This window comes from Pseudomonas nitroreducens, from assembly GCF_010994165.1.
Lineage (GTDB): Bacteria > Pseudomonadota > Gammaproteobacteria > Pseudomonadales > Pseudomonadaceae > Pseudomonas > Pseudomonas nitroreducens.
Genome location: NZ_WMBX01000004.1, coordinates 615457 through 671717, shown reverse-complemented (window position 1 = coordinate 671717; position 56261 = coordinate 615457). Strand labels below are relative to the sequence as shown.

Below are 56261 nucleotides of genomic sequence, written 5' to 3'. Positions count from 1 at the left end.
TCCATGTCGCGGCGGGGCTGGTACTTGCCGCGCTGGATCAGGTCCAGCGGCAGGTGTTGCAGCTCCTTGCTGTCCACCTGAACGGCTTCTTCCTGCAGCGTAGCGGCGCTGGAGCCACTGAGCAGGGCGTCCAGCCCGCGTCCGAGACCTCGTTTCTTGGCGGCCATGCGGGTTCCTTAATCTCTTAGGCGGGTGCGGTGGTGCGAGCGGCGCGCTGACGGCGCACCAGCTCGCCGGCCAGCGCCAGGTAGGCGAGGGCACCGCGCGATTGCTTGTCGTAGACCAGCGCCGGCATGCCGAAGCTGGGGGCTTCAGCGAGTCGCACGTTGCGCGGGATCACGGTGGTGTAGAGCTTGTCGCCGAAGTGTTCCTGCAACTGCGCGCTGACGTCGTTGGTCAGGCTGATGCGCGGGTCGTACATGGTGCGCAGGAGGCCTTCGATCTTCAGCGCCGGATTCAGGCGCTCGGCGATGCGCTGGATGCTGTTCATCAGGTCGGTCAGCCCTTCCAGTGCGTAGTACTCGCACTGCATGGGGATGATCACGCCGTCCGAGGCGGACAGGGCGTTGACCGTCAGCATCGACAGCGACGGCGGGCAGTCGATGAGGATGAAGTCGTAGTTCTCGCGGATCGGCGCCAGCGCGTGGCGCAGACGATGCTCCTTCATATCCATTTCCAGCAGCACCACTTCCGCCGCGGTGAGGTCGCGGTTGGCGGGCAGCAGCTGGTAACCGCCGTGCTCGGAGAACTGCATGGCCTGGGCCAGGTCGCATTCGCCGGTGAGCACGTCGTAGATGGAATGGTCCAGGGACAACTTATCCACACCGCTGCCGGTGGTGGCATTGCCCTGTGGATCGAGGTCGATCAGCAGCACGCGTCGCTTGGTGGCGACCAGCGATGCCGCGAGGTTGATACAGGTCGTGGTCTTGCCGACGCCGCCCTTCTGGTTGGCGATCGCGAATACCTTAGCCATGGTTTTCCCCACTCCCCGTCATGCAGTGCGGCGCAGTATCAGCAGATGGCGCTGGCCTTGGCAACCCGGCACCGCCAGAGCGTGTTCGGCTTCGACCCGGAAATCCTCCGGGAGTGCCGCGAGCTCGTCGCTGGGGTGCACGCCTTTCATGGCCAGCCAGTTGGTCCGAGTGTCACCCAGGTGACGCGTCCAGTTCGTGAAGTCTTCGAGGCTGCTGAAAGCCCGCGAGACGATCCCGTCGAACGGCTGCTCGGGCTGGAAGGCTTCCACACGGCTGTGGATAACCTGCAGGTTGTCGAGCTTGAGCTCCAGCTTCACCTGGGTCAGGAAGCGGGTCTTCTTGCCGTTGCTGTCCAGCAGGGTCAGGGACTTTGCGGGGAACAGTATGGCCAGCGGGATACCAGGCATGCCTCCACCGCTGCCGACATCCAGCCAGCGCTCACCGCCGGCGGCTTCGAATTGCGCGACGATGCTCAGGCTGTCGAGCAGGTGGCGCGAGACCATTTCATCCACATCGCGCACGGCGGTGAGGTTGTAGGCCTTGTTCCACTTGGCCAGCAGGGCCAGGTAGTCCAGCAGTCGTTGCTGGGCAGCGGCGTCGATATCCAGGCCGAGCGTCTGGATGCCACGCGCGAGTTCGTCGGCGTGGCGGGCAGTGACCACGGACATCAGGCGCTCTGCTCCAGCTGACGACCGGACGAGCGTTTCTTCAGATGGATCAGCAACAGGGAAATCGCCGCCGGTGTCACGCCCGGGATGCGGCCGGCCTGACCGAGGGTTTCCGGTCGGGCATTACCCAGCTTGAGCTGAATCTCCTTCGAGAGCCCGGAAATGGACTGGTAGTCGATATCCACAGGCAGGCGGGTGTCTTCGCTGGCACGCAGGCGAGCGATCTCTTCCTGCTGGCGATCGATATAGCCGGCGTACTTGGTGCGGATCTCCACCTGTTCGGCGACCTGCGGGTCTTCTGCGCCAGCGCCGGTCACTTCGGCCAGGCTTGCGTAGTCGATTTCTGGACGGGCCAGCAGGTTGAGCAGGTTGTATTCGTGAGCCAGCGGAGTGCCGAAACGTTCGGCGATGGCATAGCCCTGCGCAGTGTTGGGGCGAACCCAGGTGCTCTTCAGCCGCTGTTCTTCACGCTCGATACCTTCGCGCTTGGCTTCGAATACAGCCCAGCGCTCGTCGTCGATGAGACCCAGCTCGCGGCCCTTTTCGGTCAGGCGCAGATCGGCATTGTCCTCGCGCAGGATCAGCCGGTATTCGGCGCGCGAGGTGAACATGCGGTACGGCTCCTGGGTGCCGAGAGTGATCAGGTCGTCGACCAGTACGCCGATGTAGGCCTCGTCACGACGCGGGCACCAGCTGTCGCGGCCTTGCGAACGCAGTGCGGCGTTGGTGCCGGCGAGCAGGCCCTGGGCGCCGGCTTCTTCGTAGCCGGTTGTGCCATTGATCTGGCCAGCAAAGAACAGGCCGTCGATCACCTTGGTTTCCAGGCTGTACTTGAGGTCACGCGGGTCGAAGTAGTCGTACTCGATGGCGTAGCCCGGGCGAACGATATGCGCGTTCTCCATGCCGCGGATTGACCGGACGATATCCAGCTGCACATCGAAGGGCAGCGACGTGGAGATGCCGTTCGGATACAGCTCGTGCGTGGTCAGGCCCTCGGGTTCGAGGAAAACCTGATGGCTGTCCTTGTCGGCGAAGCGATGGATCTTGTCTTCGATCGACGGGCAGTAACGCGGACCGACACCTTCGATCACACCGGAGTACATGGGCGAGCGATCGAGGTTGGACGCGATGATCTCGTGGGTCCGCGAGTTGGTGTGGGTGATCCAGCAACTGACCTGGCGCGGGTGCATTTCCCTGGAACCGAGGAAGGACATCACGGGAATCGGGGTATCGCCCGGTTGTTCGGTCATCACGCTGAAATCGACGCTGCGACCATCGATGCGCGGAGGCGTCCCGGTCTTCAGGCGACCGACACGCAGCGGCAGCTCGCGAAGGCGCTTGGCCAGGGCGATGGAGGGCGGATCGCCTGCGCGGCCGCCGGAGTAATTCTGCAGACCGATGTGGATAAGTCCGCCGAGGAAGGTGCCGGCGGTAAGCACGACGTTATCCGCATGGAATTTCAGACCCATCTGGGTCACCACGCCGCGCACCTGATCCTGCTCGACGATCAGGTCATCGCAGGACTGCTGGAATATCCAGAGGTTGGGCTGGTTCTCCAGAATTTCCCGCACCGCTGCCTTGTAGAGGATGCGGTCTGCCTGTGCACGCGTAGCGCGTACGGCCGGGCCCTTGCGGCTGTTCAGGACGCGGAACTGGATTCCGCCTTTATCGGTGGCCAGCGCCATGGCGCCGCCCAGGGCATCGATTTCCTTGACCAGATGGCTCTTGCCGATCCCACCGATGGCGGGGTTGCAGCTCATCTGGCCGAGGGTTTCCACATTGTGGGTGAGCAGCAGCGTCTTCACGCCCATGCGTGCAGCCGCTAATGCGGCCTCTGTGCCGGCATGGCCGCCGCCGATCACGATCACGTCAAAACGGGAAGGGAAATCCACCACGCACCTCGTGCCTGTTGATCAAGGAGAAAGAAGAGAGCCGGACAGTATAGGGGTTAAGGGCTTTCGATTGAAGGCGCTGAACAAAAAATAGCCAATCGGTTTTGTTCGACGCTATAGAAAATAAAAGAGAGGAACTTTTTTAAATCTTTTTAGAGCTTGTGTTTATGTATGGTGAAGCGGTTTTCTGTGGAAAAGCTGATGCAGGCCTTGAACCATAAAGGTTTCAGCCGATAACAACCCTGTGTCGATGCTGTCAGGTTGCAGGGGATCTCCCGTGTTCAGCCTGTGGATGAAGTGGCATGTTATCAACAGGTGGATTTACCCACAGGATGGCGCAGGGGTTGTCTACTAAGCTGTACGGTACTTTTCCACAGGGTTCACGAATGCCTGTGGAAGGTCCCTTTAGTTCTCTGAAAGCCATGTATAACTAGGCCTCAGCTGAATTCATGGCTGTGGATAGATGTTCCAGAGGAAAAACGCAGGCGACAGGACGCGCGGCGACGGTATGGCTCCGTCACCGGTAGGGAAAGCCTGGGTTGTGGATTACTTGCCGATGCAGAAGTTGGAGAAGATTCGGCCGAGAAGGTCGTCCGGCGTGAAGGCGCCGGTAATCTCCCCCAGTGCCTGCTGGGCCTGGCGCAGGTCCTCGGCCAGCAGTTCGCCTGCGCCGCTCAGGGTGAGCTGTGCGCGACCATGCTCCAGGCTGTCTCCGGCCTGGCGCAGGGCCTCCAGATGGCGACGGCGGGCGCTGAAGCTGCTCTCGGCGGTCTGTTCGAAGCCCATGCAGGCCTTGAGATGCTCGCGAAGCAGCTCCAGGCCGTTGCCGGAGCGGGCAGACAGGGTGATGGTGACGTGGCCGTCAGCGCTCTCCTGCAGTCCGATGGACTCTGTGGATAAATCCGCCTTGTTGCGAATCAGGGTCACGTGCGCCGGATCGGGTCGGCTGTCCAGGAACTCAGGCCACAATGCGAAGGGGTCGCTGGCTTCCGGCGCGGTGGAGTCCACCACCAAAAGCACGCGGTCAGCTTCGCTGATTGCCTTCAGTGCGCGTTCCACGCCGATCTTTTCCACATGGTCATCGGTGCTGCGCAGGCCGGCGGTGTCGATAATGTGCAGCGGCATGCCGTCGATGTGGATATGTTCGCGCAACACGTCGCGGGTGGTGCCGGCGATATCGGTGACGATGGCGGCTTCGCGGCCGGCCAGGGCGTTCAGCAGGCTCGATTTGCCGGCATTGGGACGCCCGGCGATCACCACGGTCATGCCATCGCGCAGCAGCGCGCCCTGGCCAGCCTCGCGCAATACTGAGGCAAGCTCTGCGCGCACCGCATCCAGTTGCGACAGCACATGGCCATCGGCGAGGAAGTCGATTTCCTCTTCCGGGAAGTCGATGGCGGCCTCGACATACATGCGCAGGCCGATCAATTGATCGGTCAAGCTGTGCACGCGGCGGGAGAATTCTCCCTGCAGTGAACGCACGGCATTGCGCGCGGCCTGGGCCGAGCTGGCCTCGATAAGGTCGGCAATGGCTTCAGCCTGGGCCAGGTCGAGCTTGTCGTTGAGGAAGGCGCGTTCGCTGAACTCACCCGGACGGGCCTGGCGCGCCCCCAGCTCCAGGCAACGTTGCAGCAGCATATCCATCACCACCGGGCCGCCGTGGCCCTGCAGTTCCAGCACATCCTCACCGGTGAAGGAATTCGGGCCGGGGAAGAACAGCAGCAGGCCTTCGTCGATGACGTCGCCATCATCGGCATGGAACGGCCCGTAGTGCGCATGGCGCGGCTGCGGCTCGCGCCCGCTCAGGGTAATGGCCATGGCGCGGGCGCGGGGACCGGAGACGCGGACAATGCCCACCCCGCCACGGCCCTGAGCGGTGGCGACGGCGGCGATGGTTTCACGGGCTGTATTCATGTCGGCGGTCTCGCGGTTGTGTTCGTGGCGCGCGGGAAAGCAACGTTATCCACATAGCAAAACGCCCCACGAGGGGGCGTCTTGTCGATCGGTTTCAGGCTGCGATATCAGGCGGAAGCCTTCTTCGCGGAAGCCTCGATCCGACGGGTAATGTACCACTGCTGCGCGATGGACAGGCAGTTGTTCACAACCCAGTACAGAACCAGACCAGCCGGGAACCACAGGAAGAAGAAGGTGAAGATGATCGGCATCAGCTTCATGACCTTGGCCTGCATGGGGTCCGGCGGAGTCGGGTTGAGCATCTGCTGAACCAGCATGGTAGCGCCCATGATGATCGGCAGGATGAAGAACGGATCCTTCACCGACAGGTCGACGATCCAGCCCAGCCACGGAGCCTGGCGCATCTCGACGCTTTCAAGCAGTACCCAGTACAGGGAGAGGAAGACCGGCATCTGCACCAGGATCGGCAGGCAGCCGCCCAGCGGATTGATCTTCTCTTTTTTGTACAGCTCCATCATCGCCTGGGACATCTTCTGACGATCGTCGCCGTGCTGTTCCTTCAGGGCGGCCAGTTTCGGCGACACGGCGCGCATGCGGGCCATGGAGCGGTAGCTGGCGGCGGACAGCGGGAAGAAGGCCAGTTTGATGACGATGGTCAGGAATATGATCGACCAGCCCCAGTTACCTACCAGGTTGTGGATATGTTGCAGCAGCCAGAAGATCGGCTGGGCGATGAACCACAGCGGACCGTAGTCGACGGTCAGTTCCAGGCCCGGGGACAGTTCCTTCAGGTACGCCTGCAGTTTGGGGCCGGCGTACAGGGTCATGCTGGTTTCGCCCTTGGCACCCGGCGCAACCGTCAGGTTGGGGCCGGTGTAGCCGACGATGTAGTTGCCCTGAGCGTCCTTGCGGGTCATCACGCTGTGGGTATCGCCCTTGGCGGGAACCCAGGCGGTGACGAAGTAATGCTGCAGCCAGGCTACCCAGCCTCCCTGGACGGTTTCCTTGAACTGCTCCTTGTCCATGTCCTTCATGGACACTTTTACGTAGGGCTTTTCAGGGGTCCAGACCGCGGCGCCGAGGTAGGTCGACACACCGGTCGCGGTGGTGGAGGACGGGTCGACGCTGGCGTCACGCTTGAGCTGGGCGAACAGCGAGGCGCTCCACGGTTTGTCGCTCTGGTTGTCGATCAGGTAGCTCACGCCGACCTGATAGGCATTGGGGTTGATGCACTCGAGCTTCTTCTGCGCCTTTTCCTTCTCGGTGCAGTCGCTTTTCAGGCCGCGGTGGAAGGTGAAGCGCTTGATGTAGCTGACGTCGTCCTGTGCATAAGTCAGGTCGACGACCATCTGGTCCTGGCCGTCCGCCAGTTCGTAGACAGGTTTAGCCGACGCGTAGAGCGGGCGCCCGCTGGCAGCGGCGTCCGGACCATTGGCACCGGTCAGGCCGCTCTGGGCCAGGTAGGTACGCTGGTTGTCACGCTCGAACAGCGGGAACGGCACATCCGGGCGGTCCTGGCGCAGCGGGTACTGGGTCAGACCAAGCTTGATCACGTCGCCGCCGCGCGGGTCGATGGTCAGGTCCAGGACATCAGTCTTCACGCGGATCAGCTGTTCGCTGGCTGCTGCCGGCTTCTGCTCGTTAGGCAGGCTGGCCTGGGCGTTCTGCGTGGTGGGTACGTCAGCGTTGGCCGCGTTGCCGGCAGGCACGGAAGTGTCCGGCAGGCCTTCAGTCTGATTGAAGGTCGCGGTCTGCGCCGGCAGTTCGGGCTGGCCGTAGTCCTTGTTCCACTGGAGAACCAGCGCGTAGGACACGATTGCCAGGGCGACGAATAGGATTGAACGTTTGATGTCCATGGTTACTCGGCCGTCGAGGAAGGGGCGGGCTTGGAAGGATCTGGCGGTACCGGGTCGTAGCCACCGGGGTGCCAGGGATGGCAGCGGCCTAGGCGACGAGCGGCCAGCCAGCTACCACGCAGGAAGCCATGGATTTCAATGGCCTCCTGCGCGTAGCAGGAACAGCTGGGGTAGAAACGACAGTGCCTGCCCATCATGGGACTGATGGCGTAGCGGTAAAACTGGATCAGTAACAGCGCCAGTCTACGCATGGGAACTGTCGGCCACTCCCGGAGATTCTATCGCGGGTTCCGGACTTGGCCGATTGCGCAACAGGCGCTTCCAGAGTTTGCCGAACTGCTGGTGCAGCTCCGGATTCTCCAGATCGCCGAGGCCTTTGCGCGCGATCACCACGATATCCAGACCAGCCAGCTTCTGCTGGTTGAGGCGGAAGGAATCGCGGAGAAGGCGTTTAAGGCGGTTACGCTCGACGGCGAGCTTGACGTTCTTTTTGCCGATCACCAGGCCGAGGCGGGGATGATCGAGACCGTTTTCGCGCGCCAGCAGCAGAATGTGCTTGCCGGGAACCTTGGAGGTGGGGGAGTCGAAGACTGCTGTGAATTGCCGGGCTGTCAGAAGACGTTTTTCCCGGCTGAAATCTTGACTCACCACCTGTGTCGGACAAATCAGACGGTCAGACGCTTGCGGCCCTTGGCGCGACGACGCGACAGAACCTGACGACCGTTCTTGGTTGCCATGCGAGCGCGGAAGCCGTGGACGCGAGCGCGCTTGAGGGTGCTGGGTTGGAAAGTACGTTTCATGATTCGGTACCTGGGTTTGACGACATGAGGTCGCAGTGACCCCGTTTAAAGAGACCGGCGATTCTAGTGAAATCATGCGGTCAGGTCAATTTCCAACCAGCATCGGAAACAAAATCTATAGAAAGGAAGGAGATCTCTTTCTTTAAAGATTGAATCGATGATTATGTTTATGCAGGCATCTGCCTGTGCATAACTCCTCCAAGGGAACAGGGTGCGCGGGGTACAGCCAATGATAACCCTGTCGGGAAGTCGTGCGCGGGTTGTGTGGGGCCGGTTGGAAAGCTGGGTATGGAATGTGGTTTTTTCCACAGAAGTTTTTTCCACAGATTGATCCCCTGCGTCGTCCCCTGCCCCATCAAGCTGTTATCCACAAGGTTCAAGGCGCCATTACCCGACCACCGGTAAAATCATTAACACCTTGATTTTGCTTGTGTCCTGGCACGCTTAACTGTGGATAAGTTGGTCTGGCGCGGATACAATGGCGGTCTGTTTCGCTTTGCGACTTCTTTTGGGGGATATCCGTGTCCGTGGAACTTTGGCAGCAGTGCGTGGAGCTTCTGCGCGACGAGCTGCCGTCCCAGCAATTCAACACCTGGATTCGACCTCTGCAGGTCGAGGCCGAGGGGGAAGAGTTGCGCGTCTACGCACCCAACCGCTTCGTACTCGACTGGGTCAATGAGAAGTACATGGGCCGCCTGCTGGAGCTGCTGGGCGAGCGTGGCAATGGCCTGATCCCGGCGATTTCGCTGCTGATCGGCAGTCGCCGTAGCCGCACGCCAAGGCCTGCCCTGGTGCCGACGCCCCAGGTCAACGTGCAGCCTGTAGCGCAGCCGGCGGTTGCCCCGGCGTCCTCTGCTGCTCCGGCGCCCGTTGCGATGTCCGTTTCCGAGCCCCAGTCAATCCAGGCTGCGCCGGTGCAGACCATTGCCGATCTGGACGAGTCGAGCCCGGGGATCGATCCGCTGGCGGCGGCGATGCCCGCTGCTACCGTGCGTAGCGAGCGCAACGTGCAGGTAGAAGGTGCGCTCAAGCACACCAGCTACCTCAACCGCACCTTCACCTTCGAGAACTTCGTCGAGGGTAAATCCAACCAGTTGGCCCGCGCGGCAGCCTGGCAGGTGGCGGACAACCTCAAGCACGGCTACAACCCGCTCTTCCTTTATGGGGGCGTCGGCCTGGGTAAAACCCACTTGATGCACGCTGTGGGTAACCACCTGCTGAAGAAGAACCCCAATGCCAAGGTCGTCTACCTGCATTCGGAACGCTTCGTCGCGGACATGGTGAAAGCGCTGCAGCTGAATGCCATCAACGAGTTCAAGCGTTTCTACCGGTCGGTAGATGCTCTGCTGATCGACGATATCCAGTTCTTCGCCCGCAAAGAGCGTTCCCAGGAAGAGTTTTTCCACACCTTCAACGCCCTCCTCGAAGGCGGCCAGCAGGTCATCCTGACCAGTGACCGTTACCCGAAGGAAATCGAAGGCCTGGAAGAGCGCCTGAAGTCCCGCTTCGGCTGGGGCCTGACGGTGGCCGTGGAGCCGCCGGAGCTGGAAACCCGTGTGGCGATCCTGATGAAGAAGGCCGAGCAGGCCAAGGTCGAGTTGCCGCATGACGCTGCGTTCTTCATCGCCCAGCGCATTCGCTCCAACGTGCGGGAGCTGGAAGGCGCGCTCAAACGTGTGATCGCGCACTCCCACTTCATGGGCCGGCCGATCACCATCGAGCTGATCCGTGAGTCGCTGAAGGATCTGCTGGCCTTGCAGGACAAGCTGGTCAGCATCGACAACATCCAGCGCACCGTCGCCGAGTACTACAAGATCAAGATCGCCGACCTGCTGTCCAAGCGCCGTTCGCGCTCGGTGGCGCGTCCACGCCAGGTAGCCATGGCACTTTCCAAGGAACTGACCAACCACAGCCTGCCGGAAATCGGCGTGGCCTTCGGCGGTCGGGATCACACCACGGTGCTGCACGCCTGTCGTAAGATCGCTCAACTCAAGGAATCCGACGCGGATATCCGCGAGGACTACAAGAACCTGCTGCGTACTCTGACCACCTGACGCAGCCTCACGAGGCAAGGGACTAGACCATGCATTTCACTATTCAACGCGAAGCTCTGTTGAAACCCCTGCAGCTGGTCGCTGGCGTCGTCGAGCGCCGCCAGACGCTGCCGGTTCTTTCCAACGTCCTGCTGGTCGTCGAAGGTCAGCAACTGTCGCTCACCGGTACCGACCTCGAAGTCGAACTGGTTGGCCGTGTCACGCTGGAAGATGCCGCTGAGCCGGGCGAAATCACCGTGCCGGCGCGCAAGCTGATGGACATCTGCAAGAGCCTTCCCAGCGATGCCGTGATCGATATCCGTGTCGACGAGCAGAAGCTCCTGGTGAAAGCCGGCCGCAGCCGCTTCACCCTCTCCACCCTGCCCGCCAATGACTTCCCCACTGTGGAAGAAGGCCCCGGCTCGCTGACCTTTAGCCTGGTGCAGAGCAAGCTGCGTCGCCTGATCGATCGCACCAGCTTCGCCATGGCGCAGCAGGATGTTCGCTACTACCTCAATGGCATGCTGCTGGAGGTCGGTGGCGGTACCTTGCGCGCCGTGGCTACCGACGGTCACCGTCTGGCCATGTGCTCGCTGAGCAATGGCGTGCCGGAAGCACAGGATCGCCATCAGGTGATCGTGCCGCGTAAAGGCATCCTGGAGCTGGCTCGTCTGCTCACTGAACAGGACGGCGAAGTCTCCATCGTTCTTGGCCAACACCACATCCGTGCGACCACCGGCGAGTTCACTTTCACCTCCAAGCTGGTGGACGGCAAGTTCCCCGACTACGAGCGTGTGCTGCCCAAAGGCGGTGACAAGCTGGTGATCGGTGATCGCCAGGTGCTGCGCGAAGCCTTCAGCCGTACTGCGATTCTTTCCAACGAGAAGTACCGCGGTATCCGTCTGCAGCTTTCCAATGGCCTCCTGAAGATCCAGGCGAACAACCCGGAGCAGGAAGAGGCGGAAGAAGAAGTGCAGGTCGACTACAACGGTGGCAGCCTGGAAATTGGCTTCAACGTCAGCTACCTGCTGGACGTCCTGGGTGTGATGGGTACCGAGCAGGTACGCATGATTCTCTCTGACTCCAACAGCAGTGCGCTGCTGCAGGAAGCGGACAACGACGATTCTGCCTACGTCGTCATGCCGATGCGCCTCTGACGCGTATCGATGTCCCTTACCCGCCTTTCGGTCACCGCGGTGCGCAACCTGCACCCGGTGACCTTCTCCCCCTCCCCCCGCATCAACATCCTCTACGGCGAAAATGGCAGCGGCAAGACCAGCGTGCTGGAAGCCATCCATCTGCTCGGCCTCGCGCGCTCGTTCCGCAGCATGCGTCTGCAACCTGTCATCCAGTACGAAGAACCGGCCTGCACGGTGTTCGGACAGGTACGTCTGGGGAATGGCTTCGATAGCAGCCTGGGTGTTTCACGGGATCGCCAGGGCGAGTTCCAGATTCGTATCGATGGGCAGAATGCACGCAGTGCCGCCCAGCTCGCCGAGACCTTGCCGCTGCAGCTGATCAATCCGGACAGTTTCCGTTTGCTGGAAGGTGCGCCGAAGATTCGCCGGCAGTTTCTCGACTGGGGTGTGTTCCACGTGGAACAACGCTTCATGGTCGCCTGGCAAAGACTGCAGAAGGCCCTGCGGCAGCGGAACTCGTGGCTCCGGCATGGTAGACTGGACGGTGCTTCGCAAGCTGCGTGGGACCGGGAATTATGCTCGGCGAGCGACGAAATCGATGCGTATCGGCGGTCCTATATCCAGGCCTTGAAACCCCAGTTCGAGCGTACTCTGGCCGAGCTCATCCAGCTCGACGACCTGACGCTCAGCTATTACCGGGGCTGGGACAAGGAACGCGAATTGAGTGAGGTGCTGTCGTCCAGCCTGCTGCGTGATCAGCAGATGGGCCACACCCAGGCGGGGCCTCAACGGGCGGATCTGCGAATTCGCCTGGGAGGACACAATGCCGCGGAGATCCTGTCCCGCGGTCAACAGAAATTGGTGGTCTGCGCGTTGCGGATCGCCCAGGGGCATTTGATCAACCAGGCGAAACGCGGGCAATGCGTCTACCTGGTGGATGACCTCCCCTCCGAATTGGATGAGAAGCATCGGTTGTCTTTGTGCCGGCTTCTCGAAGATCTGGGTTGCCAGGTATTCATCACCTGCGTCGACCCGCACTTATTGAAAGACGGCTGGCGAATGGAAACGCCGGTGTCGATGTTCCACGTGGAACATGGGCGCGTCTCTCAGGACACTACCATCGGGAGTGAAGAATGAGCGAGAACACCTACGACTCTTCCAGTATCAAGGTACTGAAGGGACTGGACGCCGTACGTAAGCGTCCGGGCATGTACATCGGTGATACCGACGACGGCACTGGCCTGCACCACATGGTCTTCGAGGTCGTGGACAACTCGATCGACGAAGCGCTGGCGGGCTACTGCAGCGAGATCAGCATCACCATTCACACCGATGAATCCATCACCGTGCGCGACAACGGCCGCGGCATTCCGGTAGATATCCACAAGGAAGAAGGGGTCTCCGCGGCCGAGGTCATCATGACCGTCCTTCACGCCGGCGGTAAGTTCGACGACAACAGCTACAAGGTCTCCGGCGGCCTGCACGGCGTAGGTGTGTCGGTGGTGAACGCCCTCTCCCATGAGCTGCGCCTGACCATCCGCCGTGAGGGCAAGGTCTGGGAACAGGTTTATCACCACGGCGTTCCGCAATTCCCGCTGCGCCCGGTGGGCGACACCGAAGGTTCGGGCACTGAGGTTCACTTCAAGCCCTCTCCAGAAACCTTCCACAACATCCACTTCAGCTGGGACATCCTGGCCAAGCGGATCCGCGAACTGTCCTTCCTGAACTCCGGCGTGGGCATCGTCCTGCGCGATGAGCGTGCCGGCAAGGAAGAGCTGTTCAAGTACGAGGGCGGCCTGCGTGCCTTCGTCGAGTACCTGAACACCAACAAGACCGCGGTGAACCAGGTCTTCCACTTCAACTGCCAGCGCGAAGAAGACGGCGTCGGCGTGGAAGTCGCCCTGCAGTGGAACGACAGCTTCAACGAGAACATCCTCTGCTTCACCAACAACATTCCGCAGCGTGACGGCGGTACCCACCTGGCAGGCTTCCGCTCCGCCCTCACCCGCCACCTGAACAACTACATCGAGCAGGAAGGCCTGGCGAAGAAGTTCAAGATCGCCACCACCGGCGATGACGCCCGTGAAGGTCTGACCGCGATCATTTCGGTGAAGGTGCCGGATCCGAAGTTCAGCTCGCAGACCAAGGACAAGCTGGTTTCCTCGGAGGTGAAGACCGCCGTGGAACAGGAGATGGGCAAGTACTTCGCCGACTTCCTGCTGGAGAACCCGAACGAAGCCAAGGCCGTGGTCGGCAAGATGATCGACGCCGCCCGCGCCCGTGAGGCCGCGCGCAAGGCTCGTGAGATGACCCGCCGCAAGGGCGCGCTGGACATCGCCGGCCTGCCGGGAAAACTCGCCGACTGCCAGGAGAAGGACCCCGCCCTCTCCGAACTGTACATCGTGGAGGGTGACTCCGCGGGCGGTTCTGCCAAGCAGGGCCGTAACCGCAAGACCCAGGCGATCCTGCCGCTCAAGGGCAAGATCCTCAACGTCGAGAAGGCTCGCTTCGACAAGATGCTCTCCTCCCAGGAGGTCGGCACGCTGATCACCGCTCTGGGCTGCGGTATCGGTCGCGAGGAGTACAACATCGACAAGCTGCGTTACCACAACATCATCATCATGACCGATGCTGACGTCGACGGTTCGCACATCCGTACCCTGCTGCTGACCTTCTTCTTCCGTCAGCTGCCGGAGCTGGTCGAGCGCGGCTACATCTATATCGCCCAGCCACCGCTGTACAAGGTCAAGCGCGGCAAGCAGGAGCAGTACATCAAGGACGACGTGGCCATGGAAGAGTACATGACCCAGTCGGCCCTCGAAGAGGCCAGCGTGCACGTCAACGAAAGCGCCCCGGGCCTGTCCGGCGAAGCGCTGGAGAAGCTGGTCAACGAGTACCGCACGGTCATGCGTACGCTGTCCCGCCTGTCCCGTCTCTATCCGCAGGACCTGACCGAGCACTTCGTCTACCTGCCGCGCATCGATGTCGACCAACTGGGCGACCAGGCTGCCATGCAGGGCTGGCTGGACCAGTACCAGGCTCGCCTGAAGGCCGCGGAGAAATCCGGTCTGGTGTACAAGGTCAGCCTGCGGGAAGACCGCGAGCGTCACCTGTGGCTGCCGGAAGTCGAGATGGTTGCCCATGGCCTGTCGAGCTACGTCACCTTCAACCGCGACTTCTTCGCCAGCAATGACTACCGCTCGGTGACCGAGCTGGGCGCCAAGCTGAACAGTCTGTTGGAAGAAGGCGCCTATGTGCAGAAGGGCGAGCGCAAGAAGGCCGTCAGCAGCTTCAAGGAAGCCCTGGAGTGGCTGATGACCGAAGGCACCAAGCGTCACAGCATCCAGCGATACAAAGGACTGGGCGAGATGAACCCGGACCAGCTGTGGGAAACCACCATGGACCCGAACGTGCGCCGCATGCTGAAGGTGACCATCGAGGATGCCATCGCCGCCGACCAGCTGTTCAACACCCTGATGGGCGATGCCGTGGAGCCGCGCCGCGACTTCATCGAGAGCAACGCCCTGGCGGTGTCCAACCTGGACGTCTGATTCGGGAAAGCGACAGGCAAAAAGAAAGGGCCCTTTGGGGCCCTTTTCTTTTGTCGGCGTGAGCGTCAGGAGGCTTCGGCAACTGCCTGCGGCGTGGCATCGGCCGGCAGCTCGCCCATCTCGCGCAGGGTCTGCGCAACCCAGTTCTCGGCGCGCTGGTTGAGCTCGGTAATGGCGCGTGCGCCCTCGCCTTCTGCATACATGGCCGGGCCTATCACCACCTGGATGGTGCCGGGGAACTTCGCCCAGCCATTCTTCGGCCAGCAGTGCCCGGCGTTGTGCGCGATCGGCAGAACCGGCAGGTTGGCGTTGACCGCCAGTGCCGCGCCGCCGCGGGAGAATTTGCCGATCTGACCCGTGGGGACGCGGGTGCCTTCCGGGAAGATCAGTACCCAGGCGCCCTGCTTGAGGCGCTCGTCACCCTGTTTGGCGATCTGCTTGAGGGCCAGCTTCGGTTGCTCGCGGTTGATCGCAATGGGCTTGAGCAGCGCCATGGCCCAGCCGAAGAAGGGAACGAACAGCAACTCGCGCTTGAGTACCTGGCTGAGCGGCTCGAAGTAGCCGGTGAGGAAGAAGGTCTCCCAGGTGCTCTGGTGCTTGGCGAGGATCACACAGGGCTGGTCCGGGATGTTCTCCGCACCCTTGAGTTCGTAGCGCACGCCGACCATCACGCCGGCGAGCCAGACGGCGAACTTGCACCAGGCCTGCGCGATGAAGCGGTAGCGCGCGCGGAATGGCAGGAAGGGCGCGATGAGCAGGCTGAGGGTGCCCCAGACGAAGGCGCTGGACGACAGCAGCAGGTAGAAGAGAACGGTTCTGATGGCCTGCACTATCGACATGGGAGATGGATCCTCAGGAAAGTAGGTGGTCGGCAACCGCTGCCAGATCGTCGAATACCAGCGTGCCTTCTGGCAACGTCTTGGCCAACGTACGCTCGCCCTTGCCGGTCTTTACCAACACAGGCAGACAATCGACGGCCAGCGCGGCGTCCAGGTCACCCCGGCTGTCACCGACGAACCAGACGCCCTTCAGATCTACGCCGTAGTGCTGGGCTATCTGCCGCAGCATACCGGGTTTCGGCTTGCGGCAGTCGCAGCCGTCGTCGGGACCATGGGGACAGTAGACCACCATCCCGAGTTCACCCCCCTGCTCCGCCACCAATTCCCGCAGGCGCGCGTGCATGCTTTCCAGCGTGGCCAGGTCGTAATAGCCCCGGGCGATGCCGGACTGGTTAGTGGCCACGGCTAGGGTCCAGCCGGCTTTGCTGAGGCGCGCGATGGCAGTGATGGCGCTGGGGATCGGAATCCACTCGGCAAGGGATTTGATGTAGTCGTCGGAGTCCTGGTTGATGACGCCGTCACGGTCGAGGATCAGTAGCTTCATGGGGGCTTCGGTAAGTCGGGCGCGTGGAGAAGTCGGAAACGAAAAAGCCGGGAGTCCGTTACGGTGAACCGTTTCGAACTCCCGGCTTCCTCAGGCAGGCATCAGCCCAGCAGCGAGATGTCGGCGACGCCGAGGAACAGCCCGCGAAGCTTGGCCAGCAGTGCGTAGCGGTTGGCCTTCACGGCGCTGTCGTCCGCGTTGACCAGTACTTCCTCGAAGAAGGCATCGACCGGCGCGCGCAGGGCCGCCAGTTGGGCCAGGGCTGCGCGATAATCGCGAGCCGCGGCCAGCGGAGCTACTTCCGCTTCGGCGCTTGCCACGGCGCTGCCAAGGGCCTTCTCGGCGGTCTCGGCGAACAGGCTGGCGTTGACGGTGGCAGGCACCTCGCCTTCTGCCTTGGCCAGGATGTTCGACACGCGCTTGTTGGCAGCGGCCAGGGCTGCGGCTTCTGGCAACTGGCGGAACGCCTGGACGGCCTGCACGCGCTGGTCGAAGTCCAGCGGAGCGGTCGGCTTGAGCGCGCGGACGGCCTGATACACGGCGACGTCCACGCCCTCGTCCTCGTAACGGGCACGCAGGCGATCAAAGACGAAGTCCTGTACCTGCTCGGACAGACCCTCGGCTTTCACCTTGTTGCCGTACTGGGCCACAGCCACGCCGATGGCGTCGACCAGGTCCAGGTCCAGCTGCTTCTCGATGAGGATGCGCAGCACGCCCAGGGCGGCACGGCGCAGGGCGTAGGGGTCCTTGCTGCCGGTGGGCAGCATGCCGATGCCGAAAATGCCGACCAGGGTGTCGAGCTTGTCGGCCACGGCGACTGCGGCGCCGGTGAGGGTGCCCGGCAATTCCGCGCCAGCGCCGCGCGGCATGTACTGCTCGTTCAGCGCCAGGGCGACATCCTTGGCTTCGCCACCGGCAGTGGCGTAGTAGTAACCGGCGATGCCTTGCATCTCCGGGAACTCGCCGACCATCTCGGTGGCCAGGTCGCACTTGCAGAGGATGCCGGCGCGGGCGGCGTTGGTCGCGTCACCGCCGATGCGCTCGGCGATGTAGGCGGCCAGCTTGGAGACGCGCTCGGCCTTCTCGTACACGGTGCCGAGCTGGGCCTGGAACACCACGTTCTTCAGGCGGGCGTTGAAGGCTTCCAGCGGCTGCTTCTGGTCCTGCTTGAAGAAGAACTCGGCGTCCGTCAGGCGCGGGCGCACCACCTTCTCGTTGCCGGAGACGATGTGCTCCGGTGCCTTGCTCTCGACGTTGGCCACGGTGATGAAGCGCGGCAGCAGCTTGCCGTTGGCGTCCAGCAGGCAGAAGTACTTCTGGTTGTCCTGCATGGTGGTGATCAGTGCTTCCTGCGGCACGGCGAGGAAGCGTTCCTCGAAGGAACACACCAGTGGCACCGGCCACTCGACCAGCGCGGTCACTTCGTCCAGCAGGTCGGCCGGGACGATGGCGCTGCCCTTCTGCTCGGCGGCCAGCTCGGCGACGCGCTTGGAGATGATCTCGCGGCGCTCGGCGAAGTCGGCCAGCACGTGGGCGCTGCGCAGGTCTTCCAGGTAGTTGGCCGGAGCGCTGATGCGCACGTTGGCCGGATTGTGGAAGCGATGGCCGCGGGATTCGCGACCGGCTTTCTTGGTGAGGATCTCGCAGTCGACGACGTCATCGCCGAACAGCATCACCAGCCACTGGGTCGGACGCACGAACTCTTCACGACGGGCAGCCCAGCGCATGCGCTTGGGAATCGGCAGCTCGTTCAGCGAGGTTTCGACGACGCCCGGCAGCAGGCCCACGGCTGGCTGGCCGGGGATGCTCTGGCTGAACTTGAGCTTCGGGCCGCTCTTGTCGATCTGCTCCAGGTCCACGCCGCACTTCTTGGCGAATCCCAGGGCGGCCTGGGTCGGGTTGCCGCTGGCGTCGAAGGCAGCCTGCACAGGCGGGCCGTCGAGGTTCACGGTACGGTCGGGTTGCTGCACGGCAAGCTGGTCGATCTGCACGGCCAGGCGGCGTGGCGCGGCGTAGCAGCGTGCGGCGGCGTAGGTCAGGCCGGCGGCCTTCAGGCCCTTCTCGATGCCGGCCAGGAAGGCTTCACCGAGGCTCTTCAGCGCCTTGGGTGGCAGCTCTTCGGTGCCCAGTTCGACGAGGAAATCCTTCGCGCTCATTATTCGGCCTCCTTCAGCTTGGCCAGTACTTCGTCACGCAGTTCGGGTGTGGCCATCGGGAAGCCGAGGCGGGCGCGGGCCTGCAGGTAGCTCTGCGCCACGGCGCGGGCCAGGGTGCGCACGCGCAGGATGTAGCGCTGACGCTCGGTCACCGAGATGGCGCGGCGGGCGTCCAGCAGGTTGAAGGTGTGCGAGGCCTTGAGGACCATCTCGTAGGTCGGCAGCGGCAGTTGCAGCTCGATCAGGCGGTTGGCTTCGCTTTCGTAGAAGTCGAACAGCTCGAACAGCTTCTCGACGTTGGCGTGTTCGAAGTTGTAGGTCGACTGCTCCACTTCATTCTGGTGGAACACGTCGCCGTAGGTGACCTTGCCGAACGGGCCATCGGCCCACACCAGGTCGTACACCGAGTCGACGCCCTGGATGTACATGGCCAGGCGTTCCAGGCCGTAGGTGATCTCACCGGTGACCGGGTAGCACTCGATACCGCCGACCTGCTGGAAGTAGGTGAACTGGGTGACTTCCATGCCGTTCAGCCAGATTTCCCAGCCCAGACCCCAGGCGCCGAGGGTCGGCGACTCCCAGTTGTCCTCGACGAAACGGATGTCGTGCACCTGCGGGTCGATGCCGATGGCCTGCAGCGAGCCCAGGTACAGCTCCTGGAAGTTTTCCGGGTTGGGCTTCAGGACCACCTGGAACTGGTAGTAGTGCTGCAGGCGGTTGGGGTTTTCGCCGTAGCGGCCGTCGGTGGGGCGGCGGCTGGGTTGCACGTACGCCGCGTTCCAGGTTTCCGGGCCCACGGCGCGGAGGAAGGTGGCGGTGTGGAAGGTGCCGGCGCCTACTTCCATGTCGTAGGGCTGCAGCACCACACAGCCCTGATCGGCCCAGTATTTTTGCAGGGCGAGGATCAGGTCCTGGAAGGTGGGCACGGCGGGCGTAGTCTGGCTCACGAATTTCACCTGTGCTGGATATGCGACTAAAACCCGGCAGTATACCCCAAGACGCCTGCAGCTTGGGCTTCTCAGCGATTTCCGGCCGCCCGGCGGAAGTTCACGAATCGACCGGAAGATTTGCCGGATGACTGTATTTTCATACAGTGAATTGTCTATAGTCGGGCTTTCCCTGTCAGGACGATCGCCATGCCCCGCTGCTTCTGGTGTAACGACGACCCGCTGTACATCGCCTACCACGATGCCGAATGGGGAGTGCCCCAGCGCGATCCGCGGGCGTTGTTCGAGATGCTCATCCTCGAAGGCGCGCAGGCGGGGCTTTCGTGGATCACCGTGCTGAAGAAGCGCGAGCGCTACCGTGAGGTGCTGTTCGGCTTCGATCCCGAGCGCCTGGCGCGCATGAGCGACGAGGAGATCGAGGAGCGCATGCAGGACCCGGGCATCATCCGCAACTTCGCCAAGCTCAAGGCGGCGCGGCAGAACGCCCGGGCCTGGCTGGAGCTGGATGACCCGGTGACGTTCCTGTGGTCCTTCGTCGGCGGTAAGCCCAAGGTCAATCACTTCAGCGAACGCGGCCAGGTGCCGGCGGTGACGCCCGAGGCCGAGGCGATGAGCAAGGCGCTGCGCAAGGCCGGTTTCAATTTCGTTGGCCCGACCATCTGCTACGCCTTCATGCAGGCATAGTCAATTCGTATAGCGATGGCAGTCCGTGGTGTGGTCGTTGAGCATTCCCACGGCTTGGAGATACGAATAGCAAATCGTGGGGCCAACAAACTTAAACCCTTTCTTTTTAAGCTCTTTGGACATTCGCAAAGACAGCTCATTCTGAGTCGGTATTTCCTGAATCGATTTGTAGTGGTTTTTAATAGGCTCACCACCAACAAACGACCATAGATATTCGACAGGATTATCCAGCGTTAACCACGCTTTGGCGTTATCCCTTGCAGCATTGAATTTCGCCCGATTGCGAATTAGTGAAGCATCCTGCATCAGCTCATCGATTTTTGAGTCTGGCATTTCTGCCAGTTTTTCAGCATCGAAGTTGTATAGTGCACGGCGGAAATTTTCTCGCCGCTTCAAAACCAATATCCAAGACAGGCCGGCTTGAAATCCTTCTAACAAAAGTTTTTCGAATAGGTGGCGAGGGTCATACGACGGGACGCCCCATTCCTCATCGTGATACTGCTGGTATATAGGCTCATCAGAACACCAAGCGCATCGTTTTATGCTCATCAGTAAAACCTTATTTAGTTTGAGCTAACGCACTTTCAAAAGCAGCTTTGTCGCCACCAATAAGCCAACGATTTGCGCAAAACGCTACGGTTTTATTAATTTCAACTATTTTTTCTTCCGTAACTGTAGCTATAGAGTCTTCACCGCTTTCACGGTCAATTTGTAGTGCGAGGGTTGAAGAAAGCGGGATTATGAAATATTCGATTTCGTTACCATCTCCCTCGTCAAAAACCGCACAGCATACTGGCGTGTCTGAGCTTATGAAAATACTACCTTCGCTTATTAGGACGGTCCAGCGAGACTCATAAAAGTCCTCTGCGGTCATACTTGATATAAGAAGAAATGCAGCAAGTGCTGGGTCTTTACTCGCCTCGATGCCATTGAGACTTTCTGAGAATTTTTGAAAGTCGTCCGTCTCAATGCCAACTTCCATAGCTTTTGCGGCAGCTTCGGGATTAGTTTGTATGAACGAATAGATTCCTTTTAATATGGCTTCATCTATACGGCTTTTTATCTCATTTATCGAAGTAGGAGTTCGCCGCCGTAGAAATCCCAGATAAATAGCAAGAGTCATTTTATCCAGTATGGGGTTTTCGCCTTTGAGGTCACTAATTGCTTTGTTATAGCGACCGTCTAATGGAGAGAGAATCGACTTCTCAATCGTATAGGCTGAGATTTCGTCATCTTCATACTCAATATTGTAAAGGTAGTTTTCAGAAAGAAGATTTCTTGGATTGAGCGGCTTTAGGATTCCGTCATTCTTGTCGCAGAAATAAAGTTTTCCACTATCAGGATGAGCAAATTTTTCCTGATATGACTGCGGGACATAATGCTGATTTTTTGGCTTATTCATAGCAAGGCTCTCCAAAAAAATTAAGTATAGCCTGTCCCAACTATACATATCCATCGATAAAATACTCATCGATACGCTCTTCACATTTGTCATTTTTATAGCTAAACACGTGTTTTATTGCACGAGTATATGCACCGCCGTTTTTTGCAGTTTCATGCTTGTATTCAATAGTTAATCTATTCAAACAAGCATAAATCATTTTTTCTTGATTTGATTTTTCATCTAACTGCTTTTTAACAAGTGCGTTTCTTTCTTTTGCAGCAGCAATAGACGGAGCAGAAAAATTTTGAGGATTTACATATAACACAAAGCAGAATAAACAAAATATTATGAAAAATAAATCGCAAGCTTTACAGTGTCCCATAGCATTTAAGGTGGTTTTTTATATTATACAGATAAATAGCAATTAAACTTTGTTTGTAAGCAATCATCTGTTCCTTTAATACGATAGCCCCATAACGTAGATTTGATGTATTCAAAGCCGCTCATCGTTTCTAGATAATCTTCCAAAACAATGTTCTCAACATGCTCTTCTGCCAATCTACAAAATTGCCAGAATTTGTTCTCTTGCCTTAATAGTGCTAATTTAACCAAGGTTTGATTTCCCAGGCTTTTCTGTAAGCTCTTCAAGTCAAGATTAAAGAATCGACTAAACTTTCTCCACATTATCGATTTTGTTTTTCCGAAGAAATTGTAAGTTTTATATCTCCACAGCCGAGCGACTGCTTTATTTTTCATTGCGTCATCTGTCTTGTCTCGAAGACTTTTCATTATGTATTTAGTAATATACGAGGTCGGCGATGCAGCCTTTACCCCCTCTTTTTTTGCTTCCGCTTCCGAAATTTCGACAATGCGAACAGCTTTATCGCTATGTCCAAAGTGCTTGTAGATGAGTCTTTTGAGTTCTTCCGATTGGGTTGGATGAACATAAAAAAGGCTGTGCATATGCGGGCATTGGTCTTTGTGTGCTTCTTTTGACCACACTCCAAGCGTCTCGATGCCGTGGCGCTCTCTGTCTTTGTTGAGAGCGACAAGCCTGCTAGAAAGCCAATCTGAGGCTTCTCGTGGTGTTGATCCGTTCCATTTTGTAGCTCCGTTACCAGGGTTGGGGTGGAAGCTCGCTGGGCACGTGAACGTAGTGAATAGAGCCATATAGCCAAAGCTGACGGCTTGCTCTTCAAGGTCCTTTGCCTTCATATAGAGTTCAGATGCCTTGCGCTCATCAGTCAGTGCAAAGTCTGATAACTTCTTACGTTCTTCTGTTTGGTCATCTTTGATGATGACCACCTCTGCATTTTCAATAAATTCAGCTTGTTCCAAATCAATTTTCTCTTGATATGCAAGAAGCTCATCACTGCAATATTGGGTCTTATTTTTGCCAATAGCACCAATTTTCAATAAGTGTAGCTCTCTATCTCGCCTTGCCACACGCTCGATTATTTTCTTTAATTTCCTGAATTCGCGATTTTCGGCAATAGAGAAATCCGTCTTAACAATATTGCTATTGTTCGCTTTGACTATTTCAGACGTTTCTATGTAGTAGTTTGAAATCTTATCGAAAATTGTGCCTTGGCCCTTCAAGTCTCTAAATCGAATGCTCTTATAAATATGCAAATCTGCAAGCTCTTCTCTATACAAATTTATATAGGAAGCTTCCAGAATCAATTTTTTAATCGCTTTGTTTTCGCAAATATAGTGAAAGATTCTGTTGATTATGTTGGCGAAAGATATTGCTTCTTTATCGTAATCAGTGATTTTTTCCCTGTATGAAAATGTAGATACCTTGAAGTTTTTTAGCGTAACGAGTTTTTTTCCTATCAAAATCTTTTCAAATTCTGGCTCTTGTTCGGCACTGGAAAGAAAAGGAATGGAAGGTTTTTGCTCGAAACTAACATTATCTACATAGTCAAAGGTTTTAGTAGCTATGGATAAATTCGATATGATTACTTTGAGTTTTGCACAAAGTTCATGAATCTGAATATCTTCTTTTTCGTATATTGCAGCAGCATCAGAAATATTTTTTTTGGATTCTGATGAAAGGGGTTGTGTTTCTAAAATAAATGGTATAATAGATTTAAGTAAAGTCATTTGTTATATTAAATTGTGGTAGATTCATTATAACAAATAAAAAAATAAGTAAAGAGCCGAAAGGCTCTTTTTTTATCAAGTTAAATAAGTCGTGTCGCTTTTAAATAATGTATGTCGCTTAACTGAATATAAAATTTCGAATGCTTCTGTTTTTGCTCTTCTTGGATAACTCTAAAATAACTGTCGCAAGCACTGATTATGCAGTTTTGAAGGTTCTTAAATTTTCACATTTCCGCTTCGGTAGTATCTTTTTAGTTTCTCAAACTCTATATCTTCGTTAAGCTTTTTCTTTGTCTTTAAGCTTACTGATATTTTGTCTAGCAAATTGTCAGCCGGTGCTTTATCTTCAAAAGATTGATATTTACCTGCAATTTTCCTATCAAGGCTTTTGCTTTCTTCTGAATTTGAGAATATATCAATCACTCTTTCAATGATGAGATTTGAGAAATCGAGAAGTTCATCTTTTATCCGTTGAATCTCTGAATTTAACTTTTCAAAAATTGTTCTCTTGTTATCTATTTTTACATCTAGATTTTCTTCTTCATCATGTTTCTCCGCTATGGAGCTAATAATTTTCTGATGAATTTTTTGATCTTCAATAATCGAATTATTCAGGATTTTCTGAATACTCTTATCGCTCTTAATATCGACTTTGATTTTGCTAATTTCATCGTTTAAGTCAAGAATCTGCTTGTTGTAGAAGCTTGCTACTCTCTCGATTTTAGGCTTTCTCGCATCTTCTTCTATGAGCCTCATTCTCTTTTTGTGCTCTTCTGTATTGTCTAGTTTTTTTGCTTCGACGTTATATTTCAGAAGCATATTATTAGTATGTTGATAAAACAAAGTTTGAAAATATTGAGCTTGTAGTTTTTTTGCTTTGTATGAACGATTTGAGAAGTCGAGCTTTTCAGCATCGGGATATTCTTTTTTTACATTCTCGATGTTGTCGTTCACGAATTGCTTTTGAGCATTAAGCAAGTCGTATTTATTTGTTCGCTTGTTTTTTGCTTCAACGAAAATGTGCGGGTGATTTCCAATCTCGTCACCATGATAGACGACGAGCTTTATAGGGTAGTCTGGAAAGTTTTTAGAGTAGAATGATGCGATTGATAAAATCATATCCTCAGCTTTTAGATGAACATTATTATGAGCGGGGATTTTAAAAAACGCCTCTTGTATAAAGACTTTATTGCGAGCAATGTCAGCTTTATTTTCACTGACTTCGTTATGAAGCGTTAAAAACTTCCTGACTGTTTCAGTCTTTTGATTTTTGCGTGAGAAGTCGAATTCTGAAAGCTGATTAATCACTTTTTCAATATTGAAAATTTCTTTTTCTTCTAAAATTTTCGAAAGAAATATTTTAAGGTTATTGCTATCGTCAGTTATTGAATTGTGCCACTTGTTCACTTTCGCTTTATATTTGCTCAGCGTATCAATGGCGTCAGACTTTTCATTTTTCGATTTTTGTTCTGCATCAACTTTGTGAATGAATGACTCTTGAATTGTCCTTTTCTGTTCATCTGTGAGTGAGTTGAGTTTGATAATTTGAGAACTTACACTCGACGCCCATACAAGATTTTCATCTGATTTTTCTTCGTCCCATTCTAAAATTTTAGTCGAGATTATTTGATTGGTTTCGTTCGGTGCTATGCGCAGAGAGTGAGCAACAGACTTGAAAAGTTTTGCTTTTCCCATCCTGTCATTTTTGAAATTCAAATGTTTGTAAATCATTGTTACTGCTTTTTTTGTTGTCATAATGTCACCAATATTTTTTAGTTGTTTGTATTCCTTGTTTTGTTGATTTAGAAAAAATGATGAGCGATGTAGCGATATTTTTTATAAATCATTTGTAGAAAATGAGTTAAAAATTGGAGCGAGAGCGAAATTTTTAATCAGTTTCGTATTGTGCTTCTGCTCTTGCTTTTGCTTCTGTCTCAATGACTAATTGCGAGCGAATTCGAAACCTCATCTTTGCGCAGCAAAGTGTGGTGTAGAATGTAGCGAGTTACTTAAAGCCCTCTAATTTAATAATAGCATTTGGAATGTCTGGAATTGGCTGTTAGCTGAAATTATCAAGTTGCCTATTTTTAGTCGAAGCATAAAAAAACCCGGATTTCTAATCCGGGCTTTTTTTATGCTGGTCAATATCTATTATTGGCATCGTAGTCGGGTCAAACAATTCGATTTCTTCATCTGCATACGGGTCGGTTTGGTCTTCGTGAATAACCAAATCGCCAGATTGGTTTTGCGGCAAATTAAATTCGTATCTATTAACAAAGTCGTCGTTTTTATTGTAGAGAATCTGAGTTTCGAGTTTGTCATTGATAGAAATATCGATAACAAAATCATAACCAACTTCGCATTTGCTTATGGATATTTTCGAAGTGTTGGTTCTTAAAATCTTGTTTATGACGGCTCTTTGTTCTTCATCGTTCAATGCAGCATCAAGCTGCTCGTAGTCGAAAGTGTCCGCTTCGTTTTGGGAACGCTTTAGGGCATTTTCAGCTTTGATTTCATCAATTCTTTTTTGAGTTTCGTCAGAAAGCTTTTCCAAGGCTTCGAGTCTATTGACCAGTGCTTTGCTCACTGTGCCCATTTCGATAGCTTTAAGAATGTTCGCTTTTTGCTCTTCTGTTTTAAGAAAACCTGACCTAAGTTTTTCGGCTTCTTCGTCATTAAAAACGGATTTTTGCGTTAGAGACTTTTTGAGGATGGAAAGATTTATCTCTCTGAAAAAAACTCGTTCAACGTCATCGTAGTCGAACCAAACCCTACCAGATTCGGCACACTGATTGGTCTCTGATTTAGTGCATATGAGATATTTCTTCTCACCGCCTTTCCATTTCATATGTGCTAACCGCATGGGTGCGAAGCAGTTATCACAGGTCATGACATTACGAAAGATGTTCTTGAATCCCGATACCCTACCTCTGGTATTCGAAGTTTTGCGGTTTTGAATCTCTGCTCGAAGCTCTTCGAATTCGGAGCGGGTAATTAGTGCAGGGTAATAGTCGTGAATAACTTCACCCGGCACTCTGATTTTATTTCCATTATCATCGTATTCAATACGGTGGGTTTGCAAATCACCACATACCGCACTTCGATTTAGAAGGTGTGAAACTGTTTCTTTAGTGAATGGTTTAGAAGATCTTCGCTGTTCATTCACTTTTGCAGTTGCGGTATACATTCCGTATGTTTTTAGAAGAGACAAGCACAGCTTCACATCAGAAGCTTCTGGCTCCCTAAACTCAATCCAATCTTCTGTTCTGACCAACCAAAACGGCAGAGAACCATAAACAATTTTTTTATCTTTTGCTTTTTCTCTGCGTGCTTCGTGTTGAATTGTAATGCGCTCAGATTTCGTGCGGCTTTCTTCGTGTGCACGGTAAAGCAAGGTTTGAATTTCAATGCCTTCAATAAACTGATTATCTGAGTTTATCGAATACCGCTTGTAAGGCGAGAGCGTGGCAATATCTACGCCATTTTTTATGATGTCGAGAATGACAGAATGAGCTATGTAGCCGCCCTGGCGTGATATTCTGTCAAAGCTCTCGATTACCAGAATTGAGCCTTTTTCAATCTGACCGTTTTTGACTTTTTCCAAGAAATCCTTGATTGCGCCTTTTTTTATGTTCTTGCCGTTGAAAGACGACAAACGGTCTAGGAAAACAGGTTCTACTAATTCACCGTTATTCTCCTGCAAAAAGCGCTCAATCTGGCCGAGCTGACGACGCTCAGAATCTCCCTTAGCTTGCTCTAAGGTAGACATCCGAATGTAGGCGTAGACTGGGGTTCTGCGGCGCATTGCTGGTCTCCTGGGGCGTCCTAGACGTATTCTAGCGCTATACGAATAGGTTACGCCTGCATGCAGGCCACCGGCATGGTGATGGACCACACCACCGACTGCGACCGCTACAACCAGCTGACCCGCGCCTAAGGCAGCGTCCTGGATGTAGTCGCAGACCTGCAACGTCACGCCGTCGCGCGTGACGACGAAGCAGAGCTGCAAACCTTCTGCTCCCACGCGCTTGCGCAGTTGGATCTGCTCGATGCGGTAACCGGTTGCGCGGAAGCAGTCTTCCGCCGGGTGCAGCTTGCGCGTCGGCCGCAGCCCACTGGGCCAGGCCGCCAGCGCGGCGAGCAGCAACCACCTCCAGCCGAACAGGCGGCGCGTCATGCCGCCCTCCTCCGCCACCACCACGCACTGAGCCCAGTGAGCCCCAGGCGCCGGGATCGGGTGTGCCCGGCACCGCGCTGCCGATGGCGCTGTCGTTCACGCCCTGGGGCAACGGCAGGGGTTGATCGACGGGCTGGCTCGCCTGCGGATCCGGGCCTTGTTTTCATTCGAGGAGCTGTCGTCGGCAGCCAGCACCGTCAGGCTGGCGCCCATCGCCAGCAGGCAGCACAGCCGTGCAAGTAAGGTTCGGGTACGCATCGCGGGCCTCCGGGCCTCCGGGCCTGTGGATCGGATGGCCGCAGGTTGCGCGCGCGGTGTGGGCGCCGCGTGTTCGCTCTGTGCTGATCGTGTGGGGGCGGCCGGCGATGCCCGAAATGCCGGCGCGAGCGGCTACAATGGCCGCCATCTGCTTGAAGGAGTTTTCCGTGGAGAAATTCAAGGGCGCACTGGTGGTGGGCTTCCTGCGGTTGTTCGCCATGCTGCCGTGGCGCGCGGTGGGAGCATTGGGCGCGGGCATTGGCTGGCTGATGTGGAAGCTGCCCAACCGCTCCCGCGAGATCGTTCGGATCAACCTGTCGCACTGCTTCCCCGAGCTGTCCGCAGCCGAGCTGGAAAAGCTCGTCGGCCGGAGCCTGATGGACATCGGCCGCACGCTCACCGAGAGCGCCTGCGCCTGGATGTGGTCGCCGCAGAAATCGCTGCAGTACATCCGCGAAGTGGAAGGCATGGAAGTGCTGGAAGAAGCGCTGGCCTCCGGTGACGGCCTGGTCGGCATCACCAGCCACCTGGGCAACTGGGAAGTGCTCAACCACTTCTACTGCTCCTACGCCAAGCCGATCATCTTCTACCGCCCGCCCAAGCTGAAGGCGGTGGACGACCTGCTGAAGAAGCAGCGCGTGCAGCTGGGCAACCGTGTTGCGCCGTCCACGCCCGAAGGCATCAAGAGCGTGATCAAGGAAGTGAAGAATGGCGGCTGCGTCGGCATTCCCTGTGACCCGGAACCGGACCTCGGCTCGGGCCTGTTCGTGCCCTACCTGGGTACCACCGCGCTGACCAGCAAGTTCGTGCCGTCGCTGCTCTCGCGCGGCAAGGCGCGCGGGGTGTTCTTCCACGCCGTGCGCCTGCCCGATGGCAGCGGCTACAAGGTGATCCTCGAAGCGGCGCCGGCGGACATGTACGACAAGGACATGGCAGTGTCGGTGGCAGCCCTCAGCCGTGAGCTGGCCAAGTACGTGCGCGCCTACCCGAGCCAGTACATGTGGACCATGAAGCGCTTCAAGAAGCGGCCCGAAGGCGAGGCGAAGTGGTACTGAGCGCGCGTCGCTCAATCGACCCGATAGGCACGGCGCCCCTGGATTATTGAAGCGTGGGGCGTCAGGCTGAACGTCCCACGCTCCAGGAACCCCCCCATGCTCGGCCTGCCGACCACCGCCACCGCGCCGTTCTGTCCCTCGGAAGTCAAAGGCAGCATCCAGGTTGCGGCCAGCGCGCCATTGTGGAAGCGCATCCTGCAGTTCGCCGGCCCCGGCCTGCTGGTCTCCATCGGCTACATGGACCCGGGCAACTGGGCCACCGCCATCGAGGCCGGCTCCGGTTTCGGCTACCAGTTGCTGTTCGTGGTGCTGTTGTCGAGCCTCGCGGGGATGGTCCTGCAGTGCCTGGCCATGCGTCTGGGAATCGTCACTGGCCAGGACCTGGCGCAGCTGTCGCGCAGTCGCTACAGCCTGGGCGGCGCTCGCCTGCAATGGCTGCTGGCGGAACTGTCGATCGTCGCCACGGACCTTGCCGAAGTGCTCGGCTGCGCCCTCGCCTTCCACCTGTTGCTGGGTGTCGACCTGGTCACCGGCGTCATCCTCACCGCCTTCGACACGCTCATCGTGCTCGGCCTCAAGGGCCAGCGCTTCCGCCACCTGGAAGCGATCATGCTCGGCCTGATCATCACCATCAGCGGCTGCTACCTGGTCGAGCTGATTCTCATCAAGCCACACTGGCCGGACGTTGCCGCCGGCTTCCTGCCCAGCTGGGACGCCATCAGCCAACGCGAGCCGCTGTACCTGGCCATCGGTATCCTCGGCGCCACGGTGATGCCGCACAACCTCTACCTGCACTCTTCGATCGTGCAGACGCGCCAGGTCAGCGGCAGCAACGGCAAGGCTGCGGCGATCCGCCTGACGCGCATCGACACCGTGGTCTCGCTGAGCCTCGCGCTACTGATCAACGCCGCCATCCTGATCCTCGCCGCCGCGGCCTTCCACGAGACCGGCCACACCGGCGTCACCGAGATCCAGGACGCCTACCGCCTGCTTGAGCCGCTGGTGGGCACCGGCCTGGCGGCGATTCTCTTCGGCGTTGCGCTGCTCGCTTCGGGGCAGAGTTCCACCTTCACCGGCACCATCGCCGGGCAGGTGATCATGGAAGGCTTCCTGCAGATGAAGATTCCCTGCTGGCAGCGCCGCCTGATCACCCGCGCGCTGGCGCTGATCCCGGCGCTGATCGGCGTTCTGATGCTGGGCGACAAGGCGATCGGCAAGCTGCTGGTGCTCAGCCAGGTGGTGCTCAGCCTGCAACTGCCCTTCGCACTCTGGCCGCTGATCCGCTTCACCAGCGATCGCGCGCTGATGGGCGAGTTCGTCAACAGCCTGCTGACCCGCGTGCTGGCGTGGACCTTGTTCTGCGTCATCAGCGCCGCCAATCTCTGGCTGCTGCTGCAACTGCTGGCTTGACCTGACCCATGGGTTTGAGGCCCATTAATGCGCTGACATTCAGGACGGATGCCATCCATGGCCAACCAAAGGCAGTACCCGCGGACCCCGATGAAGTGCCGGATCAAGATCAGCCACCCCGACTTCGGCGACGTGTTCGGCCACACCCGTGACTTGTCGGACGGCGGCGTCTACGTTCGCCATGAAGTACTCGCCGCACTGCCCGCGGGGACGCGCGTCACCGGCCAGGTGCAGGACATGCCCTTCGATGCACCGATTCTTGAGATGGAAGTGATGCGCACCGACGCCGAGGGCGCCGGCTTCCGCTTCGTCGCAGACGCCTGAAGGCTGCTTTTTGTAGGAACGAGCAAGGGCTAGGCGCCCCTTCGGTCCTACAGGTAAGGCAAAGCCTCCGAATCCATCAGTTCGCCTCGTTCACCGCACTCAGGAACGCCCGCGTCCGCTCGTGCTTCGGGTTGCCGAAGAACTGCTGCGGGCTGCCCTGCTCGAGGATGCTGCCCTGGTGGAAGAAGCACACGCGGTCGGCGAACTCGCGGGCGAAGCCCATCTGGTGGGTGACCATGAGCATCGTCAGGTTGTGCTCGGCGCCCAGCTTGCGCACCACGTTGAGCACTTCACCGCACAGCTCCGGGTCCAGCGCCGAGGTCACCTCGTCGAACAGCATCACCTTGGGCCGCATCGCCAGGGCACGGGCGATGGCCACGCGCTGCTGCTGGCCGCCGGAAAGCTGCGAAGGATAGTGCTCGAGCTTGTTGCCCAGGCCGACCATCTCGAGCAGCTCCACCGCCCGCTCGCGCGCTTCGTCGCGGCGCATGCCGAGCACCTGCACCGGCGCTTCCATCACATTGCGCAGCGCGCTCATGTGCGGGAACAGATTGAAGCTCTGGAACACCATGCCGATCTTGCTGCGCACCTTGCGCACGTGGCTTTCCGGCGCGCGCACCAGGGCGTCGTTGCGCTTGAGGTGGGTCAGCGGTTCGCCGTCCACCTCGATCACGCCGCTGTCGATGCTCTCCAGGGTCATCAGCGCGCGCAGCAGGGTCGACTTGCCCGAGCCGCTGGGGCCGATGATGGCGACCTTCTCGTTGGCGCCCACTTCCAGGTTGAGGTCCTTGAGCACGCTGAAGCTGCCGTAGCTCTTGCACACGTTGCGGAAGCTGACCATGGGCTGGGCTGCCTCGGCGCGCGCGGTCGGCGAATCCTCGGTGGCGATGCGGGAGGACATGGCTCCGGCAGTTTGCAGGGAGTGAACAGTCATCGGTTTTCCTCCGGAAGAGTCAGTCATGGCAGCGCCGTGCGTTTTTCCACCTGGCGCACGACGCTGGCCAGGCTGATGGAGATGAGCAGGAAGAACACCCCGACCAGGGTGATCGGCTCCAGGTAGCGGAAGCTGTCGGAGCCTATGTTCTTCGCCTGCTGCATGATTTCCACCACCGTGATCGCGGAGAGCACCGGGGTGTCCTTGAACATGGCGATCAGGTAGTTGCCCAGCGCCGGCAATACCGGGCGGATGGCCTGGGGCAGGATCACTTCGCGGTAGGCCTTGAAGGGCGAGAAATTCAGCGCGGTAACCGCCTCCCATTGCCCGCGCGGCACCGCTTCCAGACCGGCGCGGTAGACCTCGGCGGTGTAGCAGGCGTAATGCAGGGCGATGCCCAGGGTGCCGGCCACCAGTGCGGTCATGCTCAGCCCGTAGAGCGGCAGCACGTAGAACAGGAAGTACACCTGGATCAGCAGCGGCGTGCTGCGGATGAATTCGATCAGCCAGGCCGCCGGCCACGACAGCCAGGCGTGGCGGCTGCGCCGGGCGATGGCGAAGAGCAGGCCGAACACCACCGCCAGGGCGAAGCCCACCAGGGTGATGGCGATGGTGCGCAGCGAGGCGTGCAGCAGTTGCGGCAGGATCTGCCAGGCGAAGTCCCAGTCGAAGAGTTTCATCACAGGCCTCCGTGGATGCGGCCGTGCCCCAGCCAGCGCTCCAGGCGCCGCATGAGGAAGACGATGAGCTGGGCCATGACGAAGTACAGCACCAGGGTGAGGGCGAAGATCTTCATGGTCTCGAAGGTCGCCTGGTCCAGCTGGCGCGCGCGGAAGGTCAGGTCCGAGAGGGTGATCAGCGACACCAGCGAGGTGTTCTTCAGCAGCTCGATCAGCAGGTTGGTGCCCGGCGGAATCGCGCAGAGCAGCGCCTGCGGCAGAATGATCCGACGAAAGCGCGTGAACGGTGTCATGTTCAGCGCCAGCGCCGCCTCGTACTGTCCCTTGGGTACCGAGCCGATGGCGCCGCGCATGACTTCCGCGCCGTAGGCGCCGATGTGCAGGCCCAGGCCGATGATCGCCACGCTGTAGGCGCTCATCTCCAGGTTGAACGGCGGCAACGGCAGCACAAAGTACAGCCAGAACAGCTGCACCAGCAGCGATGTGCCGCGGAACAGCTCGATGTAGCCGATCGCCAGCCAGCGTACCGCCGGCCACGGCGCGAGCCGGCCGAGCGCGGCAAGAATGGCGGCGGCCACCGCCAGCAGGGAACCGAAGACAGTCACCTGGACGGTGACCCAGGCGCCCTGCAGCAGCAGAGGAAGTAATTCACCCATGATGCGCATCCTGTAACGACAGGTTCGACTCAATGGCCGGCCGGGCGCGTCCTATGGCAGGCGCGCGCCCGCGACGGTCACTGTTTGCAGAGCTCGGCAGCGGTCTTGTCGGTGACGTTGGACTTGTCGAAGCCGAACGGTTTCACCGTCGCCAGGTGCTCGGCGCCACCCAGCCAGCCCTTGAGCTGCTGGTTCACCGCGTCGCGCAGGTCCTTGTCCTCCGGGCGGAAGGCCAGGGCGCCGTAGCCGATGTGCGCAGGGTCGTCCTTGAAGTCGCTGATGGCTTCCACCGCGTCACCGCCCTTGGCCGCCAGGCCCTTCATGGTCAGCGCAGTGCCGACGCCGGCATCGGCGCGGCCGGCGCGCACGGCCTGCAATTGTGCGGTGGTATCCGGCACCTGGACGATCTGCTCTTCCGCCACGCCTTCGGCGCGGGCGTAGCCCATCTCGGCGGTGCCGGACATGATCGCCAGCTTCACGTCAGGATTGTTCTTCACGTCGGTGTAGCTGTGCAGGTTCTTCGGGTTGCCTTTCTTCACCAGCAGGGTGTCGGGAATCTGGTAGTGGGGGTCGGTGAAGATCACCTGCTGGCAACGCGGCGGGGTGATGTACATGCCGGCGGCGATCACATCGAAGCGGCCGGCGCGCAGGCCGGGGATCAGCGCGCCCCATTCGGTCAGCACCGGTTCGATCTTCTTCACGCCCATCTTGGTGAAAATCTGCGTGGCGATTTCCGGGGATTCCCCGGTGACCTTGCCGGACGTCTCGGTGTAGGCGAAGGGCGCTTCGTTGGCGTAGCCGATGCGCACGGTGCCGGTGCTCTGGATGCGTTCCAGGGTGGTTTCGGCGTAGCTGCCGGCGCTGGCCAGGGCGCCGGCGGCGAGGGTACAGGCGAGGCTCAGGCGGCGCAGGAAAACAGGGGCGGTACTCATCTTCGGATCTCCTGGACTTCTCTTGCCGAACGCTCATGGCGCGCGGCGATGGATGGCAGGTAGCAATGTCGTACGACTGTTGTTCTTGTAGATCGGGCCCCGGGTGGGGCCTTCCGAAGTTCTCTCGGCGCTGTCGCAGACGTTGCCGAGAAGCTCGACGCCAGACTAAGGCCGGGCGCCTTGCGGCTCTTCCCGATCGACAGCTGCGCGGCGGGAAAAAGCCACCGTCGCGACGAACGCATCCGGCGGTTTTTTCTGCGCGGGCCTGACAATGCGGGCCGGTGTGCCATGCGATGTCCTGCGCCCGAGCATACGCAAGCCACTTCTTTATCGACATTGCACTAGGACAATTGCCGCCGGTATGCCGGTCGGTCACTCTGCACCCCTGACCAGACGGAGCGCTGAAGATGGAAGCCTGGCGTCGCGCCCTGGCCGACCTGCGGGTCGGCGAATCCAAGTACAAGACTTTGGTGCAGGCCATTGCCGGCGACATCGAGCAGGGCCGCCTGAGCGACGGCCAGCGCTTGCCGCCGCAGCGCCACGTCGCCGATGGCCTGGGGATCAGCGTGCAGACGGTGACCAATGCCTACAAGGAACTGGAACGCCAGGGTCTGGTGCGCTGCGAGGTGGGGCGTGGCAGCTTCGTCTCGCGGCGGATGACCGAGGGCATGGCCCATTACATGGTCGACCACCCCGAGCGCGCACTGGTGGATTTCTCCATCGCCAGCATCGTCCACACGCGCGAGCACGACCGTCTCTGGCAGGACACCTGCCGCGCGCTGGCGCAGGAAACCGACCAGCCCTGGATGCGCGCCTGCCGCCCGGTCGCCGGCTTCGATGCGCACCGCGATGCCGGTGTGCAATGGCTGGCGCAGCTGGGCCTGCAACGCGAGCGCGATGACGTGCTGATCACCAACGGCGCCGCCCACGGCATCTTCCTCGCGCTCGCCTCACTGGCCGGGCCGGATGACGTGGTGCTCTGCGAACAGCTCACCGACCACGGCGTGATCGGCAATTCCCAGGTACTGGGTTTTACCCTGAAGGGCGTGGAGATCGACAAGCAGGGCATCGATCCCGAGCACTTCGAAGACCTCTGCGCGAACGAGCGCATCACCGCGCTGGTCTGCACGCCCAACCTGAACAACCCGACCTCCTGCCTGATGCCCGACGCGCGCCGCCGCGAGATCGCCGCCATCGCCCAGCGCTACGGCGTTCACGTGATCGAAGACGACGTCTACGGCCCGCTGCTTGGTGAGCGCCGCCCGCCGCCACTCAGCCACTACCTGCCGGACCTGTCGTTCTACTGCACCAGCTTCACCAAGAGCGTGCTGACCGGCCTGCGCATCGGTTACCTGGCCATGCCGCGGCGGCTGGCACTGCGCACCGAGAGCATCCTGCGGGTGAACAGCTGGATGGCCACGCCGTTGCTGGCGGAAGTCGCCTCGCGGTGGATTCGCAATGGCAACGCCCAGGCGCTGATCGGCCTGCAGCGCCAGGTGCTGGAGAAGCGCCAGGGCTTGGTGCGAGACCATCTTGGCGAGCATCTGCGCGGTTGCGATCCGCATTCCCTCAGCGCCTGGATCGGCATTCCCGAGCATTGGGAGCTGGACAGCCTGGTGCGCGAGCTGCGCCATCGGCACATCGCCGTCACTCCGCCCGATCCCTTCATGGTGCGCGGCACGCCCAGGCCTCGCGCGGTGCGTTTGTGCATGGGGGCGGAGTGCAGCGACGAGCGCATGGTGTCCGCGCTGGAGGACATGCGCGAGCTGTTCGGGCAGTACCCGAAGATTCACGATTTCTGACGTGGCTGTTTTGTAGGAGCGAGCTTGCTCGCGAACCCGCCCAGCGCCAGAGCCGCCGGGGAGCACGGTTCGCGAGCAAGGGCTAGGCGCCCCCCTCGCTCCTACGAAAATCCCTCTGCGAACGACATCGTCCTAGTACATTCATCGCGACAATTTCCCGCCCCTACACTCGGCCCCACTGCATTCCCCGGAGGTCGAGATGGAGCCGATTCCCCTCGTCGAGCTGTACCGAGCACGCCAGCGCATCCAGGGCCTGGTGCGGCAGACGCCGCTGGAGCATTCGCCCAGCCTGTCGCGTCTGCTCGGGGCGCCGGTGTACCTCAAGCTCGAATCCCAGCAGATCACCGGCAGCTTCAAGCTGCGCGGCGCGAGCAACGCGATCGCTCAGCTTCGCGATGAGCAGAAGGCCAAGGGCGTGGTCGCGGCCTCCACCGGCAACCACGGCCGGGCGCTGGCCCACGCCGCGCGCATGCTCGGCGTGCACGCCAGCATCTGCCTGTCGCAGTTGGTGCCGGCGAACAAGGTGCAGGCCATCCGCGAACTGGGCGCTGAAGTCTGCATTATCGGCAACAGCCAGGACGACGCCCAGGCCGAAGCCGAACGCATTGCCCGTGAGCAGGGCGCGGCGCTGCTGCCGCCCTTCGATCACCCACAGATCATCGCCGGCCAGGGCACCCTGGGCCTGGAAATCCTCGAACAACTGCCGGACGTGCGCCAGGTGCTGGTACCGCTCTCCGGCGGTGGCCTGTTCGGTGGCGTGGCGCTGGCGCTCAAGCAGGCGGACCCGAGCATCCGCGTGCACGGCATCAGCATGCGCCGAGGCGCCGCCATGGCCGCCAGCCTCGCCGCTGGCCACCCGGTGGACGTGGAAGAGTTGCCGACCCTGGCCGACTCCCTCGGTGGCGGTATCGGCCTGGACAACCGCTACACCTTCGCACTCGCCCGTGACTACTGCGACCAGTTGCACCTGCTCGACGAGCCCTCCATTGCCGCCGGTATCCGTCACGCCTACCGCGAGGAGCGGCAGGTGGTCGAAGGCGCGGCCGCCGTCGGCATCGCCGCGCTGCTGGACGGCCTGATCGCGCCGGTCGGCCCGGTGGTGGTGGTGGTCAGCGGCCGCAACATCGCCATCGAACAACACCAACAGATCCTCGAGGAAACTGCCCATGGCTGACGTCACCCTGCTCAGCGAAGCCGACCTGCGCGCCTGCGTGGCGATAGACCGGGAGAGCCTCGACGCCGTCGAACAGGCCTTCCGCCTGCTGGCCACGGCGCCGGTGGCGATGCCGCCGATCCTTCGCCTGGACGTGCCCGAGCACAACGGCGAAGTCGACGTGAAGACCGCCTACCTGCCGGGCCTGCCGCGCTTCGCCATCAAGGTCAGCCCCGGCTTCTTCGACAATCCCAAGCTGGGCCTGCCCAGCCTCAACGGCATGATGATGCTGTTGTCCTCCAAAACCGGCCTGCTCGACGCGCTGCTGCTGGATAACGGCTACCTCACCGCCGTGCGCACCGCCTGCGCTGGCGCAGTGGCGGCAAAATGGCTGGCCCGCGAGGATTCGCGCCAGGTCGCGCTGATCGGCGCCGGGGAACAGGCGCGGCTGCAGCTCAAGGCGCTGTGCCTGGTGCGGCCCATCGAAGGCGCCAGCGTCTGGGCGCGGGACATCGCCAAGGCGCGGCAATGTGCGGAAGAGCTGAGCGGCAGCCTGGGCATTGCGGTCACGCCTTGCGCCAGCGTCGACGAAGCGCTGGAAGGCGCCGACATCGCCATCACCACCACGCCCAGCCGCGAACCGCTGATCCAGAAAAAACACTTGCGCCCCGGCCTGCACATCACCGCCATGGGTTCGGACGCCGAGCACAAGAACGAGATCGCCGCCCAAGCGCTGGCCGCCGTCGACCACTACGTCGCCGACCGCCTCAGCCAGACCCTGGTGCTGGGCGAGCTGCACCACGCGGTAGCGGCCGGCGAGGTCAGCCTCGACGAGGATTTCGCCGAGCTCGGCCAGGTGATCGCCGGGCTGCGCCAGGGCCGTGAGCGCGCCGAGGACATCACCCTTTGCGACCTCACCGGCACCGGCGCCCAGGACACGGCCATCGCCGGCCTCGCCTTCCAGCGTGCACAGCGGATGGGCAAGGGATTCCGTTTCAGCAGCTGAGAATTTTTCGTCCCGCTTCGCGGGAAGAGCGCCCTCGCCCCAACCCTCTCCCGCAAGCGGGAGAGGGGACCGTCAGGTGCAGGATGAAGCCGCGGCGTCAGCCAGCTTGGACTGCCCCCTCTCCCTCTGGGAGAGGGTTGGGGTGAGGGGAACCAAAAGTCTCGGGCTATCCCGACGAAGCCCGACAACGATTCCCCCAAGAGGATTTCCGCATGTCCGAAATCGTCGTCAACCTCCCCTTCAGCCGGGAGGAGTATGCCCAGCGGATCGCCAAGGTCCGCGCCAGCATGCAACAGCGCGGCATTGAACTGCTGCTGGTTACCGATCCATCGAACATGGCCTGGCTGACCGGCTACGACGGCTGGTCCTTCTACGTGCACCAGTGCGTGCTGCTGGCGCTGGACGGCGAGCCGGTCTGGTTCGGCCGCGGCCAGGACGCCAACGGCGCGCGGCGCACCGTGTTCATGCAGGCGGACAACATCGTCGGCTACCCCGACCACTACGTGCAGTCCACCGAACGCCATCCGATGGATTACCTGTCCCGTGAGGTCATCGCGGCGCGCGGCTGGGCGAACAAGACCATCGGCGTGGAGATGGACAACTACTACTTCAGCGCCGCCGCCTTCCGCTCGCTGCAGGCGAACCTGCCGAACGCCAGGTTCGTCGATGCCACGGCCCTGGTGAACTGGCAGCGCGCGGTGAAGTCGCCGCGCGAGATCGAGTACATGCGCGTCGCCGCGCGCATCGTCGAGAAGATGCACGCGCACATCGTCGAGCGCATCGAACCGGGCATGCGCAAGAATGAGCTGGTCGCCGAGATCTACAGTACCGGCATCCTCGGCGCCGACGGCCACGGCGGCGACTACCCCGCCATCGTCCCGCTGCTGCCCACCGGCGCCGACGCCAGCGCGCCGCACCTGACCTGGGACGATACGCCCTTCGAGGGCGGCGCTGGCACCTTCTTCGAGATCGCCGGCTGCTACAAGCGCTACCACTGCCCGCTGTCGCGCACGGTGTTCCTCGGCAAGCCGCCGCAGCATTTCCTCGATGCGGAAAAAGCCGTGGTCGACGGCATCGCCGCGGGCCTCGACGCAGCGAAGCCGGGCAACACCACCGGCGACATCGCCCGCGCCTTCTTCGGCGTGCTGGAGAAGTTCGGCATCCACAAGGACAGCCGCTGCGGCTATCCCATCGGGATCAGCTATCCGCCGGACTGGGGCGAACGCACCATGAGCCTGCGCCCGAGCGACAACAGCGTGCTGGAACCGGGCATGACCTTCCACTTCATGCCGGGCCTGTGGATGGATGATTGGGGTCTGGAGATCACCGAGAGCATCCTCATCACCGAGCGCGGCGTGGAGACCTTCTGCGACTACCCGCGCCAGCTGTTCGTGAAGGAGTGAGGCGATGACTCAGTCCCTCGATAAAGAGCTGCGCGAAAACCCCATCGCCGCCAGCGTCGATTTCCAGCGCGACGGCGTGCAGCACGGCCACCTCAAGCTGCCCTACTCGCGGGACGATTCGGCCTGGGGCGCAGTGATGATCCCGGTCTGCGTGGTGAAGAACGGCGACGGCCCCACCGCGCTGCTCACCGGCGGCAACCATGGCGACGAATACGAAGGCCCGGTGGCGCTCAGCCGCCTGGCCCAGGAGCTGCGTACCGAGGACGTGCGCGGCCGGGTGATCATCGTGCCGTTCATGAACACCCCGGCGTTCCACGCCGGCAAGCGCACGTCGCCCATCGATGCCGGCAATCTCAACCGCAGCTTTCCCGGCCGCCCGGACGGCACGGTGACGCAGAAGATCGCCGACTACTTCCAGCGCACCCTGTTGCCGCTGGCGGACGTGGTGCTGGACATCCACTCCGGCGGCCGGACCCTGGATTTCCTGCCCTTCGCCGCCTGCCACGTGCTGCCGGACAAGGCCCAGCAGGAAGCCAGCGAGGCGCTGATGCGCGCCTTCGCCGCGCCCTACGCCATGCGCATGCTGGAGCTGGATGCGGTGGGCATGTACGACAGCGCCGCCGAGGAACAGGGCAAGCTGTTCGTCACCACCGAGTTGGGTGGCGGTGGCACCAGCAGCGCGCGCACTGTGGCCATCGCCCGGCGGGGTGTACGCAACCTGCTGGTTGAGGCTGGCATTTTGCGCGGCGAGATCGAGCCGGCGAAATCGGTGATGCTCGACATGCCCGACGGTGACTGTTTCGTCGCCAGCGAGCACGGCGGCCTGCTGGAGATGTGCCGCGACCTGGGCGAGCGTGTCGAGCGTGGCGAAGTGCTGGCGCGGGTGCACGACGTGCTGCGCACCGGCGCCGCGCCGGTGGAGTACCGCGCCAAGCGCAGCGGCATCCTCGCCGCGCGGCATTTCCCCGGCCTGGTGCAGAGTGGCGACACCCTGGCGGTGGTCGCCGAGGTACTGGACTGAACGGGAGCCCGTCATGATCAAGCTCGACCGCTACGACCTGAAGATCCTGCGCATCCTCGCTGGCGACGGGCGCATCACCAAGTCGAGCCTGGCCGAGGCGATCAACCTCTCGGTCAGCCCGGCCTGGGAGCGTGTGCGCAAGCTGGAGGAGGCCGGGTTGATCAAGGGCTACCGCGCGCAGATCGACTGGCCGGTGCTGTTCAAGCAGCAGCAGGTGCTGGTGGAGATCACCCTGGCGCGGCATACCGCGCAGGACATGAGGCGTTTCGAGCAGCGCCTGCAGCAGTCGCCGGAGGTCGGCTTCTGCTACGCCACCGGTGGCGGGGTGGATTACATCGCGATGATCCAGGCGCGCGACATCGACCACTACCAGCGCTTCATCGACCAGCTGTTGCTGGAGGACGTGGGGATCGAGCGCTACTTCACCTATATCGTCACCAAGGTGATCAAGACCCAGGAGGCGGCGATTCCCGCCGAGGCGCTGGAGGCAGGTTCCCTGTAGGAGCGAGCTTGCTCGCTCCTACAAGACCAAAGACCGCTGACCCGCGGGAGAGGGCTGGGGCGGAGAAAGCCCCGTGCACCTGAATTCATCTGAACAAAAATTGCACAACAAAACCTGACTTTGCGGTCCGGATCGACTACAATGCGCGCCGCTCGGCATGGTGCCGGGCATGGGTTCCCTCACCCCATCGACGAAAAAGGCCCAAGCATGTCGGCATCCCTTCCGGCTGCACGGCGCGGCGCACTCGCCGGCCTGGTCGCGTTCCACATCCTGATCATCATCGCCAGCAACTACCTGGTGCAGCTGCCAATGACCCTCTTTGGCTGGCACACCACCTGGGGCGCGTTCAGCTTCCCGTTCATCTTCCTGGCCACCGACCTCACCGTCCGCCTGCTCGGCAAGCGCCCGGCACGGCTGGTCATCGCGCGGGTGATGATCCCGGCGCTGCTGGCTTCCTACGTCATTTCGGTGATCTTCCAGGAAGGCGCCTTCAGAGGTTTCGCCTCGCTGGGCGAATTCAACACCTTCGTGGCGCGGATTTCCCTGGCCAGCTTCCTGGCCTACGTATTCGGGCAGATCCTCGACATCCAGGTCTTCGACCGCCTGCGCCGCCTGCGCCAGTGGTGGATCGCCCCGGTGGTCTCGACCCTGTTCGGCAACCTGCTGGACACCTTCACCTTCTTCTCCATCGCCTTCTGGCACAGCGACAACGCCTTCATGGCCGAGCACTGGGTGGAGATCGCCTGGGTCGACTACGGCGTGAAGCTCGCGGTCATGCTGATGCTCTTCGTGCCGCTCTACGGCATGCTGCTCAGCGCCATCACCCGCAACCTGCGTCGCGCCGCCACGGCCTGACGCCACCCGAAAAAGCCCAACAGCGGCGGCAGAACTGCAAAAAGATTTGCCGCCGCCGTCCCCCGCTTAGGAAAAAACCGCGCGCCCGCGGCCCCTAGGATGGTTCCCATGCCATCCGCCCAGGAGCCGCCGCCATGTCCTACGCCCATCCCCTGCTGTTCAAGTCGCTCTGCTACGTGAACGGCCATTGGCTGCACAGCGCCAGCGGCGCCAGCATCGCCGTCGACAACCCCGCAACCCGCGAAGCCATCGGCCACGTGCCGCTGCTCGACCGCGAACAGATCGTCGGCGCCATTGACGCTGCCGCCGCGGCCTTCCCGGCCTGGCGAGCGCGCAGCCTGGATGAGCGTGGCGCCCTGCTGCGCCGCTGGGCCGAACTGATCCTCCTGCACCGCGACGACCTTGCGCAGATCCTCAGCCTGGAACAGGGCAAGCCGCTGGCCGAGGCCCTTGGCGAGATCGACTACGCCGCCAGCTTCATCCCCTGGTTCGCCGAAGAGGCTCGGCGGCTGAACGGCCGCAACATCCCCAGCCACATCCCCAATGCGCACCTGGGCACGGTGGTCGAGCCGGTGGGCGTCGCCGCGCTGCTGACGCCGTGGAACTTCCCCTCGGCGATGATCACCCGCAAGGCCGCCGCCGCCCTCGCCGCGGGCTGCAGCGTGGTGGTCAAGCCGGCCCACGAGACGCCTTATTCCGCGTTCGCTTTGGCACAGCTGGCCGAAGAAGCCGGCTTCCCCGCCGGCGTGTTCAACGTGCTGCTGGGCGAGCCGCAGATGGCCATGGAAACCCTGGTCGGCGACAGCCGCGTGCGCGCCGTGAGCTTCACCGGCTCGACCCGCGTGGGGAAGCTGGTGCTGCAAGCCGCCGCCCGCGACGTGAAGAAAGTCGCCCTGGAGCTGGGCGGCAACGCGCCCTTCATCGTCCTGCCGGACGCCGATCTGGAGCAGGCGGTGAAGTTCGCCCTCGACGCCAAGTTCCAGACCTCCGGGCAGGACTGCTGCGCGGCCAACCGCATCCTGGTCGCCAGCGAACTCTATGAGCCCTTCCTGCAGCGTTTCGCCCGCGCCGTGCGTGAGCTGCGCGTCGGCCCGGCCAGTGATGCGCGCAGCCAGATCGGCCCGCTGATGCACCAGGGCGCCTTCGACGTCACCTGCGAGCGCGTGCGGGACGCCGTCGACCAGGGCGCGCGCCTGCTCGCCGGCGGCGAACCCCATGCACTCGGCGGCTGGTTCCACCAGCCAACCGTGCTGGCCGACGTCACCCCGCAGATGCGTATCTGGCGCGAAGAAAACTTCGCGCCGATTGCCGGTGTGAGCGCCTACGACGACCTGGACGAAGCCGTCCGGCAGGCCAACGACACCGAATACGGCCTGGCCGCCTACCTGTGTGGGCAACGCCTGGATCACCTCTGGCCGCTGATGCGGCGCCTGGAGTTCGCCATGGTGGCGGTCAACGGCGCCAAGTTCACCGGCCACCCCATTCCCTTCGGCGGCATGAAGGCCTCTGGCCTGGGCCGCGAAGGCGGCAGCGAGGGCTTCGAGCCCTTCGTCGAAACCAAGTACTTCGCCTTGCACCACGGCGCCATCTGACCGGGAGACCATCGCCATGACCGACTACGCCAAGCTGTTCATCGAGGACCGCGCGCACTTCATGCACCCCTCGACCCACGCCCACGATCACGCCAGCGGCGCGCTGCCGGGGCGGATCATCTCCGGTGCCTCCGGCGTGCGCATTCGCGATCACCAGGGGCGCGAGCTGCTCGATGCCTTTGCCGGCCTGTACTGCGTGAACATCGGCTACGGCCGCACCGAAGTCGCCGACGCCATCCATGCACAGGCCACGCAGCTGGCCTACTACCACACCTACGTGGGGCACTCTTCCGAGGCGATCATCGAGCTGTCCGCGCGGATCATCCGCGACTGGGCGCCGTCCGGCATGAAGAAGGTCTACTACGGCCTCTCCGGCTCCGACGCCAACGAAACCCAGGTCAAGCTGGTGCGCTACTACAACAACGTGCTGGGCCGGCCGCAGAAGAAAAAGATCATCTCGCGCCAGCGCGGCTACCACGGCTCGGGCATCGTCACCGGCAGCCTCACGGGGCTGGCGAGCTTCCACCAGCACTTCGACCTGCCGGTGGACGGCGTGAAGCACACGCTGTGCCCGCACTTCTACAAGGCGCCGGCGGGCATGGACGAAGCGAGCTTCGTCCGCCACTGCGCCCAGGAGCTGGAAAACCTGATCCTCGCCGAAGGCCCGGATACGGTGGCCGCCTTCATCGGCGAGCCGGTGATGGGTACCGGCGGCATCATCGTCCCACCCAAGGGCTACTGGGAGGCGATCCAGGCGGTGCTGGCGAAGTACGACGTGCTGCTGATTGCCGACGAAGTGGTCTGCGCCTTCGGTCGCGTCGGCGACAAGATGGGCAGCCAGCGCTACGGCATGCGCCCGGACCTGATCACCACGGCCAAGGGCCTGACCAGCGCCTATGCGCCACTGTCGGCGGTGATCGTCGGCGAGAAGGTCTGGGACGTGATCGATAGCGCGTCCAGCCGCGAAGGCGCCATGGGCCACGGCTGGACCTACTCCGGCCACCCGATCTGCGCCGCGGCGGCGCTGGCCAACCTGAACATCCTCGAACGGGAGAACATCACCGCCAACGCCGCGGAGATCGGCGGCTACCTGAACCAGCAACTGCGCCAGACTTTCGAGGGCCACCCGCTGGTGGGTGAAGTGCGCGGCGACGGCATGCTGGCCGCGCTGGAATTCATGGCCGACCGCGAGGCTCGCACGCCCTTCGACCCGGCGCTGAAGGTCGGCCCGAAGGTGTCGGCTGCGTGCCTTGAGCGCGGCATGATCGCCCGCGCCATGCCCCATGGCGACATCCTCGGTTTCGCCCCGCCGCTGGTGCTCACTCGCGCCGAGGCGGACGAGATCGTCGGCATCGCCAGGTCGGCAGTGGATGCGGTGGCTGCCGAGGTGCTGTAGAGACTTTGCGTAGGAGCATTGCTCTTTGTAGGAGCGAGCTTGCTCGCGAACGGGCTTGGCACCCTAGCCGCCGGGAGGTCCGTTCGCGAGCAGGGGCTAGGCGCTCCCCTCGGTCCTACAGGTATCCCGCACCAGATTGCGTGGCGGCACCGAAAAGGGCGCTTAGGCGCCCTTTGCCTTGTCCAGCTTGCGCAGGAACACCGTCATTTCCTTCTCTGCCTGCTTATCGCCATGGGCCTGGGCGGCAGCCAGCCCGTCGGTCCAGGCGGTGCGGGCGCCGTCCAGGTCTCCCTCGGCCTGCAGCGCCTTGCCCAGCAGCTTCCAGGCGGCGGAGTACTTCGGGTCCTGCTCCACGCAGCGGCGCAGGTACTCGGCGGCCCTCGCTGCGTCGCCGGCATCCAGGTAGCCCTTGCCCAGGCCGAAGCGCAGCAGCGAGTTGTCCACGCCCTTGGCGAGCATCTTTTCCAGTGATTCGATCATGGCGGGTCTCCGTCAGCAGGTCGCCATTCTGCCCCAAGATCAGTGCCTCATGTGCGCCAGAAGGCGGGCGTCAGCAGGATCAGCAGCGAGAATACCTCCAGCCGCCCCAGTACCATCGCCAGGCTCAGCACCAGCTTGGCGCTGCCCGGCAGATGGCCGTAATGCACGGCCGCTTCGCCCAGCGCCGGGCCCAGGTTGTTCAGGCAGGAGGCGAGCGTGGAGAACGCCGTGAGCTGGTCCACGCCCAGGGCCAGCAGCACCAGCATCAGGGTCACGAAGGTCAGCAGGTAGATGGAGAAGAACGCCCACACCGACTCCACCACGCGGTCGGAGACCGTGCGCCGCCCCAGCTTGACCAGGAACACCCCGTTGGGATGCAGCAGGCGCAGGAATTCGCGCATGCCCTGGCGGTACACCAGCAGCATGCGCATCACTTTCATGCCGCCGCCGGTGGAGCCGGCGCAGGCGCCGATGAAGGTGCTGTAGAGCAGCAGATACGGCAGCAGGGTCGGCCAGGTGCTGAAGTCGGCGAGACCGAAGCCGGTGGTGGTCGCCACCGAAATCACCATGAACGCCGCGTAGCGGATCGCCTGCAAGGGCGAGTCGTAGTGGTGTTTGAGGATCAGCGTTGCCGCGGTGATCAGGAACAGCACCAGCAGGATGCCCAGGTAGGCCCGGCATTCCGGGTCCTTCAGGTAGTGGCTGACCTTGCGCTGGCGCCAGGCGAGGAAGTGCAGGCTGAAGTTGATCCCGGAAACCACCAGGAATGTCATGCAGATCAGCTCGATCAGCGGACTGTCGAAGTAGCCGATGCTCGCATCGTGGGTGGAGAAGCCACCGATGGCGATGGTGGAGAAGCTGTGGCCGACGGCGTCGAACAGGTTCATTCCCGCAGCCCAGTAGGCCAGAGCGCAGGCGAGGGTCAGGCCGCAGTAGATCAGCCAGAGGGTCTTGGCGGTATCGGCGATACGCGGCGAGAGCTTGTGGTCCTTGAGCGGCCCGGGCATCTCCGCGCGGTACAACTGCATGCCGCCGATGCCGAGCATCGGCATCACCGCCACCGCCAGCACCACGATGCCCATGCCGCCCAGCCACTGCAGCTGCTGACGGTAGTAGAGGATGGCGTGGGGCAATGCATCGAGGCCGGTGAGCACGGTTGCACCGGTGGTGGAGAGGCCCGAGAAGGACTCGAACAGCGAGTCGACCAGGCCCATGTGCGGTGCGTCGGACAACGCGAAGGGCAAGGCGCCGAACGACCCCAGGACGATCCAGAACAGCGCCGTAACCAGGTAGCCATCGCGAATGCGCAGGTCCTGCTTGTGCTGGCGGCATGGCCACCAGAGGGTGAAGCCGGTCAGCAGGGTGACCAGGAACGACAGCGCGAAGGGCTGCCAGGAGCGCTCGGCGTAGTGCAGGTCCACGAGCAGTGGCGGCAGGTGCGTAACGCTGAACAGCATCAGCAGTACGCCGAGGATTCGGCCGATGGAGGAGTAGCGCATGACCCGAGGCAGACAAGCAGGAACAGGCCGCGCAGGGTGACAAGTGAGGCTGGCTGGCGCAGTAGGACCTGTCTGAAAGAGCCTCGGAATTAGCTGGCAGGGCTGCCTTGTGGCGGCCCCGGGTCGATCAGAAGAAGGTCAGGCCGGCCTGGAACAGCCGCTCGACGTCGCGGATGCGCTTCTTGTCCACCACGAAGAGGATCACGTGGTCGCCGGACTCGATCTTCGTCTCGCCGTGGGCGATCAGCACGTCGTCGTCGCGAATCACCGCGCCGATGGTGGTGCCCGGCGGCAGCTGCACTTCGTTGATCCTGCGGCCGATCACCTTGCTCGACTTGGCGTCGCCATGGGCGACCACCTCGATGGCCTCGGCGGCGCCACGGCGCAGGGAGTGCACGCTCTCGATGTCGCCGCGGCGCACGTGGGTCAGCAGGGTGCCGATGGTGGCCAGTTGCGGGCTGATGGCGATGTCGATCTCGCCGCCCTGCACCAGGTCCACGTAGGCGGGGTTGTTGATCAGCGTCATCACCTTGCGCGCGCCCAGGCGCTTGGCCAGCAGCGAGGACATGATGTTGGCCTCGTCGTCGTTGGTCAGGGCGAGGAACAGGTCGGTATCGCCGATGTTCTCTTCCAGCAGCAGGTCGCGGTCGGAGGCGCTGCCCTGGAGCACGATGGCGCTGTCGAGGTTGTCCGAGAGGTGTCGGCAGCGTGCCGGGTTCATCTCGATGATCTTCACCTGGTAACGGCTCTCGATGGCCTCGGCCAGGCGTTCGCCGATGTTGCCGCCACCGGCGATGATGATCCGCTTGTAGCTGTCCTCCAGGCGGCGCATCTCGCCCATCACCGCGCGGATATGGGCTTTGGCGGCGATGAAGAACACCTCGTCGTCGGCCTCGATCACGGTGTCGCCCTGGGGGATGATCGGCCGGTTGCGCCGGTATATCGCCGCCACGCGGGTATCGGCATTGGGCATGTGCTCGCGCAGCTGGCGCAGCTCCTGGCCCACCAGCGGGCCGCCGTAATAGGCACGGATACCCACCAGCTGTGCCTTGCCCTCGGCGAAGTCGATCACCTGCAGGGCGCCGGGGTATTCCACCAGGCGCTTGATGTAGTTGGTCACCACCTGTTCGGGGCTGATCAGCACATCGACCGGGATCGCTTCGTTGTCGAACAGCCCGGCGCGGGTCAGGTAGGCCGCCTCGCGCACGCGGGCAATCCGCGTCGGGGTGTTGAACAGGGTGTAGGCGACCTGGCAGGCGACCATGTTCACCTCGTCGCTGTTGGTCACCGCCACCAGCATGTCGGCGTCGTCGGCGCCGGCCTGGCGCAGCACGGTGGGGAACGAGGCCTTGCCCTGGACGGTGCGGATGTCCAGGCGATCGTTGAGGTCACGCAGGCGTTCGCCGTCGGTGTCGACCACGGTGATGTCGTTGGCTTCGCTGGCCAGATGCTCGGCCAGAGTGCCGCCGACCTGGCCGGCACCGAGGATGATGATCTTCATGGAGCGGGGTGCTTTCCGTTTCGATCCGTTGGGAGTCGGCGCCTGTTACTTGGCCGAAATCTTGATCAGCTTGGCATAGTAGAACCCGTCATGCCCGCCTTGCTGCGGCAGCAACTGGCGGCCATGGGGCTGCTTCAGGCCCCACGGCCCGGACAGGTCCAGCTCGCGGGCACCGGGGGTGCGACCAAGGAACGCGGCGATCTGCTCGCTGTTTTCCTGTGGCATCACCGAGCAGGTCGCGTAGACCATCACGCCGCCGACTTCGAGGGTCGCCCACAGCGCGTCGAGCAGTTCGCCCTGCAATTGCGCCAGCGCCTCGATGTCCTCGGCGGTGCGGGTCAGCTTGATGTCCGGATGGCGGCGAATCACCCCGGTGGCGGAGCAGGGTGCATCCAGCAGGATGCGCTGGAACGGCTTGCCGTCCCACCATTTGGCCGTGTCGCGGGCGTCGGCGGCGAACAGTTGGGCATCGAGTTGCAGGCGTGCAAGGTTCTCGCGCACGCGCACCAGGCGGCTTTCTTCCAGGTCCACGGCGACCACGCCAGCCAGTGCGGGCTCGGCCTCCATCAGGTGGCAGGTCTTGCCGCCGGGAGCGCAGCAGGCGTCCAGCACGCGCTGGTTCGGCGCCAGTTCCAGCAGGTCGGCGGCCAGCTGTGCGGCTTCGTCCTGCACGCTGACGCGGCCTTCGGCGAAGCCGGGTAGTTCGCGCACGTCGCAGGGCTGCACGAGGTTGATGCCGTCACGGCTGAACTCGCAGGCGGTCGCTTCGAAGCCGACGCGGTTCAACTCTTCCAGGTAGGCATCGCGGCTGCCGTGGCGGCGGTTCACCCGCAGGGTCATCGGCGGGTGGGCGTTGTTCGCGGCGCAGATGGCCTCGTACTGCTCCGGCCAGGATTTCTTCAGCGCTTTCTGCAGCCAGCGTGGATGCGCCAGGCGTGCAGCCGGGTCCTTGTCGACCTCGGCCAGCAGGGCTTCGCTCTCGCGCTGGGCGCGGCGCAGCACGGCGTTGAGCAGGCCCTTGGCCCAGGGCTTCTTCAGCTTGTCCGCGCAGCCGACGGTCTCGCCAATGGCCGCGTGCGGTGGAATGCGGGTGCAGAGCAGCTGGTACAGGCCGACCAGCAGCAGCGCCTCGACGTCACGGTCGCCGGCCTTGAACGGCTTCTGCAGCAGGCGCGCGGCGAGGGTGGACAGGCGCGGCTGCCAGCGGGCGCTGCCGAAGGCCAGCTCCTGCACCAGGCCACGGTCGCGCGGCTCGACGTTCTCCAGTTGGGTCGGCAGCGAACTGCCCAGCGAGGCGCGGCCGGCCAGCACGGCGGCCAGCGCGCGGGCCGCCGCCAGGCGAGGATTGGTACTCATGCGTCCGGCCCTTGCCGGCCAAGCGTCTGGCCAGCGGCAAACTGTTCGCGGCGGCTGTTGAACAGGTCGGCGAAGGCCAGCGGCTTGCCGCCAGGCAATTGCAGGCGGGTCAGCAGCAGCGCGCCTTCCCCGCAGGCGACCAGCAGGCCGTCGCGGCTGGCGTCGAGGATCTTGCCCGGTTCGCCCTTGCCCGGCGCGGGCTTGGCGCCAAGTACTTTCAGCGCGGCGTCACCGAGCGTGGTGTGGCAAACCGGCCACGGCGTGAAGGCACGGATGCGGCGCTCCAGCTCGTCGGCCGGGCGCGACCAGTCGATGCGTGCCTCTTCCTTGTTCAACTTGTGTGCGTAGGTGGCCAGGGTATCGTCCTGCACCTCGCCCCTGAGCGTACCGGCGGCGAGGCCGGCGATGGCCTCGACCACCGCCTTCGGGCCCAGCTCGGCGAGGCGGTCGTGCAGGCTGCCGCCAGTATCCTCGGCTGAAATCGGCGTGCCGACCTTGAGCAGCATCGGCCCGGTGTCCAGGCCGGCTTCCATCTGCATCACGGTGACGCCGCTCTCGGCGTCGCCGGCTTCCACCGCGCGCTGGATCGGCGCGGCGCCGCGCCAGCGCGGCAGCAGCGAGGCGTGGCTGTTGATGCAGCCCAGGCCCGGGATATCCAGCACCGCCTGCGGCAGGATCAGCCCGTAGGCAACCACCACCATCAGGTCCGGCTTGAGCGCGGCCAGCTCCGCCTGGGCGGCTGGGTCGCGCAGGGTCGGCGGCTGCAGAACCGGCAGGCAATGGTCCACGGCAAGCTGCTTGACCGGGCTGGGCATCAGCTTCTGGCCGCGGCCGGCCGGGCGGTCCGGCTGGGTGTAGACGGCGACGATCTCGTGCGGCGTATCCAGCAGGGCCTTGAGGTGCTCGGCGGCGAATTCCGGGGTGCCGGCGAAGACGATGCGCAGTGCTTGGCTCATATCGGGCTCTTCAAAAAGAAAAGGCTTGCCGGGGCAAGCCTTTGGGAGATGGGGTCACGCCTGTTGCCGGTGCTGCTTTTCCAGCTTCTTGCGGATGCGGTCGCGCTTGAGGTTGGACAGGTAGTCGACGAACAGCTTGCCGTTCAGGTGATCGCATTCGTGCTGGATGCACACGGCGAGCAGGCCCTCGGCCTCTTCCTCGAACGAATTGCCGTCGCGGTCCTGGGCCTTGATCCGCACCTTCTGCGGGCGGTCTACATTTTCGTAGAAACCGGGCACCGACAGGCAACCTTCCTGGTACTGGTCCATTTCCTCGGTGAGGTAGTCGAACTCGGGGTTGATGTAGACCCGGGGCTCGGACTTGTCTTCGGACAGGTCCATCACCACGACACGCTTGTGCACGTTGACCTGCGTCGCCGCCAGACCGATGCCGGGCGCTTCGTACATGGTCTCGAACATATCGTCGATCAGCGTGCGCAGGGCGTCATCGAAGACCGTGACCGGCTTGGCGATGGTCCGCAGGCGCGGATCGGGGAATTCGAGAATGTTCAGAATGGCCATATGCGTTTGTGATGCACTTGTGGAATAAAGTCAAAATCGGCTGCTAATATGCTGAGCAGCATCGAAAAACGGCTGGAAAGCGCGGTAGGGGCGGCTTCCAGGCGTTTCATGTGTACACATAATAAAGGGATTCACCGCATGAGGAAAACACTACTCGCCCTGCTGCTGCTCGCCGCAGGCGGGGTGGCGCAGGCTGCCGTGCAGCTCAAGGACGGCCATCCGGATCGTTATACCGTAGTGAAGGGCGACACCCTCTGGGACATCTCCGGCAAGTTCCTCAGCAAGCCGTGGAAGTGGCCGGAAATCTGGCAGGTGAATCCGCAGATTCAGAACCCGCACCTGATCTACCCGGGTGACGTGCTGAGCCTGGTGTACATCGATGGCCAGCCGCGCCTGATGCTCAATCGCGGCGAGTCGCGCGGGACCATCAAGCTGTCGCCGCGGGTGCGCAGCACCCCGATCGCCGAGGCGATCCCGACCATCCCGCTGGACAAGATCAACGCCTTCCTGCTTTCCAACCGCATCGTCGATAGCGACGCCGACTTCTCCAACGCCCCCTACGTGGTCGCTGGCGACCAGGAGAGCGTGATCAGCGGCGCCGGCGACCGTGCCTACGCTCGCGGTAACTCGCTGTCGGAAGAGAACAGCTATGGCATCTTCCGCCAGGCCAAGGTCTACACCGACCCGGAGACCAACGAAGTCCTGGGCATCGACGCCATGGACGTAGGCGGTGCCAACGTCACGGCCAAGGAAGGCGACGTCGCCACCCTGATGCTGACCCGCACCACCCAGGAAGTCCGTTCGGGCGATCGACTGTTCCCCACCGAGGAGCGCGCGATCACCTCCACCTTCATGCCCAGCGAGCCGAGCACCCCGATCAAGGGCACCATCATCGATGTGCCGCGCGGCGTGACCCAGATCGGCAAGTACGATGTGGTGACCATCGACAAGGGCACCCGCGACGGCCTGGCCGAAGGCAACGTGCTGGCCATCTACAAGCTGGGCGAGACCGTCCGCGATCGTGTCACCGACGAAATGGTGAAGATCCCGGACGAGCGCTCGGGCCTGGTGATGGTCTTCCGCACCTACAACCGCCTGAGCTACGGGCTGGTGCTGACCGCTACCCGCTCGCTGGAAGTCAACGACCGCGTCCTGAACCCCTGATGCGCAAGTGACTTGAAGAAACCCCGCTCCGGCGGGGTTTTTTGTTGGGCGTGATCCGGAAGGGTCCGACAGCGAAGGCCCAGGCCGGCGCGGCATAGTCCGGGGGTCTTCCGCACGCCAAGGATTGCGCCATGCCCGTTGCCCCGACCCTTTCACCCGCCGAGCTCGAAGCGCGGCTGCGCCTGCACGCCCTGCCCGAGCTGGGACCGCGTCGCTTTCATCGTCTACTGGAGGCCTTCGGTTCGGCGTCCGCTGCACTCAGTGCGCCGGCGGCCGCCTGGCGTTCGCTCGGGTTGCCGGCCGCCTGCGCCGAACCGCGCCGCGATGCGTCCATCCGCGAGCAGGCAGCAGAGGTGCTGCACTGGCTGGAGGCCGCCGAACATCATCTGGTCATGTGGGATGCACCCGGCTACCCCGCCCTGCTCGCCGAGCTGGGCGATGCGCCGCCGCTGCTGTTCCTGGCCGGCGAGCCGAACCTGCTGGAGCGGCCGCAACTGGCGATGGTCGGGAGCCGCCGGGCCAGCAAACCGGGGCTAGATACGGCGCGAGCCTTCGCTCGCAGCCTGGCCGGCGGCGGTTTCGTGATCACCAGTGGGCTGGCCCTGGGGATCGATGGTGCAGCCCATGAAGGTGCGCTGGAGGCCGGCGGAAAGACCGTCGCCGTACTGGGTACAGGCCTGGAGCGCCTCTATCCGCGTCGTCATCTCGGGCTGGCGAAACGCATCGTCGAGCAAGGCGGCGCCGTGATTTCCGAGCTGCCGTTGAACAGCGCGCCCCAGGCTTCGAACTTCCCCCGGCGCAACCGGATCATCAGTGGCCTGTCGTTGGGCACCCTGGTGGTGGAGGCCAGCCCGTCCAGCGGTTCCCTGATCACGGCGCGCCTGGCCGCTGAGCAGGGACGCGAGGTGTATGCGATTCCCGGCTCGATCCATCATCCCGGCGCCCGTGGCTGCCACGAACTGATCCGCCAGGGCGCGACGCTGGTGGAGACAGTCGAGGACATCCTCGACGGCCTGCAGGGTTGGACACGCAGCGCGTCGGCGCTGGAGCGCGCGCCGGCTCTGCCGCCCCACCCGCTGGTCGACCTGCTCCGCGCCGCGCCACACAGCAGCGAGCAGCTGGCATTGCGCAGCGGCCTGGCGTTGCCTGACGTACTGGTGGCGTTGACCGAACTGGAGCTGGACGGACGGGTTACCTGCGAAGCTGGGGTCTGGGTGCATCGCGCTCCCTGAGCACGTAAACTGCCGCGCATCGCAGATCCGAGGAGTTCCCGATGTACAGCAACTGGCGTACCCAGCGCATGGCTCAGGTCGTGCGCGATGGCGGTGTGATCGCTTATCCGACCGAAGCCGTCTGGGGCCTGGGCTGCGACCCGTGGAACGCCGACGCCGTGTACCGCCTGCTGGCGATCAAGGCGCGGCCGGTGGAAAAAGGCATGATCGTGGTGGCCGGCGATATCCGCCAGTTCGACTTCCTCCTCGACGACTTGCCCGGAACCTGGCAGGACAAGCTCGCCGCCAGTTGGCCCGGCCCCAACACCTGGCTGGTGCCGCACCAGGGGCGCCTGCCCGAGTGGGTGACCGGCGAGCACGAGACCGTTGCCCTGCGCGTCACCGATCATCCGCTGGTGCGCGAACTGTGCCGCTACACCGGCCCGCTGATCTCCACATCGGCCAACCCCGCCGGCCGCCCCGCCGCGCGCAGCCGCCTGCGCGTCGAGCAGTACTTCCGGGGCGAATTGGACGGCGTGCTCGGCGGCGCCCTGGGCGGGCGCCGCAATCCCAGCCTGATCCGCGACCTGCGCACCGGCGAGACCGTTCGCCCGTCATAAGCCGGTCACCACGACGCGACCCGGTTCGCGAGCAAGCTCGCTCCTACAAAAAGCGATACCGCCGCACCCTGTAGGACCGAGGGGGCGCCTAGCCCTTGCTCGCGAGCGCTGTTCCGGTCAGGGCAGCAGAATGGTCGAGCCGGTGGTACGCCGCGCCGCCAGCTCCGTCTGCGCCTTGGCCGCCTCGGCCAGACTGAAGCGCTGGTTGATCTCCACCCTCACCTTGCCGCTGGTGATCATGTCGAACAGGTCGTCCGCCATGGCTTGCAGGCGTTCCGGCGTGCTGGCGTAGCCGAACAGCGTCGGGCGGGTGACGTAGAGCGAGCCCTTCTGCGAGAGGATGCCCAGGTTCACCCCGTCCACCGGGCCGGAGGCGTTGCCAAAGCTCACTACCAGGCCGCGCGGCGCGGTGCAGTCCAGCGAAGTCAGCCAGGTATCCTTGCCCACCGAGTCGTAGACCACCGGGCACTTCTTGCCGTCGGTCAGCGCCAGCACGCGCTCGACCACGTTCTCGTGGCTGTAGTCGATGGTCTGCCAGGCACCGTGGGATTTCGCCAGCGCCGCCTTGGCCGCCGAGCTGACGGTGCCGATCAGGTGTGCGCCGATGGCCTTTGCCCACTGGCAGGCGATCAGCCCGACGCCGCCGGCGGCCGCGTGCCAGAGGATGGTCTGGCCCGGCTGCACGTTGTAGGTCTGGCGCAGCAGGTACTGCACGGTCAGGCCCTTGAGCATGACGGCGGCGGCCTGCTCGAAGGTGATCGCATCGGGCAGCTTCACCACGCTGGCGGCCGGCAGCGTGTGCTGCTCGCTGTAGGCGCCCAGCGGGCCGGTGGCGTAGCCGACGCGGTCGCCGACCTTCACGTTGGTCACCGCGCTGCCCACCGCCTCCACCTCGCCGGCGCCTTCGGTGCCAACCCCTGACGGCATCGCCGGTGCGGGATACAGGCCGCTACGGTAGTAGGTGTCGATGAAATTCAGGCCGATGGCGCGGTTGCGCACCCGCACCTCGTTGGGGCCGGGCTCGGCGGGGGTGTAGTCGACGATTTCGAGGACTTCCGGGCCGCCGGTCTTGGCGAATTGAACACGCTTGGCCATGTCGCTCTCCTGATGGCGCGAGGCTCTGCCTCGCCGGGGAAAAGACTTTCATCCAAGCCGCCAGCTTGACGGCCGTCAAGACCAGCTTTGCCGGCGGCGATGGTATGCTTGCGCCCGTTTTCGCTCTTAAATCCCGCTCCGGCCCGCGCCACGCGTGGCTTTCCCGCTCCAAGGTGATTCTCGTGACCGACCGCATCGAGGCCGTGAAGGCCTACCTGCTCGACCTGCAAGACCGCATCTGCGCCGCACTCGAAGCCGAGGACGGCAGCGCACGCTTCGTCGAAGACGCCTGGCAGCGTCCGGCCGGCGGCGGCGGTCGTACGCGGGTGATCGGCGACGGTGCCCTGATCGAGAAAGGCGGGGTGAATTTCTCCCATGTATTCGGCAGCGGTTTGCCGCCGTCCGCCAGCGCACACCGGCCCGAATTGGCCGGCCGCGGCTTCCAGGCGCTGGGCGTGTCGCTGGTGATCCACCCGACCAACCCGCACGTGCCAACCTCCCACGCCAACGTGCGCTTCTTCATCGCCGAGAAGGAAGGGGAAGAGGCCGTGTGGTGGTTCGGTGGCGGTTTCGACCTGACGCCCTACTACGCCCACGAAGAAGACTGCGTGCTCTGGCACCGGGTCGCCCGCGACGCCTGCGCGCCGTTCGGCGAGGACGTCTACCCGCGCTACAAGGAATGGTGCGACCGCTACTTCCACATCAAGCACCGCAACGAGCCGCGCGGTGTGGGCGGCCTGTTCTTCGACGACCTGAACCAGTGGGACTTCGACACCAGCTTCGCCTTCCTGCGGGCCATCGGCGACGCCTACCTCTCCGCCTACCTGCCCATCGTGCGCAAGCGCAAGAACACCCCGTACACCGAGCAGCAGCGCGAGTTCCAGGCCTTCCGCCGCGGCCGCTACGTCGAATTCAACCTGGTCTACGACCGCGGCACCCTGTTCGGCCTGCAGTCGGGCGGGCGCACCGAATCGATCCTCATGTCCCTGCCGCCGCAGGTGCGTTGGGGCTACGACTGGAAGCCGGAACCGGGCAGCGAGGAAGCGCGCCTGACCGAGTACTTCCTCACGGATCGGGACTGGTTGGCGCAGGCCTGACCGTCATCTTTCGGGGCGTTCGCGAGCAGGCTCGCTCCTACAAGAGCGGCTTCGGAGCTGCCAGTAGGAACGAGCTTG

General features: G+C 61.5%; 51 protein-coding genes and 2 pseudogenes (1 of these 53 running past the window's edge). 22 read left to right on the top strand and 31 right to left on the bottom strand.

Annotated elements, in window-relative coordinates:
* The 9 genes from GJV37_RS20730 to rpmH all read right to left on the bottom strand — a co-directional run.
* Positions 1-167, bottom strand: the 5' portion of a protein-coding gene (locus tag GJV37_RS20730; protein WP_024765004.1) for a ParB/RepB/Spo0J family partition protein. It extends 706 nt beyond the left edge of the window; the window shows 167 of its 873 coding nt (coding positions 1-167); its start codon is at positions 165-167; its stop codon lies beyond the left edge, outside the window.
* 17 nt (positions 168-184) lie between these two features.
* Positions 185-973, bottom strand: a complete 789-nt coding sequence (locus GJV37_RS20725; protein ID WP_024765005.1) for a ParA family protein — start codon at positions 971-973, stop codon at positions 185-187.
* Between the two features lie 18 nt (positions 974-991).
* Positions 992-1642, bottom strand: a complete 651-nt coding sequence (gene rsmG, locus GJV37_RS20720) for a 16S rRNA (guanine(527)-N(7))-methyltransferase RsmG (RefSeq protein WP_037010314.1) — start codon at positions 1640-1642, stop codon at positions 992-994.
* Positions 1642-3534 (bottom strand): tRNA uridine-5-carboxymethylaminomethyl(34) synthesis enzyme MnmG, encoded by a 1893-nt coding sequence (mnmG, locus tag GJV37_RS20715; RefSeq protein WP_170858183.1) that lies wholly within the window; start codon positions 3532-3534, stop codon positions 1642-1644. The genes rsmG and mnmG overlap by 1 nt, the downstream gene beginning before the upstream one ends.
* A 546-nt stretch (positions 3535-4080) precedes the next feature.
* On the bottom strand, positions 4081-5448 hold the full coding sequence (gene mnmE, locus GJV37_RS20710; RefSeq protein WP_170858182.1) for a tRNA uridine-5-carboxymethylaminomethyl(34) synthesis GTPase MnmE: 1368 nt from the start codon (positions 5446-5448) through the stop codon (positions 4081-4083).
* Between the two features lie 107 nt (positions 5449-5555).
* The gene (gene yidC, locus GJV37_RS20705) at positions 5556-7304 is read right to left on the bottom strand and encodes a membrane protein insertase YidC (RefSeq protein WP_170858181.1); all 1749 of its coding nucleotides are present in this window, start codon (positions 7302-7304) and stop codon (positions 5556-5558) included.
* A gap of 2 nt (positions 7305-7306) precedes the next feature.
* The gene (gene yidD, locus GJV37_RS20700; protein ID WP_170858180.1) at positions 7307-7555 is read right to left on the bottom strand and encodes a membrane protein insertion efficiency factor YidD; all 249 of its coding nucleotides are present in this window, start codon (positions 7553-7555) and stop codon (positions 7307-7309) included.
* Positions 7548-7955, bottom strand: a complete 408-nt coding sequence (rnpA, locus tag GJV37_RS20695; RefSeq protein WP_170858179.1) for a ribonuclease P protein component — start codon at positions 7953-7955, stop codon at positions 7548-7550. Before rnpA ends, yidD begins: the two co-directional genes overlap by 8 nt.
* A gap of 14 nt (positions 7956-7969) precedes the next feature.
* Positions 7970-8104, bottom strand: coding sequence for a 50S ribosomal protein L34 (gene rpmH, locus GJV37_RS20690; protein WP_003100258.1), 135 nt, complete (start codon positions 8102-8104; stop codon positions 7970-7972).
* A gap of 521 nt (positions 8105-8625) precedes the next feature.
* Between rpmH and dnaA the strand changes: the two genes are divergently transcribed.
* The 4 genes and pseudogenes from dnaA to gyrB all read left to right on the top strand — a co-directional run bounded on the left by dnaA (position 8626) and on the right by gyrB (position 14827).
* Entirely contained in the window at positions 8626-10158 is a 1533-nt protein-coding gene (dnaA, locus tag GJV37_RS20685; RefSeq protein WP_170858178.1) for a chromosomal replication initiator protein DnaA, read from the top strand.
* 29 nt (positions 10159-10187) lie between these two features.
* Positions 10188-11294 (top strand): DNA polymerase III subunit beta, encoded by a 1107-nt coding sequence (gene dnaN / locus GJV37_RS20680; protein WP_024765010.1) that lies wholly within the window; start codon positions 10188-10190, stop codon positions 11292-11294.
* A gap of 9 nt (positions 11295-11303) precedes the next feature.
* Positions 11304-12406, top strand: a pseudogene (gene recF / locus GJV37_RS20675) (DNA replication/repair protein RecF).
* 3 nt (positions 12407-12409) lie between these two features.
* Positions 12410-14827: a DNA topoisomerase (ATP-hydrolyzing) subunit B gene (gyrB, locus tag GJV37_RS20670; RefSeq protein WP_024765012.1), complete on the top strand. Its 2418-nt coding sequence runs from the start codon at positions 12410-12412 to the stop codon at positions 14825-14827.
* 65 nt (positions 14828-14892) lie between these two features.
* Here the strand turns inward: gyrB and GJV37_RS20665 are convergent, their stop codons facing one another.
* The 4 genes from GJV37_RS20665 to glyQ all read right to left on the bottom strand — a co-directional run bounded on the left by GJV37_RS20665 (position 14893) and on the right by glyQ (position 19313).
* Positions 14893-15666, bottom strand: coding sequence for a lysophospholipid acyltransferase family protein (locus tag GJV37_RS20665; RefSeq protein WP_024765013.1), 774 nt, complete (start codon positions 15664-15666; stop codon positions 14893-14895).
* Positions 15667-15679: 13 nt separating this feature from the next.
* Positions 15680-16210 carry a D-glycero-beta-D-manno-heptose 1,7-bisphosphate 7-phosphatase gene (gene gmhB, locus GJV37_RS20660; RefSeq protein ID WP_169889401.1) on the bottom strand — a complete coding sequence of 177 codons (531 nt, stop codon included), beginning with the start codon at positions 16208-16210 and terminating at the stop codon, positions 15680-15682.
* Between the two features lie 101 nt (positions 16211-16311).
* On the bottom strand, positions 16312-18366 hold the full coding sequence (gene glyS / locus GJV37_RS20655; RefSeq protein ID WP_170858150.1) for a glycine--tRNA ligase subunit beta: 2055 nt from the start codon (positions 18364-18366) through the stop codon (positions 16312-16314).
* Positions 18366-19313, bottom strand: a complete 948-nt coding sequence (glyQ, locus tag GJV37_RS20650; protein ID WP_170858149.1) for a glycine--tRNA ligase subunit alpha — start codon at positions 19311-19313, stop codon at positions 18366-18368. The genes glyS and glyQ overlap by 1 nt, the downstream gene beginning before the upstream one ends.
* Before the next feature lie 189 nt (positions 19314-19502).
* Between glyQ and GJV37_RS20645 the strand changes: the two genes are divergently transcribed.
* Positions 19503-19997, top strand: coding sequence for a DNA-3-methyladenine glycosylase I (locus tag GJV37_RS20645; RefSeq protein ID WP_193452907.1), 495 nt, complete (start codon positions 19503-19505; stop codon positions 19995-19997).
* Here GJV37_RS20645 and GJV37_RS20640 read toward each other — a convergent pair whose 3' ends face one another.
* From GJV37_RS20640 to GJV37_RS20615, 6 genes are all read right to left on the bottom strand, one after another.
* On the bottom strand, positions 19998-20540 hold the full coding sequence (locus tag GJV37_RS20640) for a DNA-3-methyladenine glycosylase I (RefSeq protein ID WP_193452944.1): 543 nt from the start codon (positions 20538-20540) through the stop codon (positions 19998-20000).
* A 16-nt stretch (positions 20541-20556) separates the two neighbouring features.
* Positions 20557-21468 carry a DUF4238 domain-containing protein gene (locus GJV37_RS20635; RefSeq protein WP_193452906.1) on the bottom strand — a complete coding sequence of 304 codons (912 nt, stop codon included), beginning with the start codon at positions 21466-21468 and terminating at the stop codon, positions 20557-20559.
* On the bottom strand, positions 21440-21763 hold the full coding sequence (locus GJV37_RS20630; protein WP_193452905.1) for a UBA domain-containing protein: 324 nt from the start codon (positions 21761-21763) through the stop codon (positions 21440-21442). Before GJV37_RS20630 ends, GJV37_RS20635 begins: the two co-directional genes overlap by 29 nt.
* A gap of 23 nt (positions 21764-21786) precedes the next feature.
* Complete coding sequence (locus GJV37_RS20625; RefSeq protein ID WP_193452904.1) at positions 21787-23487, bottom strand: replication endonuclease; 1701 nt, start codon at positions 23485-23487, stop codon at positions 21787-21789.
* Between the two features lie 216 nt (positions 23488-23703).
* Positions 23704-25218 (bottom strand): hypothetical protein, encoded by a 1515-nt coding sequence (locus tag GJV37_RS20620; protein ID WP_193452903.1) that lies wholly within the window; start codon positions 25216-25218, stop codon positions 23704-23706.
* A 385-nt stretch (positions 25219-25603) separates the two neighbouring features.
* Entirely contained in the window at positions 25604-27292 is a 1689-nt protein-coding gene (locus GJV37_RS20615; protein WP_281368007.1) for a recombinase family protein, read from the bottom strand.
* Positions 27293-27337: 45 nt separating this feature from the next.
* On the opposite strand from GJV37_RS20615, the pseudogene GJV37_RS29570 reads away from it, so the two are divergent.
* Positions 27338-27424: pseudogene (locus tag GJV37_RS29570) on the top strand (DNA-3-methyladenine glycosylase I); the annotation flags it as partial.
* Positions 27425-27760: 336 nt separating this feature from the next.
* Here the strand turns inward: GJV37_RS29570 and GJV37_RS20610 are convergent.
* Positions 27761-27922 carry a hypothetical protein gene (locus tag GJV37_RS20610; protein WP_170858148.1) on the bottom strand — a complete coding sequence of 54 codons (162 nt, stop codon included), beginning with the start codon at positions 27920-27922 and terminating at the stop codon, positions 27761-27763.
* Positions 27923-28089: 167 nt separating this feature from the next.
* On the opposite strand from GJV37_RS20610, the gene GJV37_RS20605 reads away from it, so the two are divergent.
* The 3 genes from GJV37_RS20605 to GJV37_RS20595 all read left to right on the top strand — a co-directional run bounded on the left by GJV37_RS20605 (position 28090) and on the right by GJV37_RS20595 (position 30711).
* The gene (locus GJV37_RS20605; protein ID WP_024765015.1) at positions 28090-28977 is read left to right on the top strand and encodes a lysophospholipid acyltransferase; all 888 of its coding nucleotides are present in this window, start codon (positions 28090-28092) and stop codon (positions 28975-28977) included.
* A 96-nt stretch (positions 28978-29073) separates the two neighbouring features.
* Positions 29074-30387 (top strand): Nramp family divalent metal transporter, encoded by a 1314-nt coding sequence (locus tag GJV37_RS20600; RefSeq protein ID WP_037010275.1) that lies wholly within the window; start codon positions 29074-29076, stop codon positions 30385-30387.
* Between the two features lie 57 nt (positions 30388-30444).
* Complete coding sequence (locus GJV37_RS20595; protein ID WP_024765017.1) at positions 30445-30711, top strand: PilZ domain-containing protein; 267 nt, start codon at positions 30445-30447, stop codon at positions 30709-30711.
* A 76-nt stretch (positions 30712-30787) separates the two neighbouring features.
* On the opposite strand, the gene ehuA is transcribed toward GJV37_RS20595, so the two are convergent.
* The 4 genes from ehuA to ehuB all read right to left on the bottom strand — a co-directional run bounded on the left by ehuA (position 30788) and on the right by ehuB (position 33913).
* On the bottom strand, positions 30788-31612 hold the full coding sequence (gene ehuA, locus GJV37_RS20590; protein WP_281368006.1) for an ectoine/hydroxyectoine ABC transporter ATP-binding protein EhuA: 825 nt from the start codon (positions 31610-31612) through the stop codon (positions 30788-30790).
* 56 nt (positions 31613-31668) lie between these two features.
* Positions 31669-32325 carry an ectoine/hydroxyectoine ABC transporter permease subunit EhuD gene (gene ehuD / locus GJV37_RS20585; protein WP_024765019.1) on the bottom strand — a complete coding sequence of 219 codons (657 nt, stop codon included), beginning with the start codon at positions 32323-32325 and terminating at the stop codon, positions 31669-31671.
* Entirely contained in the window at positions 32325-32981 is a 657-nt protein-coding gene (gene ehuC / locus GJV37_RS20580) for an ectoine/hydroxyectoine ABC transporter permease subunit EhuC (RefSeq protein ID WP_024765020.1), read from the bottom strand. Before ehuC ends, ehuD begins: the two co-directional genes overlap by 1 nt.
* Positions 32982-33058: 77 nt before the next feature.
* Entirely contained in the window at positions 33059-33913 is an 855-nt protein-coding gene (gene ehuB, locus GJV37_RS20575; protein WP_170858147.1) for an ectoine/hydroxyectoine ABC transporter substrate-binding protein EhuB, read from the bottom strand.
* Between the two features lie 407 nt (positions 33914-34320).
* Here ehuB and ehuR point away from each other — a divergent pair, with 407 nt between their 5' ends.
* From ehuR to GJV37_RS20530, 9 genes are all read left to right on the top strand, one after another.
* Positions 34321-35715, top strand: a complete 1395-nt coding sequence (gene ehuR / locus GJV37_RS20570; RefSeq protein ID WP_024765022.1) for a MocR-like ectoine utilization transcription factor EhuR — start codon at positions 34321-34323, stop codon at positions 35713-35715.
* 199 nt (positions 35716-35914) lie between these two features.
* Positions 35915-36889: a hydroxyectoine utilization dehydratase EutB gene (eutB, locus tag GJV37_RS20565; protein ID WP_193452901.1), complete on the top strand. Its 975-nt coding sequence runs from the start codon at positions 35915-35917 to the stop codon at positions 36887-36889.
* The gene (locus tag GJV37_RS20560; protein WP_037018816.1) at positions 36882-37874 is read left to right on the top strand and encodes a cyclodeaminase; all 993 of its coding nucleotides are present in this window, start codon (positions 36882-36884) and stop codon (positions 37872-37874) included. The genes eutB and GJV37_RS20560 overlap by 8 nt, the downstream gene beginning before the upstream one ends.
* 212 nt (positions 37875-38086) lie before the next feature.
* On the top strand, positions 38087-39277 hold the full coding sequence (gene doeA / locus GJV37_RS20555; protein WP_193452900.1) for an ectoine hydrolase DoeA: 1191 nt from the start codon (positions 38087-38089) through the stop codon (positions 39275-39277).
* A gap of 4 nt (positions 39278-39281) precedes the next feature.
* Positions 39282-40298: a N(2)-acetyl-L-2,4-diaminobutanoate deacetylase DoeB gene (gene doeB / locus GJV37_RS20550; protein WP_193452899.1), complete on the top strand. Its 1017-nt coding sequence runs from the start codon at positions 39282-39284 to the stop codon at positions 40296-40298.
* A gap of 13 nt (positions 40299-40311) precedes the next feature.
* A complete protein-coding gene (locus GJV37_RS20545) occupies positions 40312-40800 on the top strand; it encodes an Lrp/AsnC family transcriptional regulator (protein ID WP_024765027.1) in 489 nt (162 codons plus the stop codon).
* A gap of 207 nt (positions 40801-41007) precedes the next feature.
* A complete protein-coding gene (locus GJV37_RS20540) occupies positions 41008-41655 on the top strand; it encodes a 7-cyano-7-deazaguanine/7-aminomethyl-7-deazaguanine transporter (RefSeq protein WP_024765028.1) in 648 nt (215 codons plus the stop codon).
* A 134-nt stretch (positions 41656-41789) separates the two neighbouring features.
* Positions 41790-43247 carry an NAD-dependent succinate-semialdehyde dehydrogenase gene (locus GJV37_RS20535; RefSeq protein WP_193452898.1) on the top strand — a complete coding sequence of 486 codons (1458 nt, stop codon included), beginning with the start codon at positions 41790-41792 and terminating at the stop codon, positions 43245-43247.
* Positions 43248-43263: 16 nt separating this feature from the next.
* A complete protein-coding gene (locus GJV37_RS20530) occupies positions 43264-44643 on the top strand; it encodes an aspartate aminotransferase family protein (protein ID WP_193452897.1) in 1380 nt (459 codons plus the stop codon).
* Positions 44644-44805: 162 nt separating this feature from the next.
* Here the strand turns inward: GJV37_RS20530 and GJV37_RS20525 are convergent, their stop codons facing one another.
* The 6 genes from GJV37_RS20525 to def all read right to left on the bottom strand — a co-directional run bounded on the left by GJV37_RS20525 (position 44806) and on the right by def (position 50996).
* On the bottom strand, positions 44806-45123 hold the full coding sequence (locus GJV37_RS20525; protein WP_193452896.1) for a tetratricopeptide repeat protein: 318 nt from the start codon (positions 45121-45123) through the stop codon (positions 44806-44808).
* 47 nt (positions 45124-45170) lie between these two features.
* On the bottom strand, positions 45171-46622 hold the full coding sequence (locus GJV37_RS20520; protein ID WP_037016202.1) for a TrkH family potassium uptake protein: 1452 nt from the start codon (positions 46620-46622) through the stop codon (positions 45171-45173).
* Positions 46623-46749: 127 nt separating this feature from the next.
* Positions 46750-48123: a Trk system potassium transporter TrkA gene (trkA, locus tag GJV37_RS20515; protein ID WP_024763653.1), complete on the bottom strand. Its 1374-nt coding sequence runs from the start codon at positions 48121-48123 to the stop codon at positions 46750-46752.
* Positions 48124-48168: 45 nt separating this feature from the next.
* Complete coding sequence (gene rsmB, locus GJV37_RS20510; protein ID WP_193452895.1) at positions 48169-49479, bottom strand: 16S rRNA (cytosine(967)-C(5))-methyltransferase RsmB; 1311 nt, start codon at positions 49477-49479, stop codon at positions 48169-48171.
* Entirely contained in the window at positions 49476-50435 is a 960-nt protein-coding gene (fmt, locus tag GJV37_RS20505; protein ID WP_193452894.1) for a methionyl-tRNA formyltransferase, read from the bottom strand. Before fmt ends, rsmB begins: the two co-directional genes overlap by 4 nt.
* A gap of 54 nt (positions 50436-50489) precedes the next feature.
* Positions 50490-50996: a peptide deformylase gene (gene def / locus GJV37_RS20500; RefSeq protein ID WP_024763655.1), complete on the bottom strand. Its 507-nt coding sequence runs from the start codon at positions 50994-50996 to the stop codon at positions 50490-50492.
* A gap of 138 nt (positions 50997-51134) precedes the next feature.
* On the opposite strand from def, the gene GJV37_RS20495 reads away from it, so the two are divergent.
* The 3 genes from GJV37_RS20495 to tsaC all read left to right on the top strand — a co-directional run bounded on the left by GJV37_RS20495 (position 51135) and on the right by tsaC (position 53991).
* Positions 51135-52160: a LysM peptidoglycan-binding domain-containing protein gene (locus GJV37_RS20495; RefSeq protein WP_038803456.1), complete on the top strand. Its 1026-nt coding sequence runs from the start codon at positions 51135-51137 to the stop codon at positions 52158-52160.
* 131 nt (positions 52161-52291) lie between these two features.
* Positions 52292-53392, top strand: coding sequence for a DNA-processing protein DprA (gene dprA / locus GJV37_RS20490; protein WP_084358474.1), 1101 nt, complete (start codon positions 52292-52294; stop codon positions 53390-53392).
* 41 nt (positions 53393-53433) lie between these two features.
* Positions 53434-53991 carry an L-threonylcarbamoyladenylate synthase type 1 TsaC gene (tsaC, locus tag GJV37_RS20485; RefSeq protein WP_084358473.1) on the top strand — a complete coding sequence of 186 codons (558 nt, stop codon included), beginning with the start codon at positions 53434-53436 and terminating at the stop codon, positions 53989-53991.
* A 117-nt stretch (positions 53992-54108) separates the two neighbouring features.
* Here the strand turns inward: tsaC and GJV37_RS20480 are convergent, their stop codons facing one another.
* A complete protein-coding gene (locus tag GJV37_RS20480; protein WP_084358472.1) occupies positions 54109-55086 on the bottom strand; it encodes an NADPH:quinone reductase in 978 nt (325 codons plus the stop codon).
* Positions 55087-55268: 182 nt separating this feature from the next.
* Here GJV37_RS20480 and hemF point away from each other — a divergent pair, with 182 nt between their 5' ends.
* Complete coding sequence (gene hemF / locus GJV37_RS20475; RefSeq protein ID WP_193452893.1) at positions 55269-56183, top strand: oxygen-dependent coproporphyrinogen oxidase; 915 nt, start codon at positions 55269-55271, stop codon at positions 56181-56183.
* Positions 56184-56261: the final 78 nt, after the last annotated feature.

What these genes read in the sequence shown, in the direction of transcription:
- eutB (WP_193452901.1), top strand. Translation starts at nt 35,915, where the DNA reads ATGGAGCCGATTCCCCTCGTCGAGCTGTACCGAGCACGCCAGCGCATC.
- rsmG (WP_037010314.1), bottom strand. Translation starts at nt 1,642, where the DNA reads ATGTCCGTGGTCACTGCCCGCCACGCCGACGAACTCGCGCGTGGCATC.
- dnaN (WP_024765010.1), top strand. Translation starts at nt 10,188, where the DNA reads ATGCATTTCACTATTCAACGCGAAGCTCTGTTGAAACCCCTGCAGCTG.
- gmhB (WP_169889401.1), bottom strand. Translation starts at nt 16,210, where the DNA reads ATGAAGCTACTGATCCTCGACCGTGACGGCGTCATCAACCAGGACTCC.
- yidD (WP_170858180.1), bottom strand. Translation starts at nt 7,555, where the DNA reads ATGCGTAGACTGGCGCTGTTACTGATCCAGTTTTACCGCTACGCCATC.
- fmt (WP_193452894.1), bottom strand. Translation starts at nt 50,435, where the DNA reads ATGAGCCAAGCACTGCGCATCGTCTTCGCCGGCACCCCGGAATTCGCC.
- GJV37_RS20600 (WP_037010275.1), top strand. Translation starts at nt 29,074, where the DNA reads ATGCTCGGCCTGCCGACCACCGCCACCGCGCCGTTCTGTCCCTCGGAA.
- GJV37_RS20620 (WP_193452903.1), bottom strand. Translation starts at nt 25,218, where the DNA reads ATGATTTACAAACATTTGAATTTCAAAAATGACAGGATGGGAAAAGCA.
- GJV37_RS20635 (WP_193452906.1), bottom strand. Translation starts at nt 21,468, where the DNA reads ATGAGTATTTTATCGATGGATATGTATAGTTGGGACAGGCTATACTTA.
- GJV37_RS20560 (WP_037018816.1), top strand. Translation starts at nt 36,882, where the DNA reads ATGGCTGACGTCACCCTGCTCAGCGAAGCCGACCTGCGCGCCTGCGTG.
- GJV37_RS20495 (WP_038803456.1), top strand. Translation starts at nt 51,135, where the DNA reads ATGAGGAAAACACTACTCGCCCTGCTGCTGCTCGCCGCAGGCGGGGTG.
- def (WP_024763655.1), bottom strand. Translation starts at nt 50,996, where the DNA reads ATGGCCATTCTGAACATTCTCGAATTCCCCGATCCGCGCCTGCGGACC.
- rsmB (WP_193452895.1), bottom strand. Translation starts at nt 49,479, where the DNA reads ATGAGTACCAATCCTCGCCTGGCGGCGGCCCGCGCGCTGGCCGCCGTG.
- GJV37_RS20645 (WP_193452907.1), top strand. Translation starts at nt 19,503, where the DNA reads ATGCCCCGCTGCTTCTGGTGTAACGACGACCCGCTGTACATCGCCTAC.
- ehuR (WP_024765022.1), top strand. Translation starts at nt 34,321, where the DNA reads ATGGAAGCCTGGCGTCGCGCCCTGGCCGACCTGCGGGTCGGCGAATCC.
- ehuB (WP_170858147.1), bottom strand. Translation starts at nt 33,913, where the DNA reads ATGAGTACCGCCCCTGTTTTCCTGCGCCGCCTGAGCCTCGCCTGTACC.
- dprA (WP_084358474.1), top strand. Translation starts at nt 52,292, where the DNA reads ATGCCCGTTGCCCCGACCCTTTCACCCGCCGAGCTCGAAGCGCGGCTG.
- trkA (WP_024763653.1), bottom strand. Translation starts at nt 48,123, where the DNA reads ATGAAGATCATCATCCTCGGTGCCGGCCAGGTCGGCGGCACTCTGGCC.
- GJV37_RS20520 (WP_037016202.1), bottom strand. Translation starts at nt 46,622, where the DNA reads ATGCGCTACTCCTCCATCGGCCGAATCCTCGGCGTACTGCTGATGCTG.
- ehuD (WP_024765019.1), bottom strand. Translation starts at nt 32,325, where the DNA reads ATGAAACTCTTCGACTGGGACTTCGCCTGGCAGATCCTGCCGCAACTG.
- GJV37_RS20615 (WP_281368007.1), bottom strand. Translation starts at nt 27,292, where the DNA reads ATGCGCCGCAGAACCCCAGTCTACGCCTACATTCGGATGTCTACCTTA.
- GJV37_RS20545 (WP_024765027.1), top strand. Translation starts at nt 40,312, where the DNA reads ATGATCAAGCTCGACCGCTACGACCTGAAGATCCTGCGCATCCTCGCT.
- ehuC (WP_024765020.1), bottom strand. Translation starts at nt 32,981, where the DNA reads ATGGGTGAATTACTTCCTCTGCTGCTGCAGGGCGCCTGGGTCACCGTC.
- doeB (WP_193452899.1), top strand. Translation starts at nt 39,282, where the DNA reads ATGACTCAGTCCCTCGATAAAGAGCTGCGCGAAAACCCCATCGCCGCC.
- GJV37_RS20725 (WP_024765005.1), bottom strand. Translation starts at nt 973, where the DNA reads ATGGCTAAGGTATTCGCGATCGCCAACCAGAAGGGCGGCGTCGGCAAG.
- rpmH (WP_003100258.1), bottom strand. Translation starts at nt 8,104, where the DNA reads ATGAAACGTACTTTCCAACCCAGCACCCTCAAGCGCGCTCGCGTCCAC.
- GJV37_RS20610 (WP_170858148.1), bottom strand. Translation starts at nt 27,922, where the DNA reads ATGCGTACCCGAACCTTACTTGCACGGCTGTGCTGCCTGCTGGCGATG.
- GJV37_RS20525 (WP_193452896.1), bottom strand. Translation starts at nt 45,123, where the DNA reads ATGATCGAATCACTGGAAAAGATGCTCGCCAAGGGCGTGGACAACTCG.
- gyrB (WP_024765012.1), top strand. Translation starts at nt 12,410, where the DNA reads ATGAGCGAGAACACCTACGACTCTTCCAGTATCAAGGTACTGAAGGGA.
- yidC (WP_170858181.1), bottom strand. Translation starts at nt 7,304, where the DNA reads ATGGACATCAAACGTTCAATCCTATTCGTCGCCCTGGCAATCGTGTCC.
- ehuA (WP_281368006.1), bottom strand. Translation starts at nt 31,612, where the DNA reads ATGTCCTCCCGCATCGCCACCGAGGATTCGCCGACCGCGCGCGCCGAG.
- glyS (WP_170858150.1), bottom strand. Translation starts at nt 18,366, where the DNA reads ATGAGCGCGAAGGATTTCCTCGTCGAACTGGGCACCGAAGAGCTGCCA.
- tsaC (WP_084358473.1), top strand. Translation starts at nt 53,434, where the DNA reads ATGTACAGCAACTGGCGTACCCAGCGCATGGCTCAGGTCGTGCGCGAT.
- GJV37_RS20540 (WP_024765028.1), top strand. Translation starts at nt 41,008, where the DNA reads ATGTCGGCATCCCTTCCGGCTGCACGGCGCGGCGCACTCGCCGGCCTG.
- GJV37_RS20625 (WP_193452904.1), bottom strand. Translation starts at nt 23,487, where the DNA reads ATGACTTTACTTAAATCTATTATACCATTTATTTTAGAAACACAACCC.
- GJV37_RS20530 (WP_193452897.1), top strand. Translation starts at nt 43,264, where the DNA reads ATGACCGACTACGCCAAGCTGTTCATCGAGGACCGCGCGCACTTCATG.
- GJV37_RS20480 (WP_084358472.1), bottom strand. Translation starts at nt 55,086, where the DNA reads ATGGCCAAGCGTGTTCAATTCGCCAAGACCGGCGGCCCGGAAGTCCTC.
- GJV37_RS20665 (WP_024765013.1), bottom strand. Translation starts at nt 15,666, where the DNA reads ATGTCGATAGTGCAGGCCATCAGAACCGTTCTCTTCTACCTGCTGCTG.
- GJV37_RS20535 (WP_193452898.1), top strand. Translation starts at nt 41,790, where the DNA reads ATGTCCTACGCCCATCCCCTGCTGTTCAAGTCGCTCTGCTACGTGAAC.
- GJV37_RS20595 (WP_024765017.1), top strand. Translation starts at nt 30,445, where the DNA reads ATGGCCAACCAAAGGCAGTACCCGCGGACCCCGATGAAGTGCCGGATC.
- mnmE (WP_170858182.1), bottom strand. Translation starts at nt 5,448, where the DNA reads ATGAATACAGCCCGTGAAACCATCGCCGCCGTCGCCACCGCTCAGGGC.
- doeA (WP_193452900.1), top strand. Translation starts at nt 38,087, where the DNA reads ATGTCCGAAATCGTCGTCAACCTCCCCTTCAGCCGGGAGGAGTATGCC.
- GJV37_RS20630 (WP_193452905.1), bottom strand. Translation starts at nt 21,763, where the DNA reads ATGGGACACTGTAAAGCTTGCGATTTATTTTTCATAATATTTTGTTTA.